The 57,671-nt window shown below is 51.1% G+C and carries 55 protein-coding genes (1 of these 55 running past the window's edge); 39 read left to right on the top strand and 16 right to left on the bottom strand.

What is annotated here, in order from left to right:
- The 4 genes from jag to rsmG form a co-directional block, all read left to right on the top strand.
- Positions 1-288, top strand: partial view of an RNA-binding cell elongation regulator Jag/EloR gene (gene jag / locus JOD24_RS09030; protein WP_380164915.1) — the final stretch only. It extends 345 nt beyond the left edge of the window; the window shows 288 of its 633 coding nt (coding positions 346-633); its start codon lies beyond the left edge, outside the window; it ends in the stop codon at positions 286-288.
- A 142-nt stretch (positions 289-430) separates the two neighbouring features.
- On the top strand, positions 431-1,807 hold the full coding sequence (gene mnmE, locus JOD24_RS09025) for a tRNA uridine-5-carboxymethylaminomethyl(34) synthesis GTPase MnmE (protein WP_380164913.1): 1,377 nt from the start codon (positions 431-433) through the stop codon (positions 1,805-1,807).
- Positions 1,808-1,823: 16 nt separating this feature from the next.
- On the top strand, positions 1,824-3,710 hold the full coding sequence (mnmG, locus tag JOD24_RS09020) for a tRNA uridine-5-carboxymethylaminomethyl(34) synthesis enzyme MnmG (protein WP_429246767.1): 1,887 nt from the start codon (positions 1,824-1,826) through the stop codon (positions 3,708-3,710).
- A gap of 46 nt (positions 3,711-3,756) precedes the next feature.
- On the top strand, positions 3,757-4,485 hold the full coding sequence (gene rsmG / locus JOD24_RS09015) for a 16S rRNA (guanine(527)-N(7))-methyltransferase RsmG (RefSeq protein WP_429246766.1): 729 nt from the start codon (positions 3,757-3,759) through the stop codon (positions 4,483-4,485).
- A gap of 158 nt (positions 4,486-4,643) precedes the next feature.
- Here the strand turns inward: rsmG and JOD24_RS09010 are convergent, their stop codons facing one another.
- Together JOD24_RS09010 and JOD24_RS09005 are read right to left on the bottom strand one after the other, a co-directional pair.
- Positions 4,644-6,182: an FAD-dependent oxidoreductase gene (locus tag JOD24_RS09010; RefSeq protein ID WP_380164907.1), complete on the bottom strand. Its 1,539-nt coding sequence runs from the start codon at positions 6,180-6,182 to the stop codon at positions 4,644-4,646.
- Positions 6,183-6,340: 158 nt separating this feature from the next.
- Positions 6,341-7,531, bottom strand: coding sequence for a ParM/StbA family protein (locus tag JOD24_RS09005; protein ID WP_380164905.1), 1,191 nt, complete (start codon positions 7,529-7,531; stop codon positions 6,341-6,343).
- A gap of 753 nt (positions 7,532-8,284) precedes the next feature.
- Between JOD24_RS09005 and noc the strand changes: the two genes are divergently transcribed.
- The 6 genes from noc (at position 8,285) to JOD24_RS08975 (ending at position 14,786) form a co-directional block, all read left to right on the top strand.
- Positions 8,285-9,097, top strand: coding sequence for a nucleoid occlusion protein (gene noc / locus JOD24_RS09000; protein WP_380164903.1), 813 nt, complete (start codon positions 8,285-8,287; stop codon positions 9,095-9,097).
- A 641-nt stretch (positions 9,098-9,738) separates the two neighbouring features.
- Positions 9,739-11,133, top strand: a complete 1,395-nt coding sequence (locus tag JOD24_RS08995) for a reverse transcriptase/maturase family protein (RefSeq protein ID WP_380164901.1) — start codon at positions 9,739-9,741, stop codon at positions 11,131-11,133.
- A 145-nt stretch (positions 11,134-11,278) separates the two neighbouring features.
- Positions 11,279-12,037 (top strand): ParA family protein, encoded by a 759-nt coding sequence (locus JOD24_RS08990; protein WP_380164899.1) that lies wholly within the window; start codon positions 11,279-11,281, stop codon positions 12,035-12,037.
- The gene (locus JOD24_RS08985) at positions 12,024-12,896 is read left to right on the top strand and encodes a ParB/RepB/Spo0J family partition protein (protein ID WP_380164897.1); all 873 of its coding nucleotides are present in this window, start codon (positions 12,024-12,026) and stop codon (positions 12,894-12,896) included. Before JOD24_RS08990 ends, JOD24_RS08985 begins: the two co-directional genes overlap by 14 nt.
- A gap of 23 nt (positions 12,897-12,919) precedes the next feature.
- Positions 12,920-14,068: an aminotransferase class V-fold PLP-dependent enzyme gene (locus tag JOD24_RS08980; RefSeq protein WP_380164895.1), complete on the top strand. Its 1,149-nt coding sequence runs from the start codon at positions 12,920-12,922 to the stop codon at positions 14,066-14,068.
- A gap of 16 nt (positions 14,069-14,084) precedes the next feature.
- Positions 14,085-14,786, top strand: a complete 702-nt coding sequence (locus tag JOD24_RS08975) for a DUF554 domain-containing protein (RefSeq protein WP_380164893.1) — start codon at positions 14,085-14,087, stop codon at positions 14,784-14,786.
- A gap of 109 nt (positions 14,787-14,895) precedes the next feature.
- Here JOD24_RS08975 and yyaC read toward each other — a convergent pair whose 3' ends face one another.
- The gene (yyaC, locus tag JOD24_RS08970) at positions 14,896-15,489 is read right to left on the bottom strand and encodes a spore protease YyaC (RefSeq protein WP_380164891.1); all 594 of its coding nucleotides are present in this window, start codon (positions 15,487-15,489) and stop codon (positions 14,896-14,898) included.
- Positions 15,490-15,798: 309 nt separating this feature from the next.
- Between yyaC and JOD24_RS08965 the strand changes: the two genes are divergently transcribed.
- From JOD24_RS08965 to JOD24_RS08905, 13 genes are all read left to right on the top strand, one after another.
- A complete protein-coding gene (locus tag JOD24_RS08965) occupies positions 15,799-16,836 on the top strand; it encodes a YkvI family membrane protein (protein WP_380164889.1) in 1,038 nt (345 codons plus the stop codon).
- 66 nt (positions 16,837-16,902) lie between these two features.
- Positions 16,903-17,520: a lysophospholipid acyltransferase family protein gene (locus tag JOD24_RS08960; RefSeq protein ID WP_380164887.1), complete on the top strand. Its 618-nt coding sequence runs from the start codon at positions 16,903-16,905 to the stop codon at positions 17,518-17,520.
- 56 nt (positions 17,521-17,576) lie between these two features.
- Entirely contained in the window at positions 17,577-17,783 is a 207-nt protein-coding gene (locus JOD24_RS08955) for a DUF951 domain-containing protein (protein WP_380164885.1), read from the top strand.
- 931 nt (positions 17,784-18,714) lie between these two features.
- Positions 18,715-19,815: a redox-regulated ATPase YchF gene (gene ychF / locus JOD24_RS08950; RefSeq protein WP_380164883.1), complete on the top strand. Its 1,101-nt coding sequence runs from the start codon at positions 18,715-18,717 to the stop codon at positions 19,813-19,815.
- A gap of 123 nt (positions 19,816-19,938) precedes the next feature.
- The gene (gene rpsF / locus JOD24_RS08945) at positions 19,939-20,232 is read left to right on the top strand and encodes a 30S ribosomal protein S6 (protein ID WP_380164881.1); all 294 of its coding nucleotides are present in this window, start codon (positions 19,939-19,941) and stop codon (positions 20,230-20,232) included.
- A gap of 48 nt (positions 20,233-20,280) precedes the next feature.
- A complete protein-coding gene (gene ssb, locus JOD24_RS08940) occupies positions 20,281-20,745 on the top strand; it encodes a single-stranded DNA-binding protein (protein WP_429246765.1) in 465 nt (154 codons plus the stop codon).
- Positions 20,746-20,793: 48 nt separating this feature from the next.
- A complete protein-coding gene (gene rpsR, locus JOD24_RS08935; RefSeq protein WP_380164877.1) occupies positions 20,794-21,021 on the top strand; it encodes a 30S ribosomal protein S18 in 228 nt (75 codons plus the stop codon).
- 137 nt (positions 21,022-21,158) lie between these two features.
- On the top strand, positions 21,159-21,470 hold the full coding sequence (locus JOD24_RS08930) for a MazG-like family protein (protein WP_380164875.1): 312 nt from the start codon (positions 21,159-21,161) through the stop codon (positions 21,468-21,470).
- A 7-nt stretch (positions 21,471-21,477) separates the two neighbouring features.
- Positions 21,478-22,395 carry a DUF2232 domain-containing protein gene (locus tag JOD24_RS08925; protein WP_380164873.1) on the top strand — a complete coding sequence of 306 codons (918 nt, stop codon included), beginning with the start codon at positions 21,478-21,480 and terminating at the stop codon, positions 22,393-22,395.
- Positions 22,396-22,719: 324 nt separating this feature from the next.
- Positions 22,720-24,681 carry a DHH family phosphoesterase gene (locus JOD24_RS08920; protein WP_380164871.1) on the top strand — a complete coding sequence of 654 codons (1,962 nt, stop codon included), beginning with the start codon at positions 22,720-22,722 and terminating at the stop codon, positions 24,679-24,681.
- Positions 24,678-25,130 (top strand): 50S ribosomal protein L9, encoded by a 453-nt coding sequence (rplI, locus tag JOD24_RS08915; RefSeq protein WP_380164869.1) that lies wholly within the window; start codon positions 24,678-24,680, stop codon positions 25,128-25,130. Before JOD24_RS08920 ends, rplI begins: the two co-directional genes overlap by 4 nt.
- A gap of 176 nt (positions 25,131-25,306) precedes the next feature.
- Positions 25,307-26,656, top strand: coding sequence for a replicative DNA helicase (gene dnaB, locus JOD24_RS08910; protein ID WP_380164867.1), 1,350 nt, complete (start codon positions 25,307-25,309; stop codon positions 26,654-26,656).
- A gap of 133 nt (positions 26,657-26,789) precedes the next feature.
- The gene (locus JOD24_RS08905) at positions 26,790-28,076 is read left to right on the top strand and encodes an adenylosuccinate synthase (RefSeq protein WP_380164865.1); all 1,287 of its coding nucleotides are present in this window, start codon (positions 26,790-26,792) and stop codon (positions 28,074-28,076) included.
- Between the two features lie 638 nt (positions 28,077-28,714).
- Here JOD24_RS08905 and rlmH read toward each other — a convergent pair.
- The 9 genes from rlmH to JOD24_RS08860 form a co-directional block, all read right to left on the bottom strand.
- Entirely contained in the window at positions 28,715-29,194 is a 480-nt protein-coding gene (rlmH, locus tag JOD24_RS08900; RefSeq protein WP_380164861.1) for a 23S rRNA (pseudouridine(1915)-N(3))-methyltransferase RlmH, read from the bottom strand.
- A complete protein-coding gene (locus JOD24_RS08895; protein WP_380164859.1) occupies positions 29,191-29,382 on the bottom strand; it encodes a CxxH/CxxC protein in 192 nt (63 codons plus the stop codon). The genes rlmH and JOD24_RS08895 overlap by 4 nt, the downstream gene beginning before the upstream one ends.
- 63 nt (positions 29,383-29,445) lie before the next feature.
- Positions 29,446-30,633: a S1C family serine protease gene (locus JOD24_RS08890; protein ID WP_380164857.1), complete on the bottom strand. Its 1,188-nt coding sequence runs from the start codon at positions 30,631-30,633 to the stop codon at positions 29,446-29,448.
- Between the two features lie 718 nt (positions 30,634-31,351).
- Positions 31,352-32,161: an MBL fold metallo-hydrolase gene (locus JOD24_RS08885; protein ID WP_380164855.1), complete on the bottom strand. Its 810-nt coding sequence runs from the start codon at positions 32,159-32,161 to the stop codon at positions 31,352-31,354.
- On the bottom strand, positions 32,158-32,949 hold the full coding sequence (gene yycI, locus JOD24_RS08880; protein WP_380164853.1) for a two-component system regulatory protein YycI: 792 nt from the start codon (positions 32,947-32,949) through the stop codon (positions 32,158-32,160). The genes JOD24_RS08885 and yycI overlap by 4 nt, the downstream gene beginning before the upstream one ends.
- Positions 32,919-34,307 carry a two-component system activity regulator YycH gene (gene yycH, locus JOD24_RS08875; protein ID WP_380164851.1) on the bottom strand — a complete coding sequence of 463 codons (1,389 nt, stop codon included), beginning with the start codon at positions 34,305-34,307 and terminating at the stop codon, positions 32,919-32,921. Before yycH ends, yycI begins: the two co-directional genes overlap by 31 nt.
- A complete protein-coding gene (locus tag JOD24_RS08870; protein WP_380164849.1) occupies positions 34,304-36,091 on the bottom strand; it encodes an ATP-binding protein in 1,788 nt (595 codons plus the stop codon). The genes yycH and JOD24_RS08870 overlap by 4 nt, the downstream gene beginning before the upstream one ends.
- A gap of 5 nt (positions 36,092-36,096) precedes the next feature.
- A complete protein-coding gene (yycF, locus tag JOD24_RS08865) occupies positions 36,097-36,804 on the bottom strand; it encodes a response regulator YycF (protein WP_380164847.1) in 708 nt (235 codons plus the stop codon).
- 288 nt (positions 36,805-37,092) lie between these two features.
- Positions 37,093-37,962, bottom strand: a complete 870-nt coding sequence (locus JOD24_RS08860) for a peptidase MA family metallohydrolase (protein WP_380164845.1) — start codon at positions 37,960-37,962, stop codon at positions 37,093-37,095.
- Positions 37,963-38,080: 118 nt separating this feature from the next.
- Here JOD24_RS08860 and JOD24_RS08855 point away from each other — a divergent pair, with 118 nt between their 5' ends.
- The 5 genes from JOD24_RS08855 to JOD24_RS08835 all read left to right on the top strand — a co-directional run bounded on the left by JOD24_RS08855 (position 38,081) and on the right by JOD24_RS08835 (position 43,648).
- Entirely contained in the window at positions 38,081-38,872 is a 792-nt protein-coding gene (locus JOD24_RS08855; protein WP_380164843.1) for a YheC/YheD family protein, read from the top strand.
- 345 nt (positions 38,873-39,217) lie between these two features.
- Positions 39,218-39,856, top strand: a complete 639-nt coding sequence (locus tag JOD24_RS08850; RefSeq protein WP_380164841.1) for a hypothetical protein — start codon at positions 39,218-39,220, stop codon at positions 39,854-39,856.
- A 955-nt stretch (positions 39,857-40,811) separates the two neighbouring features.
- Positions 40,812-42,572, top strand: a complete 1,761-nt coding sequence (locus JOD24_RS08845) for a sensor histidine kinase (RefSeq protein WP_429246764.1) — start codon at positions 40,812-40,814, stop codon at positions 42,570-42,572.
- 133 nt (positions 42,573-42,705) lie between these two features.
- On the top strand, positions 42,706-43,206 hold the full coding sequence (locus JOD24_RS08840) for a YwhD family protein (protein WP_380164837.1): 501 nt from the start codon (positions 42,706-42,708) through the stop codon (positions 43,204-43,206).
- 199 nt (positions 43,207-43,405) lie between these two features.
- Positions 43,406-43,648: a hypothetical protein gene (locus tag JOD24_RS08835; protein WP_380164835.1), complete on the top strand. Its 243-nt coding sequence runs from the start codon at positions 43,406-43,408 to the stop codon at positions 43,646-43,648.
- Between the two features lie 28 nt (positions 43,649-43,676).
- On the opposite strand, the gene JOD24_RS08830 is transcribed toward JOD24_RS08835, so the two are convergent.
- Positions 43,677-45,722 (bottom strand): transglycosylase domain-containing protein, encoded by a 2,046-nt coding sequence (locus tag JOD24_RS08830; protein ID WP_380164833.1) that lies wholly within the window; start codon positions 45,720-45,722, stop codon positions 43,677-43,679.
- A 515-nt stretch (positions 45,723-46,237) separates the two neighbouring features.
- Here JOD24_RS08830 and speE point away from each other — a divergent pair.
- From speE to argS, 4 genes are all read left to right on the top strand, one after another.
- A complete protein-coding gene (gene speE, locus JOD24_RS08825; protein WP_380165241.1) occupies positions 46,238-47,077 on the top strand; it encodes a polyamine aminopropyltransferase in 840 nt (279 codons plus the stop codon).
- Between the two features lie 3 nt (positions 47,078-47,080).
- On the top strand, positions 47,081-47,953 hold the full coding sequence (gene speB, locus JOD24_RS08820) for an agmatinase (protein WP_380164984.1): 873 nt from the start codon (positions 47,081-47,083) through the stop codon (positions 47,951-47,953).
- 359 nt (positions 47,954-48,312) lie between these two features.
- Positions 48,313-48,744: a YwiB family protein gene (locus JOD24_RS08815; RefSeq protein ID WP_429246779.1), complete on the top strand. Its 432-nt coding sequence runs from the start codon at positions 48,313-48,315 to the stop codon at positions 48,742-48,744.
- Positions 48,741-50,411, top strand: coding sequence for an arginine--tRNA ligase (gene argS, locus JOD24_RS08810; protein ID WP_429246763.1), 1,671 nt, complete (start codon positions 48,741-48,743; stop codon positions 50,409-50,411). Before JOD24_RS08815 ends, argS begins: the two co-directional genes overlap by 4 nt.
- A gap of 618 nt (positions 50,412-51,029) precedes the next feature.
- Here the strand turns inward: argS and JOD24_RS08805 are convergent.
- Entirely contained in the window at positions 51,030-51,608 is a 579-nt protein-coding gene (locus tag JOD24_RS08805) for a hypothetical protein (protein ID WP_380164988.1), read from the bottom strand.
- A 180-nt stretch (positions 51,609-51,788) separates the two neighbouring features.
- Between JOD24_RS08805 and JOD24_RS08800 the strand changes: the two genes are divergently transcribed.
- From JOD24_RS08800 to JOD24_RS08780, 5 genes are all read left to right on the top strand, one after another.
- Entirely contained in the window at positions 51,789-51,941 is a 153-nt protein-coding gene (locus JOD24_RS08800; RefSeq protein ID WP_380164990.1) for a hypothetical protein, read from the top strand.
- Between the two features lie 62 nt (positions 51,942-52,003).
- Entirely contained in the window at positions 52,004-52,318 is a 315-nt protein-coding gene (locus tag JOD24_RS08795; protein WP_380164992.1) for a hypothetical protein, read from the top strand.
- 807 nt (positions 52,319-53,125) lie between these two features.
- On the top strand, positions 53,126-53,932 hold the full coding sequence (locus JOD24_RS08790) for a ParM/StbA family protein (RefSeq protein ID WP_429246762.1): 807 nt from the start codon (positions 53,126-53,128) through the stop codon (positions 53,930-53,932).
- A complete protein-coding gene (locus tag JOD24_RS08785; protein ID WP_380164996.1) occupies positions 53,925-54,248 on the top strand; it encodes a hypothetical protein in 324 nt (107 codons plus the stop codon). The genes JOD24_RS08790 and JOD24_RS08785 overlap by 8 nt, the downstream gene beginning before the upstream one ends.
- Positions 54,249-54,594: 346 nt before the next feature.
- The gene (locus JOD24_RS08780; protein WP_429246761.1) at positions 54,595-54,849 is read left to right on the top strand and encodes a hypothetical protein; all 255 of its coding nucleotides are present in this window, start codon (positions 54,595-54,597) and stop codon (positions 54,847-54,849) included.
- A gap of 488 nt (positions 54,850-55,337) precedes the next feature.
- Here JOD24_RS08780 and JOD24_RS08775 read toward each other — a convergent pair whose 3' ends face one another.
- Positions 55,338-55,724: a LysR substrate-binding domain-containing protein gene (locus tag JOD24_RS08775; RefSeq protein ID WP_429246760.1), complete on the bottom strand. Its 387-nt coding sequence runs from the start codon at positions 55,722-55,724 to the stop codon at positions 55,338-55,340.
- Complete coding sequence (locus JOD24_RS08770; RefSeq protein WP_429246759.1) at positions 55,696-56,208, bottom strand: LysR family transcriptional regulator; 513 nt, start codon at positions 56,206-56,208, stop codon at positions 55,696-55,698. The genes JOD24_RS08775 and JOD24_RS08770 overlap by 29 nt, the downstream gene beginning before the upstream one ends.
- 160 nt (positions 56,209-56,368) lie before the next feature.
- Here JOD24_RS08770 and JOD24_RS08765 point away from each other — a divergent pair, with 160 nt between their 5' ends.
- Positions 56,369-56,698 carry an MFS transporter gene (locus JOD24_RS08765; protein WP_429246758.1) on the top strand — a complete coding sequence of 110 codons (330 nt, stop codon included), beginning with the start codon at positions 56,369-56,371 and terminating at the stop codon, positions 56,696-56,698.
- Positions 56,699-56,733: 35 nt separating this feature from the next.
- On the top strand, positions 56,734-57,546 hold the full coding sequence (locus tag JOD24_RS08760; protein ID WP_429246757.1) for an MFS transporter: 813 nt from the start codon (positions 56,734-56,736) through the stop codon (positions 57,544-57,546).
- The last annotated feature ends 125 nt before the right edge of the window (positions 57,547-57,671 follow it).

Raw genomic sequence — 57,671 nt, 5'->3', positions numbered from 1 at the left:
TATTTGGTCAATGTAGCCGCCAACCGGAATACCGGGCCTTACACTCGGATCGTACTGGATGCACAGGGATATCGGGAGCGGCGGCGGCAAACCTTGATGGGGCTGGCTGACCGAATCGCTGAGAAGGTGAAGACCACCCAAGGATCTCTATCTTTGGAGCCAATGAATCCACTGGAACGAAAAGTGATCCATACCCGAATTCAGCAGAAGCACCCGACAGTGGTGACCTACAGTGAGGGGGAGGACCCTCATCGTCATGTGGTGATCGCACCCAAAACCGACCGTTGATCGATTCCCGTTACGGGTTTATGTGGACTCTCCAATCTGGGGAGTTTTTTTGCATTGCCAGGGGTTGTTTTTTTCCCATTTATCGTATGCTATGATTAAAGATCGGAACCTATGTGAAGGAATATTTGAGGGGGGGAATGGGATGGAGACCGATACGATTGCAGCCATCTCAACTCCCGTGGGTGAAGCGGGAATCGCGGTCATCCGGGTGAGCGGTCCGGAAGCGATCCGAGTGGCCGATCGCATATACAGAGGGAAAAAACCATTGAAGGAAGCGGAGAGTCATACCGTCCATTATGGGAGGATTGTAAACTCTGAGCAAGGAAATCCCATCGATGAGGTACTGGTGACGGTGATGCGATCTCCCCGGACGTTTACTAGGGAAGATGTGGTGGAGATCAGTTGTCACGGGGGAATGGTTCCAGTACAGGCTGTACTGGAGGAAGTCTTATCCGCCGGCGCACGGTTGGCGGAACCTGGAGAGTTCACCAAACGGGCTTTTTTGAACGGACGGATCGACCTCTCTCAGGCGGAGGCCGTTATCGACCTGATTCGCTCCAAGACGGACCGGGCGGCTCGGGTGGCGATGCAGCAGGCGGAGGGGAAGCTGTCCCACCTGCTGCAAGAATTGCGGGGGGAAATTCTTGAAACCCTGGCTCATTTGGCGGTCAATGTGGATTATCCGGAATATGATGCGGAACAGCTGACCGGGGAAATCATGCTGAAAAAATCCCGGGGGATTGAAGAGAGAATCCGCCATCTTCTTCAGACTGCTCGCCAGGGAAAAATCTATCGGGAAGGGATTGAAACGGTGATTGTCGGCCGTCCCAATGTGGGAAAATCCTCTCTCCTAAATGCTCTGGCCAGGGAAAACAAGGCGATTGTCACCGATATCCCCGGAACGACCCGGGATGTGATCGAGGAATATGTCAATGTGCGGGGGATTCCCTTGCGTTTGGTAGATACAGCGGGGATCCGGGAGACGGAGGATGTGGTGGAACGGATCGGGGTGGAACGCTCTCACCAAGCACTGGAAGGAGCGGATTTGATCCTTCTGCTTCTGAATCATGGGGATTCCCTGGCGGAGGATGACAGGAAACTGTTGCAAATCGTCCGCAACCAGACTGTGATTGTGGTTGTGAACAAGATGGATCTGCCACAGCGCCTCGATCTGCAAGAGGTGCGTGATCTGATTGGGGAAGCGCCTCTCATCACCACTTCGATGATCCATGAACAGGGGATCGATCCACTGGAAAAGGCGATCGTGGACCTGTTCCTGGGTGGAAAGGCCGTCGCTGCCGATGCTACCTATGTCAGTAATGCGCGCCATATCAGTCTGCTGAAACAAGCTGCACAGCAGGTCCGGGATGCCATCGAAGGGATTGAGGCGGGGATTCCGTTGGATATGGTGGAGATTGATCTAAAAAACGCTTGGCAATCCCTGGGCGAGATTATGGGAGATGCTGTGGCTGAGGATCTGATTGACCAGATCTTTTCCCAGTTCTGTTTGGGAAAATAACAAAGGGGGGATACTCGTGCCAACTTCCGGAGATGAATTTGATGTCGTGGTGATCGGAGCAGGTCATGCCGGATGTGAGGCAGCTTTGGCTGCTGCCCGGATGGGGTGTTCCACGCTTCTGCTCACCTTGAGTTTGGATACGATCGCTTATATGCCCTGCAATCCATCCATCGGTGGCCCGGCCAAAGGGCATGTCGTGCGCGAAGTGGACGCTTTGGGCGGAGAGATGGGGAGAAATATCGACAAAACCCATATCCAGATGCGGATGTTGAACACAGGGAAAGGGCCTGCGGTTTATGCACTTCGGGCACAAGCGGATAAGGTGTTGTACCAACAGGAGATGAAAAAGGCTCTGGAGAGCGAGCCGAATCTGCTGCTTCATCAAAACATGGTGGAGCGCCTATTGGTGGAAGACGGGGTTTGTCATGGCGTGGTCACCCGGACGGGAGCAAAGTATTATGCGAAGAGTGTGGTCTTAACTACAGGCACTTACCTGCGGGGCAAAATCATTATTGGAGATCTGACATATGAAAGTGGACCGAATAATCAGCAACCCTCGATTAATCTAGCCTATCATCTGCAGGAACTGGGCTTCGAAACGGTGCGTTTCAAGACAGGGACACCGCCCCGGGTCAACAAGTTGACTGTGAATACGGATAAAATGGAGATTCAGCCTGGAGATGAGGAGCCAAGGGCTTTTTCATATGAAACTACGGAGACGACGACAGATCAATTGCCTTGCTGGCTTACTTACACCAATGAAAAAACCCATCAGTATATCCGGGAAAATCTCCATCGGGCGCCGATGTACTCAGGTGTGATTGAAGGTCAGGGGCCTCGCTATTGTCCTTCAATCGAGGATAAGATCGTTCGGTTCGCTGATAAAAGCAGACATCAGATTTTTTTGGAGCCGGAGGGTCGGGAAACTCTGGAGATGTATGTTCAAGGCCTTTCCACCAGTTTGCCAGAGGAGATTCAGCAACCGCTTCTCCAGACGATCGATGGTTTGGAAAATGCAGAAATGATGCGGACGGGGTATGCGATTGAGTATGATGCCATCGTTCCTACTCAACTGTGGCCCAGTCTGGAAACCAAGACTGTGTCCCGTCTGTTTACTGCAGGTCAGATCAATGGTACCTCCGGCTATGAAGAAGCAGCAGCTCAGGGAATTATGGCCGGGATCAATGCTGCGCGGAAGGTTCAGGGGGAAGAGCCGATCATTCTGGAACGTTCTCAAGCCTACATTGGGGTTCTGATCGACGACTTGGTGACCAAGGGTACACATGAACCCTATCGTCTGCTCACTTCCCGGGCGGAGTACCGTCTGTTGCTCCGCCATGATAATGGGGATCTCCGCCTGACAGATCTCGGTTATGAAGTGGGGTTGATCCCTGAAGAGCGGTACCGTCGCTTCTGCAAGAAGCGGGAGGCGATCGAAGGGGAGATCCAGCGCCTGCAAGAGACGGTTCTGAAGCCGACTCCTGAGGTACAGGCCTTACTCCGGGATGTGGGTTCCAGTGAATTGAACCATGCCGTGGAGTTGTCCCAGTTGATCAAACGGCCGGAGGTAAAAATAGAGCATATTCATCATCTATCCCCGCCGGAGGAGCCGGTGTCCCCGGAAGTGGCAGAGCAGGTGGAGATTCAGCTGAAGTATGAGGGTTATATCAAAAAGTCTCTGCAACAGGTGGAGAAAATGAGGAAGATGGAAAACAAGCGGATTCCGGACTGGGTGGATTATGATCAGGTGAATGGTATTTCCTCGGAAGCGAAGGAGAATTTGAACCGGGTTCGCCCCTTGTCCTTGGGCCAGGCCTCTCGGATCGCTGGAGTCAACCCATCAGATATTTCGATCTTACTAATCTATCTGGAGCAGGGGCGGCAGTCACGTGTTGGCGGTTGAGGATTTGTTGTATCACAACTCCTTCAGGTGATGAAAGGAGAGTCCCATGGATTATCGGGAATGGCTGGAGGAAGCAGCCCAGGAACGTTTACAGATGCAACTGAGCACAGAACAGCTGGACCTTTTTCACCGTTATTACCACCTGTTGGTGGAAGGCAATAAAAAGATGAACCTGACAGCGATTACCGATGAGAAGGAAGTCTTTGTAAAGCATTTTTTTGATTCTCTCACCCTGGCCTCACATCTCTCCTTTGCTGAAGTGAATTCCTTGATCGATGTGGGAACCGGGGCTGGCTTTCCAGGGATTCCCCTCAAGATTGCTTATCCTCACTTGCGGCTGGTTTTGTTGGATTCCTTGAATAAGCGTGTCACCTTTATGAAGGAAACTGTGGCGGAGCTGGGGTTGAGCGGAGTGGAGTGTGTGCACGGAAGGGCGGAAGAGGCGGCCCGCAAACCCATGTTCCGGGAATCTTTTGATGTAGCAAGTGCCCGCGCTGTGGCGAGATTAAATGTGTTGGCTGAATACTGTCTTCCCTTTGTCCGGGTGGGGGGAAGGTTTGTGGCGTGGAAGGGGGCCGATGTGGAAGAAGAGATGAGAGAGGCGCGTCCGGGAGTGAGAACACTGGGAGGGAAAGCACCTGATTCCATTTATCTCTCCCTGCCGGAAGAAATGGGAGAGCGGCATCTGATTGTGGTCGCGAAGGAGAGACCCACCCCCAAATCCTATCCCCGTTCAGCGGGAACCCCTGCCCGAAAACCGTTGCACCACTCATAAAGACCTAGAAACGTTGCGAAAAAGTTCGTCAAAAGAGATGTAAATCACAATGCTTCTAGTCTTTCTCGCCCCTTTGGATCGTTTCCGAAGGGGCATTTGTTTTGAGGGAGAGATCATACCCTGGCAAGGAAAAAGCAGCCGTTGCCAAGGCTGCTTTTTTAACCGAGGTTATTGATCAAATTGTGAAGTCCACGCAGGGCCAGTTTTCGTTTTTCCAATTGCACGTCCTGAGGGTCGCTTCCAGAGAAGGGAGTGAAGAGCTCGTCATAAGATTCACCGAAGGGATCGGAGATATCGAGTTCATCCTTTTTTAAGCCCTCATTGGAGTTTTTCAATACGTTGCGGGCAGCCTCTTGATTGAGATGGAAGTGGCTTGCCGTCTTTTGCTCTTTATTTGGCTCTTCCCGCCGTAGGGGAGGAGGGGAAGCCACTCGCTGTTGTTTTGGTACCATCCCCGGCTCTTCCCGTTTTGGATTGGAGGGAGGCTTCCGGGATGGACTTTGCAATGGCCCTGGAGTGGGAGAAACGGAGGGGCCTTCCTGCCGGGGGCCGCTTTTTTCCCGGGTCGGGTTCATGTGGTGACGAGACAGGGGCCCCTTCTCCTTCATTTCCTGAAAAGGTTCGTACGTCAGGGCCTGTTCCCGCTTAGGGTTACGTTCCTCCCATACTAGCGAAGAATCCGGGGAGGGAGGTTCCGAGTTTGTCGCAGGCGGTGGCGTCCGTTTCTCCTTGTCGATTAAATGGAAGGGCTCCTTTGGACGGTTGGCTTTCCGATGCTTGATCCGCCCTTGATCCATGGGAATCACGGAAGAAGAAGTTCGTTTAGCCGGGCGCTGTCCGGATTTCTGTGTATGGGCAAAGGGTTCGGTATGAGATTCTTTTGCATCCGGGAGAGAACGCTCTTCCGTTACCGATGGTTCTCTGGTTGGTTTCCCATGAATGTGAGGGGAAGAAAGGGATTCCCGTCTCGGAGGTGTCTGTTCTACGGAAGAGCGGCGATCCTGGACCAATTTTTTCCTCAGATCCTTTTCCCTTTCCCGAAAAACCGGTTCCCTCGATTTTCCCTTCTGACCTGAGGGTTCGACAGTCGGGTGCCCTCGGCCCACGGAAGGGGATTGTCGGTGCAACAAACGTTTTCGGTTGTAAATCTCTCGCTGATGAAAGACCGTGTCTTCTGGTGGTTCAGGCTCGGGATCGGGGGATATACTTTCCCGATCCCGAGAATGATCAGAGGGCGGGGCGCTTTCTGCAATCTCTTCCGTCTTCGCAAAAGATCCCAGGCTCTGTCGGGTGGATCTGGGCTCAGTGGGAATGTGCTCCGCTTCGATCTCCGCTGGAGTCGGTTCTTCTTCGCTGGGAAGGCTCTCTCCGAAGAGGAGGTTTTTCTCTGGATCTATTTCCGGGACTTGCAAGATATAAACCGAGTGATGGGAATCGGAATCCAGTGGTTCAAACTTCAATTTTTGTGACCAATTATTTTCATCTTCCAGGCTGACGAGTTGGGCTTGAATTCCGGAAGGAATCTCCCCCGGTGATTCCTGTTGAGAAGAGCTACACATGACGGAGGCGATGGAACCCGGATTCAATTTGAGCAGTAAAGCTGTTTTCCCCATCCGGGCCGCTTTTTTGGCTGCTTCCTTTCCGGCATGCCCTTTACCAATCACAATCACATCATAATCTTTTCCCGAATAAGTCATGGGTTTCCCCTCCTTTTCATTCCCCTCAGTATTTTTCGGGTTTTTGCGGCTGCCGCGGAATGGTTGCAGTCCATCGGCCCTTTGGGTAAGAGGTTACGGAATCCCCCAAGGTTTCATACCCTGGGGGATTTACCCGGAATTGAATGAAGCTTCAGCAGTTATTTTTTAGTTTGTCCTTTTCGTCCGACCCGTTTCTCCGCAGAACTGGGTACGTTAAACTCTTCTTGAATGGTGGCGGCTACTTCCTGCTGTGTTTTCAACGGTACGGTTTTCGATTTGGATTGGGTGAATTTGCACAAGCCGAAGGCGTTGGCAAACTGGGCATCGATACCGTAATCCTCGGCAAAGATCAGTTTGTCTCCGAATCGATCCCGGTAATAGGGCTTGAAAGGAATGGACGAGCCGCCGGTCAGGATAATATATGTGATGTCATCGGCGTAATCCAGTCGATTCCATACTTCCTCCACCAGGGAGGTCCCCACTTCCTGGATGCATCCTTTCACAATTTCGTTTACATCGTAAACTTTGCCTTTAAAGCTGATTTCCCCAGAGCGGATAATCCGGTTCAGACTCCAGATCGGATACTCTTTCCCTTGTTTGTCCGGGTCCACTTCCCGTGAGAACTCGGTCAATCGTTTAGAAAGAAGTTGATATACATTGATCATGGCATGACGGGAAGTGAAGCTTTGCCGTTTGATGATGGTCTCCCCATGAAGGGTTTCCACATCGGAAGTTCCAAATCCCAGGTCGTTGATACTTACTTTTTGGATGAACAAGTCCTCATTCAAAAGTTGTCCTTCCCGGTCCAGTGCAATATGGAAAAGGGTAGCCATCGGTTGGCTGATCACGTACAGATTTTCCCGCTTGATTTCAAATTCAATTTTACGGTAGGGGAGGTTTCCCTGTTTCACTTCAAAACTGTGCTTCCCGACAAGACGGCGTTTCAATTCTTCTTTGTAGTCGATGTAACTGTCTGTAGGTAAGGCGATCGAAACTACCGGTTCGGGAGAGTCGGTTCCTTGTAGCATCAGACCGGTGCTTACACGGAACATAATCATGTATTCTTCTTCTCGGAACCAAGTGGGGCTGAACAGGCGGCGTTCATGAGAATCGAATAGTTCATCGTCCGCGGACTGTTCAATAGCCAGTTTACCGACAAACCATTCCTGATCTCCTTCTCGTTCCCGGTACATGATGTTGTGAGGATCATTGTTATAGGTGATTTCCCCCACCCGGTTGGGGACGACCATATTGCGGATGAACATCTTGAGGAATTGGTCGCCGTTTCTGCTGACAACTTTGGTTCCGTAGTAGCCTTGGTCATTTCCTATGTAGATGGGTACGCTCATAACGGTTCCTCCTGTTTTTGGTCAAAGGTCTCAAACTGTTCTTTCACTGGTCTTCTATTGATTCTAACAATCTGGGTTATAGGGGGTCAATAAGAAGAAAGGCGGGTTTCTTCTTTCGTCGATTCCCTTTCCCCTTTTTTCGACAATTTATGTTGAGAGACCGATGAATTCTTTCATTCCTACGTCGTAGGGGAACGTTTGTTTTGTTGGGGTGTGAGGAATGTTCCACGTGGAACATAGCAGCGTTCGGAGGTGGAGGAGCATTGTGAAGAAGTGTTTTCGGCGACGATGGCGAATGGAAATCCTCTCTTTGGTGTTCCAATTAGAGGAGAAAGGGAAAAGAAGGGGGTGGAAAAGAGAGGAGGGTCTTTCGAAAACATCGAATTAGTTATAAAGTCTATGTGAACACAGCCGAACCAGATCTGGAAGGGAGGGTTGCTGGGTTATAGGACTTTTGTAAGTCTGGTAAGGACAGGACGGTGGGTGAGGCCATGATGCCTGATGATTCTCCAGTGAAGGTGTCGATTCCTAACTGAAGCCGAGGAACGCAGATGTGGGATCGGGGATTCAACTGAATGGTGATGTGTTGCCGTGGTGATTTTATCAAACACGCTCATGTGAAAGAGTCCATCAGAAGGGTAAATTGGGTTTCTCAGAACAATGAAACGTTGCCCATCTCGGTCGTCCCAGAATGATGGGAGCACCATACTTCTAAAAAAGATTTCATAGTGATTACAGGTGGTGTCCGTGAAGATGAGAGAACCATTCAACCGGTTTTTCGGGATGGCAGAAAAAGAAGAACAGGATGAAGTCAGGCAGTTGGAAGTGGAGAAAATCCGGCCGAGTCCCTATCAGCCACGGTCGATTTTTGATGACGAACGATTAAAGGAATTGTGTGAAACGATTCGCACCCATGGGGTCATCCAACCAGTGGTGGTACGGCGAGTTCGGGATCACTATGAATTGATCGCCGGTGAAAGAAGGCTTCGTGCTGTCAAAAAATTAGGGATGGAGAGAATTCCCGCCATTGTTCGTGAGATGTCCGATATGGATGCTGCCTCGGTCTCATTGATCGAAAACCTGCAACGGGAAGGATTGACCGCTCTGGAAGAGGCGGAGGCCTACGATCAGTTAATCGAGCTTCACGACCTGACGCAGGAAGGTCTCGCCAAGCGGTTAGGGAAGGGACAATCTACTGTGGCGAATAAATTGCGTCTGCTACACCTTCCACAGGAGGTAAAGGATGCGGTCTTGAACCGATCCATTTCCGAGAGACATGCCCGGGCGTTGTTGGGTTTGAAGGAAAAAGAACTGCAATTGAAGTTGTTACATGAAATATTGCAGAAAGACCTGAATGTCAAACAGACAGAAAAACGGGTGCAACGCTGGACGGAGATGAGGAATACTCCCAAGCCCAAACGAAAATCCTTTTCCAGGGATGTACGAATTGCAGTCAATACCATTCGCCAATCTGTGGACATGGTGAAAGAGAGCGGTCTTCCAGTGATTGCAGATGAAAAGGATCAGGAGGACTTTTATGAAGTGGTTATTCGCATTCCAAAATAAAAGGTGTACAATTTCGAGGAAGGGACTCGTGCAGTCCTGACTCCTATCAGCTGTGAAACGAGGTGCAGATTCATTGAGTCGAGTTGTAGCCATTGCCAATCAAAAAGGCGGGGTTGGAGTGCGTCCGTAAGGGGATGATGAACAATGCCTTTCTGGAGGCTGGGATTGGAGAGAGATCCCATGGTCAACCGGCTTACCTGATGTGGAAACACCATCAGGGACCATAGCATGCCGGCAAAGCCGATCGGTCGTTTAATCAGCGTGTGGCCGGATCGGCGAGACCAATGAAGTGATAGGGTCAAGGCTATACTGCCTGAACCCCAGTTTCTTGGCCCTGACCGCCGGGGTGTGCGAAAGCTGATTGAGACGCACACGGAAAGGAGCTGTGAAGGGTATTTCCTGCGCTCTTCATACTCTCCGCCCCTTTCCCAGCGCATCAAAGATGTGTCAAAGAGACGAACGGGAACCTACGTCACTTCCATGGTGTTCATCTATCCTAAACGGAGATGGCCTAAGGCGGGATGTTCAGAAGGAATCTCGCTAGGGTCACGGAGCCCCCGTAGTAGTCTGAGATGGGGAAAGCCCATTACTTGGCGAAGGGGGGCAGGTCGTTCAAACGATGGATTATGGAGGTATGCGAAATGCAGAGAGCCGAAGTAATCTTATCGTTACTGAGCCGGAAAGCCAGACACGATGAGAGTTTTGTCTTTCGAAGGTTATACCGCAATTTTTTTAATCCTGACTTCTATCGGAACGCTTGGATCCAAATTCGGGAGTGGCCAGGGGCCCAGCGGTCCAATGTTTCTCTGGATGGAGTGCAGGCGGAGTGGGTGAAGCAAGTGATCCGGCAGATGAAAGCGGAGGCCTATTACCCCAGATCATTAGGCCCAAAACAGGGGAGAGGGGATGAGATTCTTCCCATTGGAGATCGATGGGTCTTGGAGATATTAAGACAGATCCTGGAGGCGATCTATGAGCCAATCTTTCTGAACTCCTCACATGGTTTCCGACCTGGCAGGAGCCATCAGACGGCTTTGCGCATGATCCGCACATCCTGCAGGAACGTGAATTGGGGAATGGAAGGTGAGATCCAGGATCTCCTGCAACGAATGGACCCTCAGCTTTTGCTTTCTCTGTTAGCTAGGCGGATTGATGACGGTAGATTTCTGGAGTTGCTCCACCGGTTTCTTCGGGCGGGGCTCTTGCGATACGGGGGTATTCCCCTGTATGCTTCGACTTCTTTCCCCGGAGGGGAGATCTGCTCTTTGCTTGTCAATATCTATCTTCATGAACTGGATCGATGGATGGAAGAACGATCTTTATCTGCCAGAGATCAGGGGGAGCAGATGATTTATCTCAGGTATGCCGAGCGATTCCTCCTTTGCTTGAGTGGGAAAAAGGCCACAGTTCAGGCCCTCCGAGAGGATATCCAAACTTTCCTGCAATCTTCCTTGCACCTGGCTCTTGAGGGAGAGGAGATCCGGATCCAACACTTAGCAAAGAACCCTGTGCGCTTTCTCGGTTATGAGATCCAATCCGAGAAGCGCGTGCCAAAGCAGGATGCAACAGAGGTTGAAAGGGGAGCCGCCTTTGGAGGCGTTCAATTGTTGGTGCCAGGTGAGGTGATTCGTCAGCAGATTGGATTATTCAGCCAGAGGGGCAAGCCGGTTCATATCAACTCCAGAATCTATCTGCCTCTCCCACAATTAATTCAGCGATACCATGTGGAAATGCGAGAGTTGTACGATTTTTATAGTATGGCTGAGGATGTCAGCACCAAGCTGGGGAAATTCAGGTATTATCACTATTGGAGTTTAGTCAAGACCATCGCCCGCAAGGAAAAAACCTCGTTGAAAAAGGTGTTGGACAAATACGGTACAGAGATTCATAGCGGACCGGGAACCGTGCCAAAAAAAAGGATTGGGCTGAAGGTGGAGGACGGAGACGGAAGGGAAAAGCTGCTTACATACTTCCATGAACCATTAAGGAAAAAAATGCAGCCGGAGCTTGTTTGCACTTTTGGCAAGAGATCGTAGCCTGTCCGCCTCTCCCTCCTGCTTTCTCTGATCGGGTATTTGCGAGAAAACTCTCATTGTTTTTACTGGGCTCAGGAATGGCTGGAGAGCCGAATACATTGAAAAGTGTACGTTCGGTTCGGAGGGGGGTTCACAGAAACCTGCGATGAGGATCTGGCAAGGCGCTGGGTTCCCACCCTACAAAACGACGACTTCCATCAATTTGGGAGCCAGTTTGGTCCATCAAGGCAAACGAATTTTGATTGTGGATACAGATCCTCAGGGTAACACGACTTCTGGATTGGGGATCAATAAAGCAGATGTGAAACAGTGCATCTATGATGTGTTGATTGATGAAGTCCCCGCTAAGGATGTGATTCTCCCCAGTTCGATTGAGGGATTGGATCTAGTACCCGCGCGGATCGAATTGGCCGGGGCGGAAATTGAATTGGTCCAAACCCTTTCCCGTGAACATCGACTGAAGCGGGCATTGCAAGGAATCAGAGATACTTACGACTATATCCTGATCGACTGTCCCCCTTCTCTCGGAGTGTTGACAGTCAACTCGCTGACTGCAGCCAATTCGGTATTGATCCCCATCCAATGTGAGTTTTACGCATTGGAAGGATTGGGACAATTACTGAACACGATTCGCATTGTGCAAAAACACTTGAATAAACGCTTGGAAATTGAGGGTGTCCTATTGACGATGTTTGATGGACGTACCAATCTTTCTGTACAGGTGATGGAGGAAGTCAAGAAATATTTTCAGGAGAAGGTGTATCGTACTGTCATCCCCCGCAATGTCCGTCTCAGTGAAGCACCCAGCCACGGGATGACTATCCTGGATTACGATGTCCGTTCCCGTGGGGCGGAATGCTATATTGAATTGGCAAAGGAAGTGATCCGGAATGGCCGGGAGTAAAGCTCTGGGTAAAGGATTGGGTGCTCTTTTTCCAGATGCCCAGGTAGATGATGAAGATGTAGTGAACGAAATTGCGGTGGATGAGCTGCGTGCCAATCCCTATCAACCACGCAAACATTTTGATCCAGATGCACTGCAGGAGCTGATCGCATCCATTCAAGAACATGGAGTGGTTCAGCCCCTTGTGGTAAGAAAAAGCATTCGAGGTTTTGAGATTGTAGCCGGAGAAAGACGGTTCCGCGCAGCCAAAGAAGCCCAGTTGGATCAGGTTCCTGTGGTGGTTCGGGAATTTTCTGATGAGCAGATGATGGAGATCGCCTTGATTGAGAATTTGCAGCGGGAAGATCTTAACTCCATCGAGATCGCACAGGCTTATCAAAAGTTGATGGACCGCTTCTCTCTGACCCAAGAGGAATTGGCCAAACGGGTGGGGAAAAGCCGTCCTCATGTGGCAAACTTTCTTCGTCTACTTCAACTCCCCCAGGAAGTTCAGGAAGATGTTTCACGTGGAACATTATCTATGGGACACGCTCGTGCGTTACGAGGAGTGGAAGACAGGGAGGCTTTGTTAAAGCTGGCCAAGCGGGCGGTAAAGGAAGAGGTCAGCGTGCGACAGTTGGAAGAATGGGTTCAACAGGTGAATGAGGGGGTGAGGCGGACTCAAAAGAAAAAGGAACGTGCTCAAAGGCCTTTCTCTCCGCAATTTAAACGTTATGAGGATATGTTGCAGGAAGCTTATAGTACCCCAGTGCGGATTCGTCACGGAAGAAAAAAAGGACGGATTGAAATCGAGTATTACTCGGAGCGAGAACTGGAACGGTTGGTGGAAATGCTACAGAAGGATCGGATTCTGGATTGATACTTGGTGATGGAGGGGTGGATGTGATCTATCTGGACAACGCCGCCACCACTTGGCCAAAACCGGCCACGGTTTTGAAGAGCGTGGAGGATCATTTGACAAACTACGGGGCCAATCCTGGCAGAGGCGGACATCAACTCTCCAGGCTGGCCGGGGAGAAGGTAGAAGAGACCCGCCGCCGGCTGGCAGGGTTGTTTCAGATCCCGGATCCGCGAAATCTGATCTTTTGTCAAAATGGAACCCATGGGATCAATCTTTCCCTCAAAGGATGGTTGAATCCAGGTGACCATGTAGTAGCCACCAGCTGGGAACACAATGCAGTGGTTCGCCCATTGGAGATGTTGAAAAAAAACCAGGGGATTGAAGTGGATTACATTCCTCCAGGGGCGGAGGAACCTGTGGATCTGCATCGCTTGGAAAGGGCTTTGGGTTCCCGTACCCGCTTGATTGTCGCGACTCATGCTTCTAATGTGACCGGTGTGTTACTCCCGGTGGGGGAGATCGGAAATATTGCCCGTCGGTGGGGGATTCCTCTGCTAGTGGATGCCGCCCAGACGGCGGGTGTGGTTCCTATCGATGTGGAGTCGATGGGAATATCGATGTTGGCTTTTTCCGGTCATAAGGGATTGATGGGTCCGCAAGGTACCGGAGGATTGTATATATCGCCGAAGCTATCTCTTCGTCCCTTGATGGAAGGGGGAACAGGCAGTTATTCCGAACAGTTGATGCAACCGGAGGAACGTCCGACGGGCTTTGAAAGCGGAACGCCTAATACCCCTGGAATTGTCGGCTTAAATGCCGGACTTCAGTTTTTGTCTGAACAGGGGATGGAATCGATCTGGCGACATGAGTTGGATCTCGCCCAACAGATCTCCGAGGGATTGAGTCGGATGGAAGGAATTCATCTATACACACCAGCGTCCTCTACCGTTCCTGTGATTTCATTTAATGTGGAGGGAGTGGACGGCAACGAAGTGGCCGCCATTCTGGATCAACATTATAACATTGCGGTTCGACCCGGATTTCATTGTGCTGCGTTGGCTCATCAGACACTGGGAACCGCAGATACAGGCACCATCCGAGTCAGCCCTGGTTTTTTCAACAAGGATCAGGATGTAGAGGTGTTACTACAGGCGGTGGGGGAAATTTGCGAAGCTTATGGGATCGGTTAGGGAGTTGGAGTGAGAAGTGATTTTACTAGGTACGCTGGTGAACGGGATCGCGATTGTTATAGGATCCCTGCTGGGCACTTTTTTCACCAGCATGAAAAAAGAGACTCATGAGACTGTGATGCAGGGGATGGGGCTGGTAGTGTGTGTGATCGGCCTATCCATGGCTTTGGAAGCGAAAAACTTTACCGTTGTCTTGCTTGCGATCGCAGTGGGAGGGGTCCTGGGTGGTGGATTGAAGGTGGAAGATCGGTTGAATCAATTTGGAAAGTGGATCGAAAACCGCTGGAAAAATGAAGGTCGATTTGCCACTGGATTTGTAACCGGGACCTTGGTTTATTGCGTCGGTCCCATGGCGATCTTGGGAGGGTTGGATAGCGGTTTGCGGGGAGATCATGCAGTGTTGTACACCAAATCCCTGCTGGATGGGTTTACTGCCATCCTGTTTACTTCCAGCTTGGGGAGTGGAGTGCTCTTCTCGATGATCCCTGTTGTACTTTATCAAGGGGCGATAACCTTGTCTGCGGGCTGGATCACCCAGTTTCTCGACAAGGAAGCCTTGGATCAAGTCATCCAGCAGGTGACGGCAACGGGGGGGATCTTGATTATCGGGATTGGGATCCAGTTGCTCGGGATGGCAAAGATCCGGGTGGGAGATTTGCTCCCCGCCATCCCTGTTGCAGTGGGGGTAGCTTGGGTTATGATTCGTTTTTCCCTCTAACCGAGATCTCCGTTTCGTTTCGACAAAAACTGTGTGTTTTTTCTTATCCAGATGACAGGATCCACCTGGCCTTCTTCCGTGGGCCGGGTGGATCCTGTTGTCTGTTTCTCTAAAGAGATCTACGACGGGAATTTTCGCTTAGGGCTACTGAATAGATGGATGAAGCGATCACTTGAGCCATCTTCATCACCATGCTCAGGCGTGTGTTCTGGAGGACAAAGTATTCCATAAAACCTGCTACATTGACGATCCCCGTCACATGTACCTGCCCCACCTCAGGCAGCTGTTTGTTGACTCCGGCTCCCGGCCTGACAGGTCCGTTACCTACCTGGATCCATCCCACACTGGATAGCTGTCCCAGACAGGCATCGACGGCGATCACCCGGGGATTCCGCAGTTCCTTTTTCAATCGAAGCAGGGTGTTCTCCAAGTTGACCGCATGAACAGGCTCGTCCAATGTTCCATACACTCGGAGAAAGGGAGCCGTCATCTCTTCTAATTGAGTTCCGACCAATGGGCCGAGAGAGTCTCCCGTCGACCGGTCGGTCCCAATACAGATACAGGCCAGTTCCCGGGATCCGGGATACAACTGAAGTGTTTCACTTAGCCAATCTGCGCACTGGTGGGGAGCGCTGGGATGGGTGTATTGGATACGGGTCGGACAGTTGGACCCAAGGTCCGGGGTTGGAGCCGGTTCGCGCATGGCAGTCAACCTCCGAAAGGGAATTCAAATCCTTACCAGTATACGGATGGGAAACAGGAAATATACATGTAGGGACAGGCGTGTTGATTAGACATATTTCAGGTAGGAAATAAGGTCGGGATGGTGGGAGGGTGAAGAGCCTTTGCGTTCTTTGCAAGAGATCGTAGCCGTCCCACCCTCCCCGTCCCCTCAAGCAATATTTTACGATGGGGGCAAGGGGAAGAGCGAAAGGATCGTTTTGTTCCCATCATCCACTTGATGGTTAATCAACAGCCCTTATGTAGAGACACCCGGACAAGGGGGATCGGTATGCGGTTCAACCTGTGGAACTCCCTTAAAATCAGTATGACCATTATAGGCACCACCATTGGGGCCGGATTTGCATCGGGTCGGGAGATATGGGAGTTTTTTGGCTCTTACGGAAAAGAGAGTAGTCCCAGCATTGTATTGTCCACGCTGTTGCTGTTTGCAGCCAGTGTGATTATTCTTCAAATCAGTTGGAAAGAGAAAACCCAGCATTATTCGGAAGTGTTGGTGCACGTGCTTGGCATTCGGTTGGCCCGTCTGTTTGACTATCTGGTGATGATCTCCCTTGTGACCAGCACGCTGGTCATGGTGGCTGGAAGCGGAGCTACATTTCAGCAGTGGAGTGGCTCTTTCACCATGGGAATCTGGGTGATGGCAGTGGCGGTGATTGGGATTCTCCTCTTTGATCTCAAAGGCTTGATGTCGATGAATACTTTTTTGATCCCTGTCATGGTCATCGTATTAATGGTGGTTTGTCTCCAATTCCTGCAGGGGACCGGATGGGTGTTCGCTACAGATGAGGGAGGCACTCCCACTCTTCCCGTCTGGCCTTCGGCGATTACTTATACGGCCTTTAATATTTTGTCTTTGTTGGCTGTACTGTCCACCATGGGCAAACAGGTTCAACACCCGGTGGAGATCTGGGTGGCAGGTGGGATCAGTTGTCTGTGTCTGGGTTTGTTGGCTAGCCTGTATAATTATTCACTGCTACGAGTAGAAAATCTGATTTCCCAGTATGAAATTCCCTTGTTTGCTCTGGTGCGAGACTATTCCGATCTTTGGGTGGCCACCATTTCACTGATCCTATGGCTGGCGATCTATACGACAGCGGTCAGCAACGTTCACGGGTTGGCTTTTCGCCTATCGGATAATCTGTCCCTTCCCCCTTGGATTATTGGCGGGGGAGTGATGCTGTTACTGGTGCCTGTCAGCCGGTTGGGGTTTTCCAACCTGGTTACCTTACTGTATCCCCTCTACGGCGTGATTAATCTGTTGATCCTGACGATGATTCTCCTCTATCCCTTCACCAGAGAAACATGAATCAAGTGGGAATCCTCCTCCTAATCAGGTACAATATAGCAGGGAAGACAAGGGAGGAGGGACCCGATGTACTGCGTGATACAAAGAGGGATCCGGCTATTCCTGAGGGTTTATCATCGGGTGGAGATCGAGGGATTGGAGCATGTTCCGACCCGAGGACCTTTTTTAGTGGTAGGAAATCATATCAGTGTTCTGGATCCTTTTTATATTGCAGCCGTCCTGCCAGGACAGGTCTCATTCATGGCCAAGGAGGAATCCTTTTCCCATCCGGTGAGCCGGTGGTTTTTAGAACGGGTGGGCGCCTTTCCCGTAAATCGAGAGGGAGTGGACACACGCTCCCTCCGGACTGCCCTGGCTCTGTTGAAGGATGGGAAAAGCGTGGGGCTATTTCCCGAAGGAGGCCGGAGAGAGTCGGATCCGCTGACAGAATTAAAAGAAGGAGCTGCCTGGCTGGCCATCCGATCCGATGTTCCGATCCTCCCTGTCGTGATCGAAGGAACAGATGAGGCTTTAGCCCAGGGCAACCGTTGGTTGCGGCCGGCAAAAGTCCGTATCCGGTTTGGTGGACTTCTCTCCGGTTCGATCCCAGGGAATCCGAAGGAAAAACAAGCAGAACTGACCAGTCAAATGATGACATCCTTCCAGTCCCTCGGCTCGCGAAGATCAAGGGGTTTCCCCCGTTGAAATCCGCAGACAGACTTTCTATAATAAAGGGCAATAGATAGGGGGGACGGTGGCCAATGGAGCGGAAAAGTTTTCAGCTCGGGGATGTGGTAGAGATGAAAAAAGTGCACCCTTGTGGAACAAATGCCTGGAAAGTGATCCGGATGGGGATGGACATCCGGATGAAATGCACAGGGTGTGGTCACAGTGTATTGCTTCCGCGCTCCCGCTTTGAAAAAAGAATGAAGCGGATTTTGGTTCAGGGGGAGTCGGAAGTGGAGTAAAAACATCCAACCCCTTTTTCCCCAGGGTCTGAGGGCCTGGGGTCTGTGCCGGTTTGGTAAGGTCCAATCCGGTGTTTTTTTCGATTACTGATTTTCTTGGCTTCATTTTAGATTTCCTGGGGTGTCTTTTTAAAAGCACCCTGTTCATTTATCTATTTATCAGGGCTGTTGATTCACTAGAAAATAGGCATTGAAAGGAAGCCGTGTACTGCCATAGCGAGACCTGGGAGCGAAAGCGACCCTGGCGAGACTTGTGCCCTGTGGGTGCAAAGCGACCTAATGCGCCACGGGCACTACAATTTGAAATTAAGGATGCGCCACGGGCACTACAATTTGAAATTAAGGATGCGCCACGGGCACTACAATTTGAAATTAAGGATGCGCCACAGGCACTACAATCTCAATGAGCTGAAGCCCTGGAATAGAGGTAGCACCGCACAGGCACTACAATCCAAAGGAGCTGAAGCTCTAGATGAAGGTAGTACCACAGGCACTACAATCTCGATGGGCTGAAGCCCTGGAATAGAGGTAGTACCACAGGCACTACAATCTCGATGGGCTGAAGCCCTGGAATAGAGGTAGCACCACAGGCACTACAATCTCGATGGCAAGGTTGCACCACAGGCACTACAATCTAAAGGAGCTGAAGCTCTAGATGAAGGTAGCCATCCTACCCGGCGTAGAAGTCTTACGAGAGGGCGGTTAGGGGCAACATCTTCCCTGTGTTGCTGGCCTCCCGGCTTTGCCCCTGCCCGATGGTCAGATTCTTAAGCGGACCGTCTCCACTTCCTCGTGGGATGGCATCGGAGCGTGGTAGTACACGATCTCCCCACTACAACACGGCTAATCAGCAGGCCTGCATTTATAACAGCCGATCAGGCGGAGAACCTGTGTGGGGACATTTCTTGCTATGAAGAGGAGCTGACAGTCTATGTCGCTTACAACTGGTATCGTCGGTCTGCCCAATGTAGGCAAATCGACCTTGTTTAACGCAATCACCCAGGCTGGTGCGGAATCGGCCAATTATCCTTTTTGCACGATTGATCCCAATGTGGGAGTGGTGGATGTTCCGGATGAACGGATGAATCGCTTGGCAGAGATCGTCAACCCCCAACGGATCATCCCTACATCCTTTCAATTTACAGATATTGCTGGTTTGGTCAAGGGTGCCAGTCAAGGAGAAGGCCTTGGCAACCAGTTTTTGTCCCATATTCGTGAAGTGGATGCGATCATTCATGTGGTCCGCTGTTTTGAAGATGAGAATATCACCCATGTCTCTGGCGGAGTGAATCCTGTCGAGGATATGGAGACCATCAATCTGGAATTGGTCCTGGCGGATCTTGAAACTGTGGAACGGCGGCTGGATCGGGTTGCCCGTCAGAAGCGGAGCGGCGATGCCGACGCCAAAAAGGAACACGAAGTCTTGGAGAAACTGCACCAAGCTTTGGTAGAGGGAAAACCGGCCAGGGGGTTGAAGTTGGAGGAGGAGGAGTTGGAATGCGTCCGCTCTCTCCATCTGCTTACCTTGAAGAAAATGCTTTATGCGGCCAATGTGTCGGAAGACGAAGTATCCGATCCTGATTCCAACCCCCATGTCCAAGCCCTGCGCAAGCAAGCAGAGGAAGAAGGAGCGGAGGTGGTGACGATCAGCGCCCAGTTGGAGGCGGAGATTGCGGAGTTGGAAGGGGAAGAGCGGGCTCAATTTCTGTCTGAGCTGGGACTGTCCGCATCGGGATTGGATCGTCTGGTGGCGGCGGCTTATCGCCTGCTGGAACAGATTACCTATTTTACTGCCGGGGAAAAAGAGGTACGGGCCTGGACGATTCGGGAAGGAACCCGGGCACCGCAGGCCGCCGGTGTGATCCACTCCGACTTTGAGCGGGGTTTTATCCGGGCCGAAGTGGTCTCTTTCAAAGACCTGGACCAAGCCGGTTCTCTGGCCGGGGCTCGGGAGAAGGGACTGCTACGCTCGGAAGGCAAGGAGTATGTGGTGAAAGATGGAGACGTGATGCATTTTCGATTCAATGTGTAAAAATCGGTGGACCTTGCCTTCTACAGGTATCTTTGATAGAATACAGTATCGTGAATATGGACTATTCACTCCTTGCTCTGCACAACTGCGGGGCCGTCTCAGTCCAAAAGGAGGTGGAACAGCATGCACAAATACGAGTTGATGTATATCCTGCGTTCAGATCTGGACGAGGAAAAAGTCAATGCTCACCGTGAGAAATTTCGGGAAATCATCGCTGACAACAGCGGGGAATCCGTCGAGATGGAACACTTCGGCAAGCGCCGTCTGGCCTATATGATCAATGACCACCGCGATGGGATTTACACCGTGGCGACCTTCACCGGCAACGTTGACACCGTAAACGAATTGGAACGTCAACTGAAGTTGGATGATGATGTGATTCGCCACATGGTGATCAACATTGACGACAAAAAGTAAAGGGTATGTTACGGAGGAACCAAAATCGGCTTTAGGGAGGGGTTGCCGATGTTAAACAGAGTGGTTCTGATCGGCCGGTTGACCAGGGACCCTGAACTTCGCTACACTCCCGGTGGGGTGGCGGTCACCAGTTTCAATTTGGCGGTCAACCGCCGTTTTACCAACCAGCAGGGAGAGCGGGAAGCGGACTTCATCGATATCGTGGCTTGGCGCCAGCTGGCGGAAACTGTAGCCAATTACATGAAAAAGGGGCGCCTGGTCGCTGTGGAAGGGCGTCTTCAAATCCGCAGTTACGAAAATCAAGAAGGCCGTCGGATCAAGGTGGCGGAAGTGGTCGCCGAAAACGTTCAATTTTTGGAATCGCGATCTCAAGCCAGCTCCGGTTCCGGATCTAACCGAGATTATGGCGACAGCGGTTTTGAAAAGAAGCAGGACAACCGGGGCCCCTCCAGCGATCCTTTTGCGGATGACGGTAAACCGATCGATATTTCCGATGATGATCTGCCCTTTTGAAATGATTGTGAGATCCAGTGAAACTTTTACGGGAAAGGGGGTCTTTCCATGGCCCGCCGTCGCGGAAATAAGCGCCGGAAAGTCTGTTATTTCACAGTTAACAAGATCCAATACATCGACTACAAGGATGTGGATCTACTCCGGAAGTTCATCAGCGAACGGGGTAAAATTCTGCCCCGCCGAGTAACGGGGACATCTTCCAAATATCAGCGGCAATTGACCCGGGCGATCAAACGTGCCCGGCAAATGGCTTTGTTGCCGTATACCACGGATTGATCAGGTGGAGAGAAGGGGCGTGTCTGCTCCTTCTTTTTGTTTGGTAATTGCCGGTCCCCTCTGGAAAAGAAGGAAAATGACAGGTGATTGTTGAAATTAGCACCTGAGTCCAAGCTTTTTCGAGGGGTGTGGAATCCATGAGCAGGCCGGAGCGAAACATGCACATCGCTAAAAGCATGAAAGCGATCGAATGGTTGAAAACCGAAATTCTGGATCAAATTGCGAATCTGTATAAAGGATTGCATACAGCGAACCAATCTCTCATTTCCGACAGCCTGGCCAGCCTAGTGGTTGCCACCTATGTTCTTGCCCGGCGGGTGGGATTTTCTTTCCGGGAAGTGGATCAGGCGGTGACGAGAAAACTTCGGGAGCACGCAAGAGAACGTCACCAATTGGAAGATTGGTACGGTGATCTTTCCCAGTTGGAAGAATATATTAACAAGAGGTGAATCGGGTTTGCCCCGTATTCCTGATGTCCGTGACGGACTGATCACAACGATGCTGTTTCTGCTCATCATCTTCTCCTTGTTGACACCACTGAACATCCTGACGATGTGGTTTCTTCCCCTTCCTTTCATTCTCCATACAGCAAAAAATGGATGGGTGTCCGCCATCTTTCCCATTTTCCTCACCGCTTTTTCCCTTTTGGCGATCACGGGTCATCTCTTCTATTCAGGAGCTGTTTTATTGGTAGCGATAGCTGGGGTAGTTATGGGGCTATTGTACCGGAGCTCTGATACTTCTGGGACGGATGTGGTGCTAGGAGGGTTGACGACGGTGGGGATCAGTCTTCTGATCCTGATGATGGCGGCATCCTATTTTTTTGATTTGCAAAATCGGTTGAACAGTTTACTGATGGAAGAATGGCAACGAAACGGAGAGTGGTTCCGCCTGTACGGTGTGGAATCTGTGTCGGATTTAATTCCCTATGTGGCCACAGTCATTCCGTCCATGCTCTTCATGCTGGTTGTCCCGGTTCCCTTGCTCAATCTGGTGGTGGCTCGCAGATGGCTTGGCCGCCATGGATTGCCCGGGAAATATTTGCCCCCATTTAGAGAGTGGCGTCTGCCTCGTTCCTTCTTCTACTTCTATTTCTTTTCTCTCCTCCTGTTCCTTGTTTTCGGAATCGGAGAAGAGTCGTCTTCCACGTGGATTCCGGCTAATGTGATGACTGTGCTCTTCTTGCTCTTCTATATCCAGGGACTTTCTTTCATCGCCTGGCTTCTGCACCGATCGGGGAAAGGGAAGGGTTGGATGATTTTTATTTTACTCTGTTCCCTTGTGATTTCTCCGTTTTCCGTAGTCGTCCATCTGATGGGAATCGTGGATACGGGCAGTGAGATCCGAAAGCGTCTGAACCATAAAAAAAAGTGACAGATCCAGGGTTCCTGGCTTACGGGATTCCGAGCTCTTCCCTATGAAAACACCTCTGACTGGGGTAAAATAGAAAAGAACAGGGCTGTTGATTAACCATCAAGTTGGAACGAAAGGATCCTTTCGTTCTTCCCATTGCCCCCATCACAAAATATCTCTTGAGGGGACGGGGATGGTAGGACGGTGAGCCTTTGCGCTCTTTGTAAGAGATCGTAGCCGTCCCACCATCCCGACCTTATTTCCTGCCTAAAATATGGCTAATCAACATGCTTGAGAAAAGGATATTTCTTTTAAACTCAGGTTCCGGTGTAAGGGAGGGTCATCATGCCGAATTTTATTACGAAACGGTGGCACGGTTATCATATGGTGCTAGCCATGTGTTTCAGTTTGGTGTTGATCGCCCTTCTATCTACCTACAACTGGGCCTTCGCCTTGATTGGACTTTTCTTTTATCTGTTGTTGGGATATGTGCTCTACCGGGCGGAAAAGCAATTCAGACATGAATTCAATGAATATGTCCTGACTCTGTCCCAGCGGGTGAAGGGAGCAAATCAAGCCGCCTTTGACGAGATGCCTGTGGGAATCCTCCTGTATGATCGCAAAGGCCAGGTAGTCTGGCACAACCCGTTTATCCAAGAGATGACGGACAAGGATTCCCTCGTCGGATGGACTGTGACCGATATATTTCCCGACTTGGACCGTAACGGAAGTGAAACGGAGAAGCTCGATTTAAACAACAGGAGCTTTGAAGTGGTCCATGACGCCAAAGAGCGGCTGTATTTTTTTCGGGAGATCACCCAGTTTGAAGAGTTGAGAGAACGATATGAACAGGAACAAACGATTGTCGGCTTTCTTCAAATGGACAATTTCGAGGAAGCGGGAGCGGGTCTCGATGACCAGGAGCGGACTCTGCTTTTGACGAATGTCCAGTCGGAGATTACCCGTTGGGCACAGAAACAGGATATCACCCTCAAGAAATTTGATGTGGAGAAATATTTCATGGTGTTTCGCCGGGAAACGTTGGAGCGTCTGAGCCAGAATCATTTTGACATCCTGGATGTGGTGCGGGAGATGACCCACCGTAACAAAATTCCGATTACACTGAGTATCGGCGTGTCCACCTTCCGTTCTTCGGTCGTGGAGCAGACACATGCGGCGGAGGCGGCACTGGATATTGCGCTGGCACGGGGCGGGGATCAGGCGGCTGTCCAACAACAGGATCGGGTGGTGTTTTTCGGGGGCAAAACCAATGCAGTTGAGAAGCGGACCCGAGTGCGGGCCCGGGTGATCTCTTATGCACTGACTAATCTGATCCGGGACAGTGAGCGGGTACTGATCATGGGTCACGATCAACCGGATATGGATGCAGTGGGAGCAGCGATCGGTGTCCTGCGGACGGTTCGGATGGCTGATCGGGAGGGATACATCCTTTTAAAGGACTCCAATCCCTCCATCGATGCGCTGATGGCAGCCATCTCGGAAGATCATTCTCTGGAGGAAGCGTTTATCTCACCGGAGAAGGCTCTTTCCCTCATCGATAAGAATACCTTGCTCATTCTGGTGGATACCCATAAGCCCTCTATGACCATTGAACCCCGCCTGGTGGAACGCTCGGATCGGGTGGTGGTGATCGATCACCATCGTCGCGGGGAGGAGTTTGTCAAAGACCCGGTATTGGTGTACCTGGAGCCTTATGCCTCCTCCACCAGCGAATTGGTGACGGAGTTGTTGCAGTACCAGGATGCACGGTTGACCATTGAACCCTTGGAGACTACGGCTCTATTGTCGGGAATTGTGGTGGATACCAAAAGCTTCGCTTTTCGGTCGGGCTCCCGAACCTTTGAAGCGGCTTCTTTTCTCCGCCGCCACGGGGCCGATCTGGCGCTGGTTCAAACTTTGTTGAAGGAAGATCTTTTCCGCTTCGTCAAGCGGGCCGAGATTGTCAAAAATACGGAAGTGGTATACGATAAAATTGCGATCGCCAGCGGGGAAATGGAAGAGCGGTATGATCAGCTCATCATTGCCCAGGCGGCGGACACATTGCTCAATATGAAAGGGATCAGTGCCTCCTTTGTCATCGGTTTGAGGAATGACGGCAAGGTGTCCATCAGTGCCCGTTCCTTGGGGGAACTCAATGTTCAGCTGATCATGGAATCCCTCGGCGGCGGGGGACACATGACCAATGCAGCGGTGCAGTTCGAGGGAGTAACCCTGTCGGAAGCGCGGCAACACCTGCTGGAGGTATTGAGCGAGTACTGTGAAGAAGAAGGGGGCGACGTCGAATGAAAGTGATCTTTCAACAGGATGTCAAAGGCCAGGGGAAAAAGGGGGAAGTGAAGGAAGTCTCTGAAGGGTATGCTCGTAATTTCCTGTTTCCCCGGAAATTGGCTGTCGTAGCCTCCACTGGCAATTTGAATACCCTGAAAGAACGGGAACGACGAGAAGAAGAACGGAAAAAAGAAGAGTTATCCTGCTCCAGGCAGCTGGCGGAGAAGTTGGAAGAGGCGGAGATCACCCTCCGCACGAAATCTGGAGAGGGTGGCCGTCTGTTTGGGTCGATCACTTCCAAACAAATTAGTCAGTACCTGAAAAAGGAATATGACCTTCAAGTAGATAAAAAGAAGATCCAACTGAGCGAGCCGATCCGTACACTCGGCGTGACTAAAGTGCCTGTAAAATTGCATCCTAAGGTGACAGCGACACTTTCGGTACAAGTCTTGGATGAAAACAGCTGAATTCACGAATTGGAAATGATTTTCCTTCATTAGGAGAGAGTGAAGTAGTTTGAGACGGAATGACCGATCGGTTGCAGGACGTGGAGCGGCCTCCCGATGTTAGATGATGTCCATGGCTCCGGCGCTTCAGCAGGGGAAGCGCCTTTTTTTTGCAGCAGGCTGGAGGATGATGGAGGATGAGTGAATTATTTGCGGATCGGATGCCACCTCACAACCAAGAGGCTGAACAGGCGGTTCTGGGGGCGATCCTGATCGAACCCTCTGTGTTGATGACGGTTTTGGAACGGATTCGACCGGAGGATTTTTACCGTCAGGCTCACCAGCGCCTGCTTCAAGTAATTGCCGATCTAAACGAACAAGGGGAACCGATTGACTTGGTGACCGTCACATCCGCGCTCTCGGATCAGAAGCTCCTGGAGGAGGTTGGGGGCGTCTCCTACCTGACAGAATTGGCGGAGTCAGTGCCCACGGCGGCCAATGTGGATTATTATTGTCAGATCGTGGAGGAGAAATCCATTCTCCGCCGTTTGATCCGGACCGCCACTGAAATAGCCGCCTCGGGTTATAACGGTGGAGACGAAGTGGCCCATGTGATCGATTCCGCTGAAAAGAAGATACTGGAGATCTCCCAACGTCGAATAGGCAAAGGGTTTATCCCGATCCGGGAAGTTTTGATGGAGACTTTTGAACGGATTGAAAGCCTTCATTACAATAAAGGGAAGCTGACCGGAATCCCTGCGGGCTATACGGACTTGGACCGGATGACCTCCGGCTTTCAGAAGTCGGACTTGATCATCCTAGCAGCCCGCCCCAGTATGGGGAAGACGGCTTTCAGTCTGAATGTGGCGCAAAACGTGGCGGTCCGGTCAGGTGTGCCAGTGGCCATTTTCAATCTGGAGATGTCCGCGCCACAATTGGTGCAGCGAATGCTGGCAGCTGAGGGAAACATCGATGCCCAAGCCTTTCGGACAGGAGAGCTGGAGGAGGAGGATTGGGAAAAGCTGACCATGGCGATCAGCTCCTTATCGGATTCCCCCATCTTTATTGATGACACTCCCGGGATCACCGTCTTTGAGATTCGTTCCAAATTGCGACGTCTGCAGGCGGAACATGGTTTAGGAATGGTTCTGATCGACTACCTGCAGTTGATTGAGGGGAGGGGTCGGGACAGCCGCCAGCAAGAAATCTCGGAAATCTCCCGGTCCTTGAAGTTGCTGGCACGGGAGCTGAACGTTCCGGTGATCGCCCTCTCTCAACTGTCACGTGCAGTGGAACAGCGGCAGGACAAGCGACCAATGCTGTCCGATCTGCGGGAATCTGGCTCCATTGAGCAGGATGCGGATATTGTCTCTTTCCTGTACCGGGATGATTATTATAATGAGGATTCGGAGAAAAAGAATATTATTGAGGTGATCTTGGCTAAACATCGGAACGGGCCGGTGGGTAAGGTGGAACTTCTCTTCTTGAAGAACTATAATAAATTTCTCAGTCTCGATCTGCATCATGGCCCGCAAGGGGCGATGTAAATACGAATAATAATATAGTTAAATAGATTAATGTTCGGTTTTTGCGTTGACACCGTGCTTTTTTCCTTGTACACTGATAAAGGCTGATTGCAGGAACGTGAGCAGAACCTGTCAGGAAAGGGGAGCCTGGATCATGTCGACGGTGGTCGTTGTCGGGACACAGTGGGGAGACGAAGGAAAAGGAAAGATTACCGATTTCCTCGCGGAAAAAGCGGAAGTGGTTGCGCGCTACCAAGGGGGAAACAACGCTGGGCACACAATTGTGTTAGGTGGCAAACGATACAAACTCCATCTGATTCCATCGGGGATCTTTTATTCCGAGAAGGTTTGTGTTCTGGGAAATGGAATGGTGCTCCATCCGGAGGCGATGGTGGAAGAGCTGGATTATCTGGAGGGGCAAGGTGTTTCCACCCGCAATTTGCGGATCTCGGACCGGGCCCATGTGATCATGCCTTACCATATCAAGCTGGATATGGTGGAGGAAAGTCACAAGGGTTCAGGGAAAATCGGAACCACTGGAAAAGGAATCGGTCCCGCTTATATGGACAAAGCGGCTCGTGTCGGAATCAGGGTGTCCGACCTGCTGGATGGGGATCTCTTTGCCGCCAAATTAAAAAAAGCCCTGGAAGACAAGAATCGGTTGCTGGAGAAGGTTTATGACACGACCGGCTTTTCTTTTGACGAGATCTACCCGTCCTATTTAAAGTGGGCGGAGCGGCTCCGTCCCTATGTGACTGACACCTCTGTCGTCTTGAATGAGGCGATCGATCAAGGGAAGCGGGTATTGTTTGAAGGGGCCCAGGGTGTGATGCTGGATATTGACCAAGGAACCTATCCCTTTGTCACTTCATCCAATCCCGTCGCCGGTGGCGTCTGTATCGGATCCGGCGTAGGGCCGACCAAGATTCGTCAAGTGATCGGGGTGGCCAAAGCCTACACCTCCCGAGTCGGAGACGGCCCCTTCCCCACGGAACTTCACGATGATATCGGGGATCGGATCCGGGAAGTGGGACGGGAATTTGGGACGACCACAGGACGTCCCCGCCGGGTGGGATGGTTTGACAGTGTGGTGGTGCGCCATGCCCGTCGGGTGAGTGGGATCACCGGCCTTTCCCTGAACTCATTGGATGTGTTGACCGGACTCCCTACGGTCAAGATTTGTACGGCGTATCGTTATCGGGGACAGATATTGGAAAACTATCCAGCCAACCTGGAAATGCTAGGGGAATGTGAACCGGTATTGGAAGAGTTGCCAGGCTGGGAGGAGGATCTCACCGGAGCGCGGAATCTGTCAGATCTGCCCATGGCGGCCCAGCATTATTTGGAGCGGATTACTCACCTGACGGGAATCCCTCTGGCCCTCTTTTCCGTAGGTCCCGATCGCGAGCAGACTCTGCAAGTCCGACCGGTGTATGCTTAAATTCAAAAGCAATAGGTGTCAGATATCAGGCGTGTTGATTAGCCACATTTTGGGTGAGGAGATCGTGTTCACCCACGCGACCTTTGCGGCAAGGAAGTGAAAACTGGCCGCTCCAAATCTGACCATCGGGCAGGGGCAAAGCCTTACGGAGGCACAGGGAAGATGTTGCCCCTAAACCGCCCTCCCTCCAGATTCTCCGCTGGGTAGGATGGCAACCTTCATCTAGAGCTTCAGCTCCTTTAGATTGTAGTGCCTATGGTGCAACCTTCATCTAGAGCTTCAGCTCCTTTAGATTGTAGTGCCTGTGGTGCTACCTTTATTCCAGGGCTTCAGCCCATCGAGATTGTAGTGCCTGTGGCGCATCCTTAATTTCAGATTGTAGTGCCTGTGGCGCATCCTTAACTTCAAATTGTAGTGCCCATGGCGCAAAGGTCGCTTTGCACCCATAGGGTACAAGTCTCGCCAAGGTCGCTTCCGCTCCCAGGTCTCGCTATGGCAGCACACAACTCCCTTCTGTTGCCCATTTTCTGGTTAATCGACAGCCCTGGTCAGATATCCCTGACAGAAAAAGCGCCCCACAAAGGGGCGCTTTTTCTTATGTTCTCCCCTTCTCTCCACCATTGGGGGGGAGGATTCCTTTACTTATGATAGGTTTCGCCGCGGTTGATCTTGAAGGAGCGGTAGAGTTGTTCCAGCAGTATCAATCGTATCAAGGAGTGGGGAAAGGTCATTTTGGAAAAGGAGAGGGAATAATCCGCTCGTTGTCTTACCTGCTCTGATAATCCATAGGAGCCGCCGATGATAAAAGCGATGCGGCTTTTGCCATAGGTGGCCAATTGATCGAGGTGATGGGCTAAGGTTTCAGAAGAGAGGGCGACGCCCTGGATGACGAGGGAGAAGGTATAGGTGTCTGGGGTCAAGTGTCGGAGAATTCGTTCACCCTCGCGGTCTGTCACCTGCCGGATTTCGCTTTCCGTCAGGGGCTCTGTGGCCTTTTCTTCAGCAATCTCTATCACTTCCACTTTAGCATAGGGGGAGATCCGTTGCAGATAATCCTCCACCCCCATGCGAAGATAAGAAGTTTTTAACTTGCCCACTGCCAGAATTTGAATTTTCATTTTTCCCCTCCATCCAGAAGCAACAGATAATCCGGTTCTTTTCCACACCAATGGCAGTAGACTTCTCTATCGTCTTCGATCGCAGTCAGGGAGAGGAGGTCCGGAGCTCGGCCCTGTTCATCTACAATTTCGTCCAGAATCGGATCGATATGTTCTGCACAAGCATACCAGATCAGCTTTTCCTGCAAGGGTTTCCCTCCTTTTTTCGGCAAAGAGTCCGCCCCGCATTTGCGGGGCGGAGGGAATTTCTATTACGAACGCTTGGGTGATTTGGTCAGGGTGAGAGTGGTGCTCTTTTTCTCTCCATCGCGGTAAAAGACGACTTTCATCTGATCGCCGATCTCTTTTTTCTTCCACAGATAGGAGCGGAGAGCCGAGCCGTCGCGGATGGTTTGTCCGTCCAGTTCAACAATGACGTCCAGCTGTTTCAATCCCGCTTTGGCAGAGCCACTGCCTGGACTGACATCCAGAACGACTACACCCTGGGTGACCGAATCGGGCAGTCGAAGTTTAGAGGATCGGGCTTGCAAATCAATCGTTTCCAGATCTCGCAGTGCGACCCCGAGATAAGGACGATGCACCTCGCCAAACTGGACCAGATCGTTGAGGATCGGTTTGGCGTCATTAACAGGGATGGCAAAGCCCAATCCTTCCACTCCCTGCTCGGCAATCTTGAGGCTGTTGATGCCGATCAGCTGACCGGCAGTATTGATCAGGGCTCCGCCACTGTTTCCAGGGTTAATGGCAGCATCGGTCTGGATCACGTCCATATCCATTGTTTCAGAAACTTTGATTTGCCGATGAGAAGAACTGATCACTCCAGCGGTGACAGATTGGGAGAACTCCAATCCGAGGGGGTTGCCGATGGCAATCGCCGGTTCCCCCGCTTTGATTCGATCTGAGTTGCCGAAGGTGGCTACTTTGGTTACGTATTTGGTTGGGATTTCGAGAACGGCCAAGTCGGTGGCACTATCGCTTCCCAACAGCTTAGCTTCAACATTTTTCCCACCGTCTTCTCCGGGGATGACCACCCCGATCTGGTTGGCCCCTTCAATCACGTGGTGGTTGGTCGCCACCAGGGCTCTTCCCTCGTCTTTCTTAAAGATCACGCCGGAACCGGTTCCGCTTTGGACCGCTTCCTGGTTAAAGGGGCCCCCGCTTTCCTGTAGGTTGACTACACCCACGACTGCGGGACGAACCTTCTGCACTGCCTTGGTGATGTCATTATTTACATCCACGTTGACGGATTGAGTGGGACCGGTTCCTTCTGCCAGGGGAGCACTTCCCGGGGAAAAGTACTGTTGTGGTAACAGTCCCATCTTCACCAAGGCTGGAGACAGGGTGAGGACCAGGAGCCCTCCGATCACAGCGGATATGATTGCGGTCAGAAAGATCCATATGCCGCGGCGTACACGGTCGGATTGGTCATAATAGCCCACGGCATCAACCTCCTCATTTCTTTTTTGCGTGAGAGCCTGTTTTTACTATTTCCCATTCATTCCGAAATAAAGCCTGAGCTTGTATTTCGATCTCCATAGTTGCATGGCGCTCCTAAAGTGGATGATGGGAACGAAACGACCCTTTCGCTCTTTCCTTTGCCCCATCGTAAAATAATTACTTGAGGGGACGGGGATGGTGGGGACGGTGAAAAGCCTTTGCGCTCTTTGCAATAGATCGTAGCCGTCCCCGCCATCCTGAACTGATTTCCTGCCTAAAATATGGATAATCAACACGCCTGAGGCAAGAAATAAATCACAGACAGGGAATCTATTCCACATCTCGCCGAGGGGGTACTACCATATCATAACAAGTTGACGGATCAGACAAAAGAGGGGAGGGGGGCTTCATGGAATTTTAACATGGAAGAGAACAGGGGGAAAAAGAGGTTCTCCCCTCCCCCGGGAACAAGACGTGCCCAGGCCCGCCCCCCTCCTCCGTTGCGGAATGCAGGGAACGACGGGTTTAGAAGCGATATGAATTTGGCGGGTCGGGATGGGGTTCCCCTATTGTTCCGTTGTTGTGGCGAACCTAAGTCATTTCATGGGACCCCCACCCTCTCTATGAACGGTTTTTTCACCACTCTTTGAGTGATTTCTCCAGTTCAGAACCATGAGAAGGCCATGTAACCCCTGATTCATTCAATTGGCGTGAAAATCCTCATAACAAGCGGTGTTTTTTTTCGAGTGTGGCCAGGGGAGTGGGACGATCTGGGTAGGTTTCCCGAAGTCGTACGTCCTGCCCTAGACGAAGCCCTTGCTCTTGAAGCACCCCTTGGACGGTTAGATGTGCCAACTCCGTCAGATTGTTATCTTGGCTGAGATGGGCGAGGAAAATATCTTCCCCGTTTCCCCGCAGAATCTCCGCCAGAGCCCAGCCGGCATCTTCATTGGAGAGGTGGCCGACATCGCTCAGGATCCTCCGTTTGACATTCCAAGGATACCGGCCCATCCGCAACATATTGACATCGTGATTGGACTCAAATATCAAGGCGTCACAACCGGCCACCTTGTCAAGGATCCGCCGATTGATGTAGCCAGTGTCGGTTACCAGACCTAAGCGAGCTCCTTCGTGATGAAAGCAAAATCCCATCGGTTCCGCTGCGTCATGGGAGATCGGAAAGGATTCTACTGTCAGATCTTCCAATTCCAATGTGGACAGAGTGGAAAAAACATGTTGCTGATGCAAAGGGATTTGGCCTACACCCGAGGGGAGGTTCTCCCAGGTAGCTTCATTCATATAGATGGGTAACCGGTATCGGCGGGCGAACACTCCCAGCCCTTTCACATGGTCATTGTGTTCGTGAGTCACCAGGATGGCTTGCAGGTTGGAAGGGTCGACATCGATGGAACGGAGGAGATTCTCCAACTGTTTTCCGCTCAACCCGGCATCCACCAGAATTCGTGATCTTTCAGTTTCCACGTAGAGGGCATTGCCACTGCTCCCGCTTGCCAAGACACTATATTTCAATTCAATCTTCCTCTTTCTGTTTGTTGCTCGCGGATCTGACTGTGGGTTTCGATTTCGCTGGCACCGGTAATCGCATTGACATAGAATGTGGCGTCCTCGGTACGAACTCTCCAGACAGGGGATAACAACTGTTTATCACCGTCATAGGATTGGCCGTGGTAGCCCAAAGTGACATCGGTGATAACGGCGCCTTCCCGGATCTGACCTGATTTGATCAGGGTGACCAGTGCATTTTGAGCTGACCAACCTGGTCGGGTGGCGGTCGCGTTATCTGAGCGGACCTGAAAAGGGATGAGCTCCAGACGGGTGATGCTCTTTTCCTTCATAAACACGCTCAGACGATCATCAAAGATGGGTCGGCCGTTCCACATGTGGAACAGGATCTGGGAATCTCCGACGGCTTCGTCCACCGACTTATAATGCTCCAAGCCAGGGATATACCGTTCCAAGGTTTTTTTTAAGTCCCCGGTTTGTTGTAAAGGAGTCCGGAAGTTTAGCGTATAATACCCAGATGAATTTTTCCTCCAACGAGGGTCCCGTTTGTGTAGATTCTCCATTTTGAGGGGTTCCGCCTGCAAATAGGAGACTTCAGGAGTATTTTCCGGAAGTGAGTCCCGGATGTCGATTTGTTTGTCGGAAGTGAGTTCTGTCAGCTCCCGCCGAGTATCCTGAGATACCTGGTGAGTCTGGGATTGTTCCCCCTTGGCCTCAAGCAATTGATAAGCGAGAAAAACATTGAGGGAGAGGAATGCCAAGATCAGGATGGATTTGGCTCTGCTCCAGTCCATTTTGCGCCGTCCCCCCCTTCTGAAGCTGTCAGGAATCCTTGTTTTCCATTGCGGAATTGGACGACCCACACCGGTTTTAATTGCATCTTTTTACCTTTCAAGGCAGCCTGGTAACCGGGATGGATGGAACGCAGATCCGACCAATCGGAGCCGACTCTCTTCAAGGCTGTGAAGACTTCATTCTGCGCCGGCAGTCGGTCTTTTTCCTCCCGTTCAACCTGGGAAGCGAAATAGTGGAGAGAGCGTTCGTAGGTAGAGACTCCTTGCCGGGCGGTCAGTCGAATAGTGTCCAATCCGGAATGCTGCTTGGAGGCATACACGGGGTATCCCTTCATATAAAGCTGAAACACGTAGTTATTGCTACCATTGTTCAAATCCATCTCCACCCGATTCAGGAGGAAGTTTCCTGTCCAGCCATTGTGTCGATTCATAAAGGTGGTAATTGTAGCCAGATCACTGCTGGGGGAGGCTTCCCCCCCTGTGTCATTCATAGGATTATTGTACACCATGGTCTGGTTTTGTTTGTTATGTTGCAGAGTTCGTCCCGAGTCTGAGTCCATATAGATATAAGTGGAATCAAACACCTGGGTTTTTTTCGGGTTGGATGGATTTCTAAACAGAATCAGAATCATATCATTGACATCAATTTTTTTGAGAGGGAAAGTGAGCCGATCCACCGAGGGGGATTCCTTGGGAAGATAAAAGGCATAAGGGATCTCCCTGTTCCGCAGGCTTTTCTTATCCAGGTTGGATTTCCCATTAGGGAAGACCGGATGAAGCACTTCTCCGTCCATCCCAGTTTCCTGGTCCAACCAATCGGTGTAGTCTCGAATCAGAGCGGTTCCTTCCAACACCGACTGCTCCCGGTCGGATATGAACCAGATGGTGACTTGATTGTTGTCTCCTTCTCCAAACAGCCAAATTCGGTTGATATATTGGAGTCCGTCGATCTCTTCATTTCCGGAGAAGAAGGTATTTACCACATCGGCAGGGAAATCCTGGTGAAATCTCAACTCCAGTCCCGGCTCATCTTTCATCAAACCGGACCATTGGGCGAGAGAAGGTTCCACAGATCGAATGTTTTCCAGCCGGGCATGGTGCAGTTGATCTGTTAAAGCCCAATATTCCTTGCCGGGAAGGATCCGTCGTTGCTTCCCTTCCTGATGCACCAAGATCTCCTCTGGGGAGATCAATTGATATCCCCCCTTCTTTTGAAAGGTTTCATGCCCGATTTTGGGGATATCTTCGACATTTTGACTTTCCTGATAGGAGGGCGAGCTATACCAGAGGATCCCGGTCTGGAGCAAACTTGCACCTACCAGGAAGGTTAAGGCCAGGGATTTCAGATGCTCCTTCACGACTGCGTCACCTCCGGCTCACAGGGGGGGAGTGTAAATCGAAGGGTAGTTCCCTTTTGATACTTACTTTCCAGTCGGATCGTCCCCCCGTGAGATTGTACGATTTCCCGGGCGATGGAAAGACCCAGGCCGGTGCCGCCTAAACTGCGGGAGCGAGCCTTATCCACCCGATAGAAGCGTTCAAATATTCGTTCCAGATCCTTTTTGGGAATTCCGATGCCCTTGTCGGCGATGACCACTTCCACATATCCATCCGAACATTTGCGGGCGGACAGGGAGATCTTTTTTCCCTCAGGAGTGTATTTGACCGCGTTGGATAGGAGGTTATCCAGAACTTGATCGATCTGATCCCGATCGGCGTAGACTCGAGGCAGGTCTTCCTCCAGAGAAAGTCGGAACTGGATCTCCTTTTGCTGGCATTGAAAAGCAAACCGGTCGGCGGCATCCACCAAGACGGATTCCAGGGAGAGTGGGGCTTTGCGGAAACGGATTTTCTCAGCATCCAGCCGGGACAGTTGCAACAAGTCATGAATCAGCCGGGTCATGCGCTCCGCTTCCTGCCGAGTCACCCGCATAAAACGGGTGGCCAGTTCTGGATCCTCCATGGCTCCCCCTTCATCCAGGGCTTCCAAATAGCTTTTGATAGTTGTCAGCGGCGTCCGTAATTCATGGGAGACATTGGCTACAAATTCTTTCCGCTGTCGGTCCAGTTTCTCCTCTTCCGTCACATCCTGCAAAACCACGATCAGGCCCACCGCTTCCCGACTGGCCCGGAGCACCGGAGTGAAGGTCAGTTTGATGATAGTCAACTCTTCCTCATCCTCAGCATCCAGCTCCAGGAAGGTTTGTCTCACTTCCATTACTGGGAATACCAGGGGGTTGGCTAGGAGGAGAACCTGGTTGATCTCTTCCCCATCCTCGATGGGCTTGTCCAACATCTCCTCCGCCCTGCGATTGGAGACGATCACTCTTCCCTTGCGATCCGTGGCGATTACTCCGTCACTCATGTTGGCCAGGACAGACTGGAGCCGGCCTTTCTCCTCTTCGTTTTGGGAGAGCGCATCTCGCAGGTGCTGGGCCAGATGGTTGAAGGCCGAGGCCAGCTTTCCGATCTCATCGTCGCTTTTGACTGTCACCTGACGGTCAAAGTCCCCCTCCGCCATGACTGTGGCCTGTTCGGTGATCTCTTTGATCGGATTGGTGATGGTCCGGGCGAGGACTACGCCGAGGACGGAGGAGCCTACCATGGAGATCACCGTGATTTTGATCAGAATCTCCGTGATGTTGCGGATATTTTCATACATCTCCCGCATCGGTGCCTCGATATAGACGGCACCAAGTACTCTTCCGTCGTTCTTGATGGGCAGACCGAACAACATATACCGGTTCCCGGCTTTGGGGATGATCTTGGTCAGTTTTTCTCCTCCTTGCAAGATCGGGTTCACCCAGGTGTTTTTCTGTGCTCGGTCGTTGTCATCCCCTGTCGTGGCTATGATAAAACCATCCTGATTCACGATCTGGACGGTATTTTTTTTATCCAGTGTGAGCTGATCCAGAATTTTGTCCAGTTTTTTACGGTCGGCATTCACCATCACCGAAGTGCTGATGACGGAACGGATGGAGCCGGCTTGTTTTTCCAGGCTGTTTTCCAGATCGTTTTCAAAGGTGAACTTCAGCTCTTTGAAAAAATAAACTCCGATCAGTTGCATGGAAATCAGAAGCAACAAACCGAATATGGTCACCAGTTTCCAGTGGACGCTGTTGAAAATCCGCAGCCATTTCATAGGGTTCACCGATCAGTTCCAGGATCTCGCATGGTGTAGCCGATCCCACGCCGGGTGATAATGTACTGGGGCTGACTGGGATCTTGTTCAATTTTCTCCCGCAGGCGTCGAATCGTCACATCTACGGTGCGGACATCACCGAAGTAATCATATCCCCACACGGATTGCAACAGATGCTCCCGGGTCAGGACCTGGTTGACGTGTTTGGCCATATAGAGGAGAAGTTCAAATTCCCTGTGGGTTAGATCCAGGGTTTTTTGCTGCTTGGTGACGAGATAACTCCCTTGATCGATTGTGAGTGATCCCACCTGAACCTGGTCGTCCGGATCCGAGGAGGATTCTTCGTGATCCCGGACTCGACGCAGGTTGGCCTTGATACGAGCCAATAGCTCCCGGTTGCTGAAGGGCTTGGTGACATAGTCATCCGCTCCCAGTTCCAATCCCAGGACCTTGTCCACTTCAGAGTCCTTGGCGGTGACCATGATGATCGGCATCCGGTATTTCTCCCGAACTTTGCGGCAGATTTCGATGCCGTCTGTTCCCGGCAGCATCAGATCCAGCAGGATCAGGTCCGGGGGTTCCTCGTAGATCCGTTTTAAGGCTTCATCCCCGTCATGGATGCACTCCACTGTAAAGCCTTCTTTACTCAAGTTGAACTGCAAGATATCAGCAATCGGCTTCTCGTCTTCTACGACGAGGATTTTGGCAGACATGATTTACCCCCCCTGTCATCTAAAAAATGCGAAGAATGATCCGAGCGTGGATAAATTGGAAAATAGATGATAAAGAACTCGTAAGGATAGGTCCTGTCCCGAGCTTCTGGACTTCCTAACTGGTCACAGGCCTCTCTATCACTGTAACATCAGAACGGATTGACTAGACATCCCCTAAAAGTAGTGGGATTTAGGCGAGGCGAGCTGACGCCCCAGTTTTGCAGAGATCGGGATCTACCCCTGTTACGATGAATGCACAGGTTGGATCCACAGATCGACTTCATTCATTTAGTAGGTCTGTCGGCGCCATTCTTCAAAGGATTCCCTAGGAGAACTTTCAAAGACCTGTTTCCAGGCGGAATCAAAAGGAATTCCCCGGGCAAGCTGCTGATGGAGGTGGTGGAGGCAGGAGTCCCCATGGTTTTCCACCATCCAACGGAGCCACAAAAAAGATTGTCGATAGGCGAGAGCCTGGTTGGGAAGTTGATGGAACTGGTCTGACAGCTCCTGATATTCATAGAGTGGATGACGGGACAGATCGTTCTCCGGAATGATCCATTCATAGCCGAGCTTCCGGTATTCCACCCATTGGGCAAAAGCCTCCGTATACCAGGAGGGATAATTGCCACCGGTATACCGGTCCAGATAGAAATGGGCCGTTTCGTGGTAGAGAGGCCCCTGCTTATGAAAAAGGTGAGCCCAGCGTGTCGGATCCACCTCGGCAGAAGGAAACTCTTCGCTCCACACTTGAGGATTCAATAGATAGATCGCGCCGGAAAAGTAGACGCCTGTGGCACTTTGGTCTTCATCCCAGAAAAAATGATCCTGAAGAGAAGATCGATCTGGAAAGAGAAAGATGGGAACAGGCTGGCTCGGATCAAATCCGTACGCTTTTTCAAAATCGGTGAGAACCCGATCCATCTCTTGCGCCACTAATTTGGCTTGGTTCAGGAATCCGGGAGGATAGGTTACGATCACGTTTTTTCCTGACCATTGGGGGTCATCCCGGAATCGCCAACTTTCCAGCACTTGATTTCCTTTATGAAGAACAGGTTGGGCAAACATCTTGCTCTGGGGACTGAGAAATGTGAGTAACAGGATGAAAAAGAGAAACCACATGCTGAAAGATTTTAAAAGAGAGGGATGTTTTTTGCGCATTTTTGCACCATCCCTTCTAGAGTGAACTTCTAGGTTGTTTGCTTTTACATTTTAACACATTCCGCAATTTTGGGCGGAAAAACGCTTCCTGAACAACTGGAGGAGGAATAGACTGACAGTGTTGCGACAAGCCGATGCGATGGAAGAGGTGGCTGTGATGAAACGCAAGCTAAAATACCGTCAGATCGCCAGCAAAGCCATGAAACATGTGGTGATGTGGAAACACCCCTATCTACGCTCTTGTCTGCCCGCAACCGCCTGGTATTCGGAAGAAAACATAAAAAAAATGATGATGCAATTTCCCACCGTATTTGTAAAACCAGATAAAGGCGGAGGAGGTTCCGGAATTGTTCGGATTCGAAAGCTTACCCACCGATTTGAAGTCTGTTTTCGAAAGAACTGCCGGATGGTGGAGGAAAGGAACTTGGGTCGGACTGTGGAAAAACTCTTGTCTCCCTCCCGCAGGTACATTTTGCAGGAAGGGGTGGAATTGGCCACGATCAAAGAGAGGCCCTTTGATATCCGGGTTTTGTTGCAAAAGCCTAGGGATCGATGGACTCTGAGTGGAATGGTAGTCAAGGTGGCTGCCCGGGGCCGGTTTGTCACCAACCATTGTAAAGGCGGTCAACCTATGGAGATGAAAAAAGCTCTGCACGCTATGGATGGAGAAGGGATTACCCCAGAAAAAACTATCCGGGAATTGGAAAAAATATCGTATTTAACTGCAGATGTGCTGGAGCGAAGTTTTCCAGGGTTAAAGGAGTTGGGGATCGATGTGGGACTGGATCGGGAGGGCACGCCGTGGATTTTTGAAGTGAACACCCGTCCTTTCTTTCGCATGTTCTCGAAGATTGGAAACCCCTCCGTATATCGGAAAATCCTACGTAACCATCAGCAAATTATCAAGTGACTCAGATTCCGGGAGAACTTGTCTATATTCGACAAAATATTCCGTTGACGATTCTATCTAGCCATTGATAGTATATTTGCCAAAAGAAGGGTTCGCGGCGGAATGGAGAGAAAAAAATGCAGCGTCGCCTTCTTTGCCTGTTTTCCGGTTCGGCTCCGTTCCGGCCGACGGCCGGGCGGAATCCAATTCAATCGAAGGCTGTTGAATCACTGGAATAGGGTGATGGAAAGGAAGGCGCGATGGGTGTTCTGCAGGTGCCACTTGTTGTGTGGCAGAACCGCCCCTCACCCGAAAAGCAGTCGATCAACATGCCGGATCTCAATCCATGAAAGGCGGGTCAGCAGAATGGCTATTACCGTGGGAGTTTACCTCGGAAAGAAAGACCGTTTTCTTCGCAACTGGTATGATATCCTGCCCAGAGGACAGTTTCCGTTGTTGGTTAAATATTGCATTCAGTCTTATTTAAAAGGAATCTACTTTCCGCTGAATACGATTTGTGATTCCGATTCCTTTCGGGAGCGGCTCGCTTCCATGAAAAAATTGTCCCCCACTCAGCGAAATGTGACGTTCACGGAAGAGGATGGTCCGGTGTTTAAGTGGGTGGAAGAGGTGGACAACGGGTATCGCAGTGAGGAAATCAAAACGATTCTGAAGGACACCATTGTACATACGCTCTTGGAGGAACATGAGCGGACGCCCCTGGCCCGGCAGCGCTACAACCATCTGTGGAAGAAGCCGGAGTCGCCGATGTACAAGCCTGCTACGGAGGATATGAGGATCCATTGGCAAGGCGGGGGAGAGTCTCCCCCGAAGGGACGGGAACAGTGGGCAGCGGGAGTGGATGCCTTTTCGGCAACCCGATCTGGAAAAAGAGCAGGGGGAGGTAGTCAGCGGGTTTTGTATCGTTGGCAGGATGAGGCGAAGGAGGGGCCTGGAGAGCAGAAGAAGGAACCTGCTCCCCGGTGGGTCGGTCGGATGGTTTAGAGCCTGTCGGGTCCTTCTTTAGATACACCCTAGAAGCGTTGTGAAAAACTCGTCATAGGGAGGATAGGGTTTCCCGTGGAACGTCGTTGGCTCGCAAGAACAACGGAATGACATGTAAAACCCCATCCCGGCCATCCCAGATCGATGTAAACCACAACGCTTCTAAAGCAGAGAGACCGAAAAAGAGAGGGTTACAGAGGGTCAGAAAAGGAGAATTATAAAAAAACAGCCCCCAGGGAAAGAGGGGGCTGTTATCAGTTACATATCCAGGCTGTTGATAAAATGGTTGCGGAGGAGCATCCTGTACTGCTCAAGCGTGGAAAACGATCTCGCTAAAATTGGGCGAATGCAGGCGTGTTCATTAGTCCTATGTTAGGTAGGAAATCAGGTCGGGATGGTGGGACAGCTACGATCTCTTGCAAAGAGCGCATAGCGAGACCCGGGAGCGGAAAGCGACCCTGGCGAGACTTGTGCCCTATGGGTGCAAAAGCTCTTCACCGTCCCACCACCCCCGTTCCCTCAAGCCATATTTTACGATGAGGGCAATGGGAAGAGGGAAAGGGTCGTTTCGTTCCCATCATCCACTTAATGGTTCATCAACAGCCCTGAGGTGAATGATGATCTCTTGCTGGAGGTCAGGCCTGTGTGACCGTCCCTGATCTCTGGCCAAAAAGTGTATCGTAAGGCCGGAAAGGGAGTGACTCGGACAGGATTCCAATGGAGGCAAAGGATTGTTGCCGGTCACATAAGCCACTCCCAAGAGGAGAGAAATTTATATCAATATTTGATAGGATTTGTCGAATGCTCTTTTTTAAGAAGGAGATCCGGGAGCGAATGTGGAATCCTAATTTTGATTTCATGGGGAATCTGTTAGGAGAATCAAAACGGACGGTAAAGAAACCCTTGTTAAAAATAGATCTGGAATCACCGATCGGAGAAAATGGGGGGTTCAAACTTGGCAAACAGGTATGAAGCCCTTGGAGCAATGGCTTCGTGGCTTTTTCAACCTGAGCTGAGGTGGTTCGCAACCGGGGTGATCCTGGGAATCCTGCTGCTGATGCTTTGGGTGAGACGCAAATGGGCTCCGACGTTCCCGTTTTTGCTGTATCCATTGGCCGTACTCTTTTTGTTGGCGGTTTTGGACTATCTGACCGTGGATGTGTCCTTTCTGTGGGTGTACCTCGTGGTCTTGGCTCTTTTGCACGATCGTTTATCCACAGAGACCACTGTGATTTCCGCCATCTTCTTTTTCTTGGTGTACGAATGGGTGGGTTTCGGTGCAACGGCAGGCGAAGATTATTTTCGTTTGCTGGGGGAGATGATCCTCTTCGCCTGTTCTGCGTGGCTGAGTATCTACCTTCGCCGTGTGCATCGCCGATCAGATGAATTAAAAGAAGAAAACCGCAAGCTTCTTCGAAAGGTGGAAGACGCCTACACCCGTCTCCAAACTCATATCGATGAGCTGAAGGAGATCTCCCGCAGAGATTATCTGACCGGGATGTACAATTTTGGTGGTTTTCAGGAACAAGTAACCAAAAGTTTGTCCCGGTGTCTGGCGGCAGAACAATCTTATCACGTGATCTGTATCGATTTGGTCGACTTCCGGCAAGTCAATACGAAAGAGGGGATCGATGCAGGGGATCAACTGCTGACCGGGATCGCGCGGGAACTGAAAAAGAAACTTCCTCCCTATGCACAGGTTGCGCGCTATGACGGGGATCAGTTTGCCATCGGATTGATGGGGGATGATTCTACGATGCGCCTTATTCTGGATACGGTGGAGCAGGTGATCAACGGTTATCAGTCGGAACGATGCACGATTCACTACTGTCTCGGCACCGCCTCCTATCCGATGGATGCCCAAAATGGAGCGGAACTGATCCGACTGGCAGAACACCGGCTGTCTATTGAGCAAACCCGGATTCGGCACCGGGAGGAAGAACAGCGGCGTCATCTGGAGAAGTTGTCCGCTGTCGGTTTGTTGGCGGCGGGCTTGGCCCATGAGATCCGCAATCCGCTTACCTCCATCCGTGGTTTTATCCAGATCTCGGCTGCGGAAGCTCCGGAAGTGAAAAAATGGGAGTCGGTGATCTTGCCTGAGATCGATCGGATCAATGATCTGTTGAAACAGTTCTTGCATCTGAGCGAATCCCGGCCAGTCCGGCATACCCTGTTTAACCTGGATCGGTTGATCGATGATGTTCTGCAACTCCTCAACCCCCGAGCCATCTTGATGGGACATGAATTGGTGGCCCGGCCTCCGGCTTCTCCAGTGATTGTTGAGGCGGATACGGAGCAGCTGAAGCAAGTCTTGATCAATTTGGTACAAAACGGTCTGGAGTCCCTCAAAAGCAAGGGGATGGTCAGCGTGAGTTGGAAAGAGACGGGGGATCGGGTGGTGGTGCGGATCCGGGACAGCGGCAGCGGGATCCCGCCGGAACATATGTCCCGCATTTTTGATCCCTTTTTCAGCACCAAAGGGGACGGGACCGGCATGGGACTTTCCATTTGCCATCGCATCATATCGGAGCATGGAGGGCAGATTCATGTGACCAGCCAACCGGGGTGCGGCACCACCTTTAACATTCACATGCCTCTAAGGCAGCCGGTCCGAGAGGAAACACATCCGTCGCGGGAGCCGGAACAGGGACCTTTAGTTTCCGATCTCAACCGCAGTGAAGTGGTAGAACGGGTCAATATGTTGAGAAACTTCTAGGAACATTGGGATCTACTGCTTTTTTTTCACAGCACGCCTAGAGCGTGTCTGCCTAAATCACAACTCTTTTTGTACTCCCCATTTTGAAAAGGTAGTGTCTGAGATACAATAAAAAGACAAAGGGGGGAGTTCGGTGAGTCGAAATAAAAAATCGGAATTCAACATCATCCGGAGTGACTCCACCACCCATGGTGGTTATCATACGGGGACACTCAATCTGAGCAATCTCTCCGCCGTTCTGATCGAAGGGGAGGAGGCCCGGATCGACCTGGGTCTAATTCATGGCAAAAGCAGGGCGGAGCGGGGAATCAAATTTTTGAGCAATCCGGATGAAGTTCCAGGTGGAACAGAGTACCGGGTGGTTTGGGTGGCAGTGGACCGCAAAGAGGAAGGATCCTATTATGCGGGTGTGGCGGCCTGTGCAATGCGGGTGAATCGAGAAATCAGACGGGGATGGAAAAACATGGCGGACCATGTCAACCGGATGGATGACGCCTTGAAACGGCGGATTCGGGTGCAGGAATTAAATGATGTGGAAAAGGGTGCCCTGCGTCGGTTGTTGATGGAGAACGATCCGGACATGTGGAAGCGGTCATCCGATGACTTGAAGGAAGCCTTGGCGACGGAAACATGAACGCTGTGTGAACAATCGATGGGGCGCCTTGTTTGGGGAAGGGACGTGGGTTACACTTAAACCCAGGTTGCGGAACCAACTTGCTAGGACACCAAAACGGCGGGCAGATGAGCCCGCCGTTTTGGTGTCTTTTTCAAGTGATATCAACCTTTGATCATTCTTTCTTTGGAGCATGCTAAGCGGAAAAGGAGGAGTTGTCATGACATCGAAAGGTCGGAGGGAAACAGGGGAGGAACACTTCGCTCTTCATGGTGGGACTCATTTTACTCCCCAGGCATCCCCGGAAGAGATCAACCGGTTTGTGCAAGACCTTCCGCCAGAGCGTCGAGAAAACTTTTATGAAATCATGAAGGAACTGAGCCAAGCGGATCTGATCACCCTCCATGATGACGGTCTGTTGACGGATGGAGAAGGAAACATCGGAGGTAGCAAGGAATGCTGAAATGAAAAAAGAAAAATGGTGGGCCGGGTTAACCGGTCCACCATTTTTTGATCCGTTGCCACAGGGAAGGTGGGGGTGAATCCACAGATGAGGGATGGGCTGTACAGGTGCGCTTCGGCTCCGTTCCAGCCAGGAACCAGTGATCGACGGAACGGGGGCAGGCCGGCCCGGCCCGTTCTCCCGTTTCTGGATCCACCTTGGCTTTGACAACCCCGGCAGGAGGTTGAAACCCTTGTGCAGGGGTCCCCTTCAATGCGGCGCGCATGTAGCTTCCCCAGATGCCGTGGGTGAGACGGGAGGCCCCATCGGGAAGAGCCTTCCCACGATCGAATCCTACCCAGACCGTGGTGGCCAGACGGGGGGTGTACCCGGAGAGCCAGGAGTCCCAGTCCGTGCTACCAGTTTTCCCTGCCACCGGTCGAGCCAGCATCTGTTTGACCCGGTTGGCAGTTCCTCCTGGGGCAAACACCCCCTCCAGCATCCGGGTCATGACAAAGGCTTCTGCAGGAGTGATCACCTGTTCCGGTGCGGATCGGCTTTCTGATAGGATTTTGCCCTCTGCGTCCTCCACTCGCAGGATGGAGACGGGGGAATGATGCACCCCTCCGGCTGCCAAGCTGGCGTAGACTTGAACCATGTCAAAGGGACTGACAGCACTCGTTCCCAAGGCGAGAGAGGGAACGGGTTTTAACGGACTTCCAATTCCCAGGCGCCGCCCCATGCGAACTGCTTTCTCCTCGCCGATGGCTAAGTGGGTATGGACAGCGTAAATGTTGTCCGAAGTGGCCAGGGCTTCCGCCATCGTGATCGGTCGGTTGGCATAGCGGTTGCGATAGTTGGTGGGTCGGTAATTGCCACCCTGGTAAACGAAGGTGGTCGGTTTGCTGTCAAAACGGGAGACAGGGGTGAATCCCTGTTCCAGAGCCGCCAGATAGAGAATCGGTTTGAAGGTGGATCCCGGCTGTCGTTTGCCGAAGATCCGGTTATACTGGGAACGACTATAGTCTTTGCCACCGACCAGCGCCCGGATCTGGCCGTTTCGTGGGTCGATGCTGATCAGGGAAGCTTGGAGTTCACCGCTGTTTTTCAGATATTTATGGATGGACTGCTCTGCTTCTTCCTGCATCTTCAGATCCAGGGTGGTATAAATCTTTAATCCGCCGTTTTGCAGCAGACTCTCATCTAAGCCCAACCGGTCCGCCTCCTGAATCACGTAATCCCGGAAATAAGGGGCTCGGGCGGGCTGAGAGCGGGGAGGATCGGCATAGACGAGAACTTCGTTTTTGGCGGCTTCGGCTTCCTGGGAGGTGATCCGCCCCGACTGGGCCATCCGGTCTAGGATCGATTCCTGACGCGCCTTGGCCCGATGGGGATCATTCAGGGGAGAATACCAGCGGGGCCCTCGGGGGATCCCGGCTAGCATGGCACTCTCCGCCAGGGTGAGGTCATGGGCCGATTTCCCGAAATAGATGCGGGCTGCCCGTTCAATGCCATGGGCTCCATGACCGTAATATATCTTGTTCAGATACATCTCCAGAATCTCTTTCTTGGAAAAATGGATCTCCAATTGGGTGGTCAAAACAGCCTCCCGCCATTTGCGGGACCAGGTCCGGTCATGGGTCAGATAAAGATTGCGAGCTAACTGTTGTGTGATGGTGCTCGCTCCCTGGGATACCCGGCCTTGTTTCAGATTGATCCATATCGCGCGCAGAATCCCCTGGGGGGAGAAGCCCCAATGTTCGTAAAATCGTTGATCCTCCGCCGTCAATGTCGCCTCTTCAATCGATCGGGGGAGCTCTTTCAACTGAACCGGGTCCCGTCTCTCCCCGCGATCCAGGGTATCGATCAACTTGCCGTGGCAATCCAGAATCCGAGTGGTCAGTCCCAGTTGCGGAGGCGGCAGAGGTTTAGATTTCAAATACAGAAGGGTGACCAGCGCCAAACTGACTCCAACAACCAAGCAGAATCCAAACCAGCGCAGGAACATCCGGCTCAGGGACCACCACTTCTCCAGGGGAAGTTGCTTCCAGTCCGGTGTCTCTGGCGGCAAGGAATGATTAAGTTCATCTCCCATCGGATTCCACTCCTTGGATGGTTCCATCTTGGACAACTCGTCATGAACCGGATAAAAACCCATGAAATAGTATGAGAGAAAAGAGATTCCTCTATGCATAAGGGAGCGGGTATTTCTTTGCATGGTCTAAAAGCAAGCCACCTCCTAGCGCCTCCTCAGCTAACATTGTGTGGAAAATCACAGATGGGATGGGATGGTGGGGATTTGATTCGCCTTTGTACCCATAGGGCACAAGTCTCGCCAAGGTCACTCCGTTCCCGGTCTCGCTATGCGCTCTTTGCAAGAGATCGGAGCCGCCCCCACCCTCCCGCCCCCGCTTTGCTGAAAAACAAGATCAAAGTTGCCTGAAGGGGCACTAGAATCACCTTTTTTCTCGGTTGGACTCCTTCCTATTTTGTCTCCTGCAGGGGCAGATTCTTAAGCCATGATTGTCTCCGAAGGAGAGTTGGATTATTCTAAGGAAAGGTTTTTTATTCAGGATACGGATCAGCGGAAGGAGTCATGGAACGATGGACATGGAACTTTGGTATACAGAGAAACAGACTCCCCACTTCGGGATCACGGCCAAGATTAGCCGCACGCTGCACCATGAACAGACTCCCTTTCAGAGAATGGATGTGATCGAGACGAATCAGTTCGGGCGTATGCTCGTGCTGGACGGCATGGTGATGACCACAGATCGGGATGAATTTGTTTATCATGAGATGTTGACCCATGTAGGTATGAACACCCATCCTTCACCGAAACGGGTGTTGGTAGTTGGCGGGGGAGACGGCGGGGCGATCCGAGAGGTATTGAAACATCCTGCTGTGGAAAAAGCGGTTCTGTGTGAGATCGATGGCCGAGTGATTGAAGTTTCCCAAGAATACTTTCCAGAGATTGCCGGTGCTTTGGGGGATCCCCGGGTGGAGATTCGGGTGGAAGACGGTATCAAGCATATCGAAGATCATCCGGAGGAGTATGATGTGATTCTGGTGGATTCCACGGAGCCGGTGGGGCCGGCGGTGGGATTGTTTCAGAAAGCCTTTTATCAGGGGATCTTCCAAGCTCTGCGGCCCGAGGGAGTGATGGTGGCGCAAACGGAATCCCCTTGGTTCAACCGAGATCTGATTGCACAGGTGTACCGAGATCTCTCGGATACTTTTCCCATCACCCGGCTGTACACTGCCAGCATTCCCACGTATCCCAGTGGACTGTGGAGCTTCACACTGGGTTCCAAGGGGCCAGATCCACTAAAAGTGCCGCCGGAGCGACTTCAAGTACCGGATACCCGGTACTACCAGCCGGAGTTGCATCAAGCTCTTTTCCAGTTACCCCGCTTTGTGGAGGAATTGACGATTCGGGAGGCGAAATGAAGGATGCGATTGGATGAAGCTTATTCCGGTAATGTATTTATCGGGGCGCATCCGGAGTTGGAATCCTCCTCTATCGTGATCTACGGTATGCCGATGGATTGGACGGCCAGTTTTCGCCCTGGCTCTCGCTTCGGCCCCAAACGGATTCGGGAAGCGTCCCTGGTGTTAGAAGAGTTCAGCCCATATCTGAGGCGGGATCTTTCCGAAGTAAACTATTATGATGCTGGCGATCTCCCTCTGCCCTTTGGCAATCCCGAGCGAAGCACGGTCGCCATTGGAGAGTTCGTGGAGCGGATCATGCAACAGGGGAAGATGCCTCTGGGGATCGGCGGAGAACATCTGGTCACCTGGCCAGTGGTCCGAACTCTGCGTAAAACTTACGGGGATCTGGCGGTGATCCAACTGGATGCTCACGCCGATCTGCGGACTGACTATGAAGGGGAAAGCTTGTCCCACGCCACTCCCTTGCGCAAGATCGCGGAGTTGCTGGGTCCGGAAAATGTATACCAGTTTGGTATCCGCTCCGGGACACGGGAGGAGTTTGCATATGCGGAGCAGGGGAAAATCCATTTTCATCCCTTTGAAGTGCTCCAGCCCCTGAAGGAAGAGCTCCCCGGTCTTCAGGGACGGCGGGTGTATGTGACTGTGGATATCGACGTGCTGGATCCAGCCTTTGCACCGGGGACTGGAACGCCGGAACCCGGTGGGATCACTTCCAGGGAACTTTTGCAGGCGATTCATCTGATCGCTCGTTCCGATGTGGAGGTGGTGGGAGCCGATCTAGTGGAAGTAGCCCCAATCTACGATCCTACCGAACAGACCCCGGTGACTGCGGCCAAGGTGATCCGGGAGATGCTCCTCGGCTTCTCCCGCTGATCCCTATCGGGAAACGTTGTGAAAAAGCTGTTCATAGGGAGAATTGGTTACCGACCCGGCCAGCACGAATACTCAATGCTTCTAGTGCTCCCTCAGCGATCATTGTGTGGAAAATCAGAGAAGGGAAAGGATGGTGAGAAGGCGGAGAGCCTTTGTACCCATAGGGCACAAGTCTCGCCAAGGTCACTCCGTTCCCGGTCTCGCTATGCGCTCTTTGCAAGAGATCGGAGCCGCCTCACCACCCCTGTTCCCACCTCGCTGAAAACAAGATCAAAGTTGCCTGAAGAGGCACTAGGTCACTGGAAATGGCAGATTGCCCATGATAAGATACAAAGCAATCGAAAGGAGAGCGATCAGCCCTGAAACAGATCCGACTTTCGATCATCTCCACGATCGACCCGGAAGACAATAGGGATCCTGAGGAGATTTCACAAGAGATGGATGGCCGGTGGATCGAACGGGAACAGGAATGGGTGCTGAAGTACACAGAAGAGCCGGGGACACCGGATGAAGTGAGGACGACGGTGAAAGCCGGAGAAGAGGAAGTCACGATTATCCGGCAGGGAATGATCGCCTATAGACAGAGGTACCATCCCGGAGAGACCACCATCTGTGTGGTGGAGACACCAGGGGGCTCATCAGAGATGGAGGTTCATACTTTGGCCTACCGGCGGGAAAGGAAAGAGATGCGGGGACAGATTCAATTTTCCTTTCGCCTGAGGATGGCCGGGGAACCGATGGGCCGGTATCAGTTGCTGATTCAATGGACGGAGGTGCCTGACCAAGCATGAATGCATTGGAACGGATGAAGGAGAACCTGAGACAGGAGATTCGGGAGGCAGTGCTCCGAGCGGGCTTGGCGACAGCAGAGGAGCTCCCGGAGGTGGTTTTAGAAGTGCCCCGGGAAAAATCCCACGGGGACCTGGCGACCAATATGGCGATGCAACTGGCCCGAATCGCCAAGAAAAACCCCCGCCAGATTGCTGAAATAATTGTGGCTGGGATCCACAGAGATCAGGTGGCAATTCAAGAGATCCATATCGCAGGTCCCGGTTTTATCAACTTTTTTATCGATCGTTCTCAGCTGCGCGAAGTGTTGGTGGAGATCGGGCGAGCGGGGGATACCTACGGCCGCAGTTCTGCTGGCAACGGGGAAAAGGTCCTGGTGGAGTTTGTCAGCGTCAATCCCACCGGCAGTCTTCACTTGGGACACGCCCGGGGGGCGGCGATCGGCGATGTGCTGTGCAATGTGATGGAAGCCGCGGGATATGATGTGACCCGGGAATATTACATCAATGATGCTGGCAATCAGATTCGCAACATGACCCTGTCTCTGGAAGCCCGCTACCAGGAGGCCCTCGGCCAAAAAGTGGACTTTCCCGAGGATGGCTATCGCGGTCAGGACATCGTCGAATTGGGAAAACAATTGGCCGAGGAGGAAGGAGACCGGCTACTCCGTCTGGATGAAGAGGAGCGGTTGGCCTGGATTCGCCGATACGGTCTGGACCGGCTGTTGGAAGGAATCCAAAAAGACCTGCAGGATTACCGGGTTCAATTTGACAGCTGGTTCAGCGAACAATCCCTGCACGACTCTGGTTCGGTCCAAGGGAGTGTGGAGGAGCTGACCCGACTGGGCCAGACTTATGAGCAGGAGGGAGCGCTCTGGCTGAAGTCCTCTCAGTTTGGAGATGATAAGGACCGGGTGTTGGTGAAACAGGATGGTTCCTACACCTATATCACTCCGGATATCGCGTATCATCGCAACAAATACAATCGGGGCTTTGACCGGATCGTCGATATCTTCGGTGCGGATCATCATGGCTATGTCCCCCGGATGAAAGCGGCCATGGCTGCCCTGGGTTTCGATGTAAACAAGATGACTTTCCTCATCACCCAGATGGTGAAGCTGTACCAGGGTGGAGAATTGGTCAAAATGTCCAAGCGGACGGGGAAGGCGATCACTTTGGCGGAACTGATGGAGGAAGTCGGAGTGGATGCCACCCGATACTTTTTTGCATCCAGAGGGCCAGACAGCCACTTGGATTTCGATATGGATCTGGCGGTTTCCCAATCCAACGAGAATCCCGTCTTCTATGTACAGTATGCTCACGCCCGCATCAACAGTGTCTTTCGTCGGGCCGGGGAGCAAGGGATTGAGGTGAAACTGGATCCGGAGAGCCTATCCGCCTTGCAAGAGGAAGCGGAATTGGATCTGTTGCAGAAACTGGCGGAATTCCCCGAGGAAATCGCTACCGCAGCCCAGCAGATGACACCCCACCGGATCGTCCGCTACCTATATGATTTGGCCACCCAGTTGCAAAGCTACTACAATGCTTACCGGGTGATTCAAAAAGATGAAAGGTTGACCCGCGCCCGTCTCTCTCTCTTGCTCGGGGTGGCCCAAGTGTTGAAAAGCGGTCTCCAGATGATCGGCGTCTCCGCGCCGGAACAGATGTAGTGGAACTGATGAAAAGACCGGACCCGAGGGTTTCCCCGCGGGTCCGGTCTTTTACTTGCGCGACTGCCGGTGGCTCCAACGGCCCCACGAACAGCAGTTCGGCACCCATGCATGCACCGGCGACCGCAAAAGAGTAGATCAATGCGATCACCTGGTTATCCCTCGACATCCCGATACCCACCTTTTCCAAGTCATTATCATCTCTACAGTCACAATTGTGGGATCGAAGACGGAATCTGTTGGTTGAAAAGTTTTTGCGAAGCTCACAAATACAGAGGATAGCACCACCCTTCTCCCAGGTCGCAATCGTGTTTATGTCCGATGGTTGACAAAGGGGGTTATTCAGGGTTGGCTTTTATAAAAAATCAGGCGTGTTGATTAGCCATATTTTAGGCAAGAAATTGGGTCGGGATGGTGGGACGGTGAAGAGCCTTTGCACCCATAGGGCACAAGTCTCGCCAGGGTTGCTTTCCGCTCCCGGGTCTCGCTATGCGTTCTTTGCAAGAGATCGTAGCCGTCCCACCATCTCCGTCCCCTCAAGCAATATTTTACGATGGAGGCAAGGGGAAGAGCGAAAGGTCAGTTTTGTTTCCATTCCACCACCCATTTCCTGGTTAATCAACAGCCCTGCCCCCCATGGGCGCCCAGGTGAGGAAGGCCGCTCCCACGGTCCTTTTCCGGGAGTAGCCCCCATGGTTTCGCCAGTTGTTCCAGGGCAGAGAGAATGGACCAGCTCCCGTCTGCTGTCATCTGGAGCGGGTCTCCCAAAGGCACTGTGGAGGCGAGTACGGCTATAGATCCCTCAGCTTGGGGCAACAGGAGGGCCTGCCGCTCTCTGACAGGTCTGGTGCGGAAGTGGAGGCTACCCTCTATCGATTGCACGGAGAGACAAAGATCTCCGGAGAGGGCCTCCCGTTGAACTTGGAGAACCAAAGATTGGCGAAGGGGATCCGTGATGACGGTCTGGTTTAACCCGAAGCGCCCCTCGCTGTCCTTGAGGAGTTGTCGAAAAGCGAGCGAGTCTTCTTCCGCTGGTTCCACCTGTGAGGCATTCTGTAGAGGAATCGCCTCATCGGCGCCCCTCCACTGCCATTGGAGAAATCGGGGAGAGGAGGGGTTCGGATAGCAGATTTCCTCCAAAGCTCCCTCACTCAACGTGAACCAGACCTTGGAATGATGATTTTGCGCGGTGCCCAACCCAGTCGATACTTGGTTTGTGATGATGGTTTCATCAGGTGTGCTCCTCCTCCGTTTGTTGTTGTTTCCGCCCTTTCCTTTCCTGAGCGAACCGGCATATTCTAAGATGAGGACAGATTCGAGGAATATCCGGTCGGGCCGGATGAGTCACTCTGGGAACCCAGGTTGTGAGGTGAGCTCATGAGCTTTTGGCTTGAAACGGCCATCGCTTTGCCCCTGGCGCTGTGGTTGCTGTTTTTTATCTTCCTGTCTTTAGGGACGATCTGCCCCCCTCTCGGTGCGGGCCTCCGGAATTCCGCCGTTGAGGGGGATTCCTTCTCTCCGATCTGTTGAAAGATTGAAACAACAAGGGATATGATATGGAAAAGTTGATCAGATGGAGGAGGGTTCAGATCGTGAAACTGTTGCGATGGGTAGCGGTGGCTATGTTTTTTCTGATGGTGTCCACTCTCTGGCCCTACAACCTGTATGCTCAATCCAAGACCTCTGAGGTGGAAAGTGGAGAACAGAGGGAGACTCGATTTTCGGTGGAGCGACTGAACATACAAGAGAAGGGGATCGAGGCGACTCGGGTGAAGCAAAGGAGCAAAGAAGTTGAAAAAGTGGATGTTCGATGTCGGGCCGGTCCATCAGAACTTCCGCTGAAATCTAGGCAGTCACTCAAGGGAGGTCCCACTTCTCTCTTTGCAACCCGTGAGCCGCTGGGCTGAGGATCGCTGGCCCTTCTTCCCGATCCGATAGGTGGCTGGATCCCCGTCCCCTCAAGCGATATTTTACGATGGGGGCAATGGGAAGAGCGAAAGGATCGTTTCCTTCCTAACATCCATTTTGTGGTTAATCAACAGGGGATTTTAGATGAGGGGATCATCTTCTGTCAGGTGACTCGCTCTTTCCAGAGCACAAGTTCGGCTCCAGCCGCTCCCCCCGGCCTCGCTAGGACAGACACGATTTCCTGACCCATAGCATGTTTTCACTTGCAATCTTGCCAACTCTCCTCGGATGAATGGTGGCACATTGCTTTAGGAGGTGATTCTGTAAAGTGATTCTTGCATAGGATGGGAGCGTGGCAAGTCCATTCAAGTGTTTAAGGAAAGAGGGCCCGGACCGGCCCTGGATTTCCCAGATCCGCCCTTGCCCCTGGTAACGGTGAGGATGGACGGTTTGGTAGCACAGGACTCCCTTCCTCCGACTGTTTTCTAGTTAGTTAACAGCCCTGTTTGAATCAATCTCCTGTTTTCCCCGGTGATTCTGATCCGGCTCCTGTCAAGGGAGCCGGTTTTCTTTTCAAAAAGGGTCTTCTTCTGTGACCATACTTAGGATCTCCCTTTCAATAGGGAAACTGTTTTTTAATAGGTACTTTTCAAAATTATTATAGTGAAATCATGTTAAAAAAATCAGTCGACTCTGTCCACCGGTTATTGTATAATCAATTGTATATACAATCTTCTTTGTGAGTTTGCAATTGTATATACATATGTATAGTTTCCTGTGATCATATCTCAAGGAGTGGTTGAATCATGTCATCCCAATTAGTGGCAGTGGATGCAGGTCGTCATGGCACAAAAGTAAAATGCAAGGAAGAAGGTGGAACCTTTTGGTTTCCCAGTGCCGTCAGTAAGGCGATTGAAGGTCATCGCGAGTCTCTGGAGGAGGATTTGGAAGTCCGTTACAAGGGCAAAGCTTATTTCATCGGAGAACTGGCACAGCGGGAAGGGTATCCTCAACGTCTGATGACTGAATCGAAGGTTCACGAGCAGACGTTATTGGAAGTTCTCGTCTCTGTGTTTAAATCGGAAATAGCGGGCAGCTGCCAAGTGATGACCGGCCTCCCGATCAACCTTTATACCGATGAGCGGGAGCGGGCGGGAGTGAAGCGTTTGCTAGAGGGGAAACACGATCTCACAGTGAACGGCGTCTACCGGGAAATTACCATTGAAAAAGTGGGCCTCGCCCTGGAATGTGCCTCCAGTTTTTTTGCCAAACCGGAACCAGGCACGATCCGAATTCTCGATCCGGGAGCCCGCACCACCAACTACGCTACTTTCCAGGATGGTACGTATATCGGGAGAGAGTCTGGCACGATTCCCTTGGGGTGGGATAGTGTGCGTGGAGCCGATGCGGAAGTGATGGCGGGCCAGATCGTCTCTGAGATCGGGAAGTCATGGAATCCTTCGGACCGGGTGAAGATTATCGGGGGAAATGCGGCACCTTTGGAGGAACCCTTGAAAAGAATCGGATTTGGATTCGCCTATGCTGCGGAAGATCCCATGTTTGCCAATGTAGATGGATTTTATGCTATAGGAAGGAGCCTCATCCATGCCTGATCCGGATCCGTATGAAGGGAAAAATCGAGTTCATCGTTTGGTCAGCTTCAATCCCCGGGATCGTACGCAACGGATGTTGTTGGAGTATATCGATCAGCGGGATGTGAATTTCAGCGGGTTGGTCAAACATCTATTGTTTGCCCATCTGACGGGGAGTGGACATCCGGCAGGGCCCTTTGCCACTTCCTCCGGCACTGATTTGAGGGGGAAGGGGCAAAGGGGGACTCCGTCCCCGCTGGAATCCACCCACTCTTCCTCTTCGGTCGCATCCACCTCCAATAAACCCCTCTTCGGTGGAATGCCCGTGGACTTTTGACCGCACAAGGAGCGGTCTTTTTTATCGGCAAATAAGCTTGGTGCGACCGGCTTCCACCCCCTTTGAAATAGGCGCGGAAGTGACGAAATCTTTTGCTCTGTGGCCAGTGCGTGGAAAAAACCGATCTTTTCTGTCCAAAATATAGATTGAAAATAAAGGTGATCGACTGGGTTGAGTAACGGTCAGGATTTTCGGATCAGTCTGGGTGGGGGAGGTCCGTTGAAGAGGGGATTTCTGAACCAGACGAAAATTCTGTATAATAGAGGAAAGACCAACAGTGGAGCGCGGATCTGTTTGTATCGAAGAGTTTTCCCAGAGAAATCGGAGGTGAAAAGGAGGGAGTATGGTGTGGGATCGTAAGCGCGGTCTGCTTCGTGAGGAAGGGGAGTGGGTCCTGTATGCAGATCGTTCCATCCGCGGGGTGATCACTGAGGATCACTGTTCCCGTTGTGGGGCACCTGCTGTTTTTTCAGAAGAGTATGTGGCTTATTGTTGTTTGGTTTGCAATGAGTGGTTGGAAGGAGATTGTGGCAATCCGGATTGTGCCATTTGTTTACACCGACCGGTTACACCTTTTCCTCCCGATCCCAACCCTGATTGAGAGGAGAGAGTTGTCGGGATCAGAATTTACATTTGAGCCCAGGAGGATATCCGAGAAGTATGGGATTTCTACGTCTCCCAAGATGAGTAAGATGAGTCGCTCTGGAACAAAAGGGTGATGTCGAGGGACGGATTCTTTTGTTCTGAAAGGATGCAAGAGATTGTACAGCGACGGAGTGTCTCGACAGAGCAAAACCCAGCCCACCCTGCATAGTGTGACTAGGGAGAGAAGCGACCTTGGTACGACTTGTGCCTTATGGGTACAACGGTCGCGTGGTAATACAAAATCCCCCCCCACTAAAATATGGATAGGGTGTGTCTGGCCATTCAAGTGCTGAAGGAAAGATGGTACCACCCGGTGCCTCAAAGTACGCCACACCCTGGAAGCGTGGTGAAAACATCGGAGGGAGGGTTGGGTTTCACATGGAGTGACTTAGGCTCGCAAGAACAACGGAACGAGATGTGAAACCCATTTCTTTGGGTGCCAAATCAAAGTAAGTTTTTATATTTATTTTTCGCAAGTTCACTAAAGCTTGTCAAAGCCGGAGTTTGCTGAGTATTATTTCGCTGTATAAAAACAGTTGTTGCGCGACTATAATCAACAGGTACAGAATGAAATCTAATCTCTTCGTAACTATATTCCTGAGCTACTGAACGAGATACTAAAGCAACACCTAAACCTGCTTTTACACAACCAAAAATACCATCTAAAGTATTAAACTCCATTCGTTTAATTGGACGAATCCCTTCAGAATTTAGCCAATTCTCCAGCTTTTCCCGGTAACAGCAGCCAGAGTTAAAAACAAGTATAGTCTGATCCTCGAGATCACTTGCAGACCGAATGGGTTTATATCGCGCAGCTGAAATTAATACCAATTCCTCCTCCAAAAAAAACAGATGACTTTAAATCCGAACGATTTACAGGACCCACAACAAAAGCACCATCTAATTCATAATTAATTACCTTGTCAATTAACTCTTCAGATGAGGACGTTACCAATGATATATATACATCGGGATAACTCAGATGGTAATCCTTTAACAAAGGGGGGAGATGAACCGCAGCTATAGATTCTGTAGAACCTATTTTTAATGGTCCTTGAGGATCAAGAAATGCACTTTTAGCCTCGGTTATTAATTGCAAAATTCTATCCGCGTACTGAACGAGTATTCTCCCAGCAGGAGTTAATATCATACCTTTGCCCCCGTTGCGGTAAAATAACTTAGTTTTCAACTCTTTTTCTAGACGTCCAATCCGAGTTGTAACATTAGACTGCACATAGTTTAGTTCTTCTGCTGCTTTGGAGACACTTTCATGGCGGGCAACTGATCGAAAAAATTGAAGGTCACGAACATCCATTTATCACACCTCTGAATCAATAAAAATGATTAAGTATATCTTTATTATTCATTTTACATGATGACATGTAGCTTTTACACTATTATTTAAGTGAGGAGGGATTATTATCAAGTCAATAACATCCCCGTTTGAAAAAAAATTTCGATGGGTTATGTTAGGATTGGCTACTTGGGCTCAGGCATCTGCAACATTTGTAACATATGGTGTGGGGCCTTTAGCAGCTATTTGGCAACAAATCTTTTCTTTGTCCCAGACACAAGTAGGATTACTTATTTCCGTAGTAAATATTGGACCTCTTTTATCCATGCTGTTTATAGGCCATGCATTGGATCGGTATGGTGAACGCTGGATTATTGGTGTCGGTTCTGTTTTACTTGGGCTTACCATGGGATTAGTTTCTCTTACAAGTAGTTATGGAACTTTTCTTTTCGTTTTGTTTTTAGTCGGAATTCATTATGAACAGCACAACCTGGAGGTAGCAAAGTTGTAGTTAAATGGTTTGATTCAACACAAAGAGGTCTCGCTATGGGCATTCGCCAAGCAGGAATACCCATTGGGGGTGCTATGGCCGGATGGCTCATTCCATTGCTCAGTACTCGATATGATTGGTCAATTGCAGTAGTATGTCAAGCCGTCTTAGCCATTGTTGGAGGTCTGATGTTTCTTTTTATCTACAAAGATCCCGTTACTGAAAATAATAAATCAACTAATGACTACAATTTTATGGTCGAGTTAAAAAACCTACTTAAGCAAAAGCAATTGTACCCTCTCCTTTTCACAGGATTTGTCCTTGTCTCTCTACAAATGATATTGGTTGCTCATTTGATGACATTTTTGCAAAACATAATGGTGCATGTAACTTTAGTCACAGCAGGACAAATGCTATCTATTTGTTTATTGTTTGGAATGATAGGACGAATAACATTAGCATGGTTGAGTGACAAAGTTTGGAAGGGCGATAGAGTACAACCGCTTATATTAACTATTTGGTCTGTAGTATTGGGATTATTAGCTTTAGTATTCCTACCCCAAAAAACGCCGATCTTTATAATATTCATTCTTTGTGCTTGGCTAGGTTTTTTTGGGATTGGTTGGTACAGTTTATTTATTGTACAGGTTGCAGAAAAATCCCGGCCTGACTCAATCGGTTTAACAGTAAGCTATGCATTAACATTAAATCAGTCAGCAATCATTTCCGCTCCCTTTCTATTTGGGTTGCTTGTTGATTTGCAAAGCTCTTACTTTTGGTCATGGATAATTTTAGTCATGCTTTTATCTATAAGCGGCATCTGGCTTTGGAGCGATAAGCGAAGTTATATGTCGGAAAAGAACGAATAAACCTATAATTATTATGAAATATATAAAATATCAGGGCTGTTGATTAACCAGAAAATGGGCAGCGGAAGGGAGTCGTGTGCTGCCAAAGCGACCTTTGCGCCACAGGCACTACAATCTCGATGGGC

Source organism: Kroppenstedtia sanguinis, from assembly GCF_050433445.1.
GTDB classification, from domain to species: Bacteria; Bacillota; Bacilli; order Thermoactinomycetales; family DSM-45169; genus Kroppenstedtia; species Kroppenstedtia sanguinis.
The sequence above is the reverse complement of the archived record's forward strand: the minus strand, read 5'-3'. Positions and strand labels throughout refer to the sequence as shown.

What these genes read in the sequence shown, in the direction of transcription:
- ssb (WP_429246765.1), top strand. Translation starts at nt 20,281, where the DNA reads ATGTTAAACAGAGTGGTTCTGATCGGCCGGTTGACCAGGGACCCTGAA.
- speB (WP_380164984.1), top strand. Translation starts at nt 47,081, where the DNA reads ATGCGATTGGATGAAGCTTATTCCGGTAATGTATTTATCGGGGCGCAT.
- yycI (WP_380164853.1), bottom strand. Translation starts at nt 32,949, where the DNA reads ATGGACTGGAGCAGAGCCAAATCCATCCTGATCTTGGCATTCCTCTCC.
- speE (WP_380165241.1), top strand. Translation starts at nt 46,238, where the DNA reads ATGGAACTTTGGTATACAGAGAAACAGACTCCCCACTTCGGGATCACG.
- JOD24_RS08760 (WP_429246757.1), top strand. Translation starts at nt 56,734, where the DNA reads ATGGGCATTCGCCAAGCAGGAATACCCATTGGGGGTGCTATGGCCGGA.
- JOD24_RS08770 (WP_429246759.1), bottom strand. Translation starts at nt 56,208, where the DNA reads ATGGATGTTCGTGACCTTCAATTTTTTCGATCAGTTGCCCGCCATGAA.
- JOD24_RS08995 (WP_380164901.1), top strand. Translation starts at nt 9,739, where the DNA reads ATGCAGAGAGCCGAAGTAATCTTATCGTTACTGAGCCGGAAAGCCAGA.
- argS (WP_429246763.1), top strand. Translation starts at nt 48,741, where the DNA reads ATGAATGCATTGGAACGGATGAAGGAGAACCTGAGACAGGAGATTCGG.
- ychF (WP_380164883.1), top strand. Translation starts at nt 18,715, where the DNA reads ATGTCGCTTACAACTGGTATCGTCGGTCTGCCCAATGTAGGCAAATCG.
- JOD24_RS09010 (WP_380164907.1), bottom strand. Translation starts at nt 6,182, where the DNA reads ATGACTTATTCGGGAAAAGATTATGATGTGATTGTGATTGGTAAAGGG.
- JOD24_RS08920 (WP_380164871.1), top strand. Translation starts at nt 22,720, where the DNA reads ATGCCGAATTTTATTACGAAACGGTGGCACGGTTATCATATGGTGCTA.
- mnmE (WP_380164913.1), top strand. Translation starts at nt 431, where the DNA reads ATGGAGACCGATACGATTGCAGCCATCTCAACTCCCGTGGGTGAAGCG.
- rpsF (WP_380164881.1), top strand. Translation starts at nt 19,939, where the DNA reads ATGCACAAATACGAGTTGATGTATATCCTGCGTTCAGATCTGGACGAG.
- noc (WP_380164903.1), top strand. Translation starts at nt 8,285, where the DNA reads ATGAGAGAACCATTCAACCGGTTTTTCGGGATGGCAGAAAAAGAAGAA.
- JOD24_RS08790 (WP_429246762.1), top strand. Translation starts at nt 53,126, where the DNA reads ATGTCATCCCAATTAGTGGCAGTGGATGCAGGTCGTCATGGCACAAAA.
- JOD24_RS08785 (WP_380164996.1), top strand. Translation starts at nt 53,925, where the DNA reads ATGCCTGATCCGGATCCGTATGAAGGGAAAAATCGAGTTCATCGTTTG.
- JOD24_RS08850 (WP_380164841.1), top strand. Translation starts at nt 39,218, where the DNA reads ATGGCTATTACCGTGGGAGTTTACCTCGGAAAGAAAGACCGTTTTCTT.
- JOD24_RS08985 (WP_380164897.1), top strand. Translation starts at nt 12,024, where the DNA reads ATGGCCGGGAGTAAAGCTCTGGGTAAAGGATTGGGTGCTCTTTTTCCA.
- JOD24_RS08955 (WP_380164885.1), top strand. Translation starts at nt 17,577, where the DNA reads ATGGAGCGGAAAAGTTTTCAGCTCGGGGATGTGGTAGAGATGAAAAAA.
- JOD24_RS08870 (WP_380164849.1), bottom strand. Translation starts at nt 36,091, where the DNA reads ATGAAATGGCTGCGGATTTTCAACAGCGTCCACTGGAAACTGGTGACC.
- JOD24_RS08930 (WP_380164875.1), top strand. Translation starts at nt 21,159, where the DNA reads ATGAGCAGGCCGGAGCGAAACATGCACATCGCTAAAAGCATGAAAGCG.
- JOD24_RS09005 (WP_380164905.1), bottom strand. Translation starts at nt 7,531, where the DNA reads ATGAGCGTACCCATCTACATAGGAAATGACCAAGGCTACTACGGAACC.
- yyaC (WP_380164891.1), bottom strand. Translation starts at nt 15,489, where the DNA reads ATGCGCGAACCGGCTCCAACCCCGGACCTTGGGTCCAACTGTCCGACC.
- rlmH (WP_380164861.1), bottom strand. Translation starts at nt 29,194, where the DNA reads ATGAAAATTCAAATTCTGGCAGTGGGCAAGTTAAAAACTTCTTATCTT.
- JOD24_RS08905 (WP_380164865.1), top strand. Translation starts at nt 26,790, where the DNA reads ATGTCGACGGTGGTCGTTGTCGGGACACAGTGGGGAGACGAAGGAAAA.
- JOD24_RS08960 (WP_380164887.1), top strand. Translation starts at nt 16,903, where the DNA reads ATGTACTGCGTGATACAAAGAGGGATCCGGCTATTCCTGAGGGTTTAT.
- JOD24_RS08835 (WP_380164835.1), top strand. Translation starts at nt 43,406, where the DNA reads ATGACATCGAAAGGTCGGAGGGAAACAGGGGAGGAACACTTCGCTCTT.
- rpsR (WP_380164877.1), top strand. Translation starts at nt 20,794, where the DNA reads ATGGCCCGCCGTCGCGGAAATAAGCGCCGGAAAGTCTGTTATTTCACA.
- rsmG (WP_429246766.1), top strand. Translation starts at nt 3,757, where the DNA reads ATGGATTATCGGGAATGGCTGGAGGAAGCAGCCCAGGAACGTTTACAG.
- JOD24_RS08990 (WP_380164899.1), top strand. Translation starts at nt 11,279, where the DNA reads ATGAGGATCTGGCAAGGCGCTGGGTTCCCACCCTACAAAACGACGACT.
- dnaB (WP_380164867.1), top strand. Translation starts at nt 25,307, where the DNA reads ATGAGTGAATTATTTGCGGATCGGATGCCACCTCACAACCAAGAGGCT.
- JOD24_RS08830 (WP_380164833.1), bottom strand. Translation starts at nt 45,722, where the DNA reads ATGGGAGATGAACTTAATCATTCCTTGCCGCCAGAGACACCGGACTGG.
- yycF (WP_380164847.1), bottom strand. Translation starts at nt 36,804, where the DNA reads ATGTCTGCCAAAATCCTCGTCGTAGAAGACGAGAAGCCGATTGCTGAT.
- JOD24_RS08965 (WP_380164889.1), top strand. Translation starts at nt 15,799, where the DNA reads ATGCGGTTCAACCTGTGGAACTCCCTTAAAATCAGTATGACCATTATA.
- rplI (WP_380164869.1), top strand. Translation starts at nt 24,678, where the DNA reads ATGAAAGTGATCTTTCAACAGGATGTCAAAGGCCAGGGGAAAAAGGGG.
- JOD24_RS08800 (WP_380164990.1), top strand. Translation starts at nt 51,789, where the DNA reads ATGAGCTTTTGGCTTGAAACGGCCATCGCTTTGCCCCTGGCGCTGTGG.
- JOD24_RS08860 (WP_380164845.1), bottom strand. Translation starts at nt 37,962, where the DNA reads ATGCGCAAAAAACATCCCTCTCTTTTAAAATCTTTCAGCATGTGGTTT.